Origin of the sequence: Halomonas sp. AOP43-A1-21, assembly GCF_052376775.1 — a bacterium.
GTDB lineage: Bacteria > Pseudomonadota > Gammaproteobacteria > Pseudomonadales > Halomonadaceae > Vreelandella > Vreelandella colorata.
In genome coordinates this window covers 1-56,311 of the sequence record NZ_JBQSWC010000007.1, presented here as the reverse complement: position 1 = coordinate 56,311, position 56,311 = coordinate 1, and the positions used below count along the sequence as shown (strand labels likewise).

56 protein-coding genes (1 of these 56 cut by a window edge) are annotated in these 56,311 nt (G+C 56.8%); 19 read left to right on the top strand and 37 right to left on the bottom strand.

What is annotated here, in order from left to right:
- Positions 1-230: the beginning of an alpha/beta hydrolase gene (locus ACT3R7_RS05800; protein ID WP_192537521.1), read on the bottom strand. Its footprint begins 766 nt before the window's first position; 230 of the gene's 996 nt are visible here — the first part of the coding sequence; it begins with the start codon at positions 228-230; its stop codon lies off the left edge, out of view.
- Between the two features lie 206 nt (positions 231-436).
- Between ACT3R7_RS05800 and ACT3R7_RS05795 the strand changes: the two genes are divergently transcribed.
- Together ACT3R7_RS05795 and ACT3R7_RS05790 are read left to right on the top strand one after the other, a co-directional pair.
- Complete coding sequence (locus ACT3R7_RS05795) at positions 437-2,611, top strand: malate synthase G (RefSeq protein ID WP_192537520.1); 2,175 nt, start codon at positions 437-439, stop codon at positions 2,609-2,611.
- 67 nt (positions 2,612-2,678) lie between these two features.
- Positions 2,679-3,104 carry a PaaI family thioesterase gene (locus ACT3R7_RS05790; RefSeq protein ID WP_192537519.1) on the top strand — a complete coding sequence of 142 codons (426 nt, stop codon included), beginning with the start codon at positions 2,679-2,681 and terminating at the stop codon, positions 3,102-3,104.
- An 84-nt stretch (positions 3,105-3,188) separates the two neighbouring features.
- On the opposite strand, the gene ACT3R7_RS05785 is transcribed toward ACT3R7_RS05790, so the two are convergent.
- The 5 genes from ACT3R7_RS05785 to ACT3R7_RS05765 form a co-directional block, all read right to left on the bottom strand.
- Complete coding sequence (locus tag ACT3R7_RS05785) at positions 3,189-4,157, bottom strand: substrate-binding domain-containing protein (RefSeq protein WP_192537518.1); 969 nt, start codon at positions 4,155-4,157, stop codon at positions 3,189-3,191.
- A gap of 121 nt (positions 4,158-4,278) precedes the next feature.
- The gene (locus ACT3R7_RS05780; protein ID WP_192537517.1) at positions 4,279-5,271 is read right to left on the bottom strand and encodes an ABC transporter permease; all 993 of its coding nucleotides are present in this window, start codon (positions 5,269-5,271) and stop codon (positions 4,279-4,281) included.
- Positions 5,255-6,796 (bottom strand): sugar ABC transporter ATP-binding protein, encoded by a 1,542-nt coding sequence (locus tag ACT3R7_RS05775; RefSeq protein WP_192537516.1) that lies wholly within the window; start codon positions 6,794-6,796, stop codon positions 5,255-5,257. The genes ACT3R7_RS05780 and ACT3R7_RS05775 overlap by 17 nt, the downstream gene beginning before the upstream one ends.
- Complete coding sequence (locus ACT3R7_RS05770; RefSeq protein ID WP_192537515.1) at positions 6,793-7,971, bottom strand: Gfo/Idh/MocA family protein; 1,179 nt, start codon at positions 7,969-7,971, stop codon at positions 6,793-6,795. Before ACT3R7_RS05770 ends, ACT3R7_RS05775 begins: the two co-directional genes overlap by 4 nt.
- 21 nt (positions 7,972-7,992) lie before the next feature.
- On the bottom strand, positions 7,993-9,048 hold the full coding sequence (locus ACT3R7_RS05765; RefSeq protein ID WP_192537532.1) for a sugar phosphate isomerase/epimerase family protein: 1,056 nt from the start codon (positions 9,046-9,048) through the stop codon (positions 7,993-7,995).
- Positions 9,049-9,426: 378 nt separating this feature from the next.
- Between ACT3R7_RS05765 and ACT3R7_RS05760 the strand changes: the two genes are divergently transcribed.
- Complete coding sequence (locus ACT3R7_RS05760) at positions 9,427-10,470, top strand: LacI family DNA-binding transcriptional regulator (protein WP_225736089.1); 1,044 nt, start codon at positions 9,427-9,429, stop codon at positions 10,468-10,470.
- A 76-nt stretch (positions 10,471-10,546) separates the two neighbouring features.
- Here the strand turns inward: ACT3R7_RS05760 and paoC are convergent, their stop codons facing one another.
- From paoC to ACT3R7_RS05745, 3 genes are read right to left on the bottom strand one after another with little or no spacing between them, the layout of a single operon-like run.
- Complete coding sequence (gene paoC / locus ACT3R7_RS05755; RefSeq protein ID WP_192537514.1) at positions 10,547-12,727, bottom strand: aldehyde oxidoreductase molybdenum-binding subunit PaoC; 2,181 nt, start codon at positions 12,725-12,727, stop codon at positions 10,547-10,549.
- Between the two features lie 3 nt (positions 12,728-12,730).
- A complete protein-coding gene (locus ACT3R7_RS05750) occupies positions 12,731-13,759 on the bottom strand; it encodes an FAD binding domain-containing protein (protein ID WP_318782743.1) in 1,029 nt (342 codons plus the stop codon).
- A complete protein-coding gene (locus ACT3R7_RS05745; RefSeq protein ID WP_192537513.1) occupies positions 13,678-14,250 on the bottom strand; it encodes a 2Fe-2S iron-sulfur cluster-binding protein in 573 nt (190 codons plus the stop codon). The genes ACT3R7_RS05750 and ACT3R7_RS05745 overlap by 82 nt, the downstream gene beginning before the upstream one ends.
- Positions 14,251-14,438: 188 nt before the next feature.
- On the opposite strand from ACT3R7_RS05745, the gene ACT3R7_RS05740 reads away from it, so the two are divergent.
- A complete protein-coding gene (locus ACT3R7_RS05740) occupies positions 14,439-15,413 on the top strand; it encodes an XdhC family protein (RefSeq protein ID WP_192537512.1) in 975 nt (324 codons plus the stop codon).
- Positions 15,403-16,008 (top strand): nucleotidyltransferase family protein, encoded by a 606-nt coding sequence (locus ACT3R7_RS05735; RefSeq protein ID WP_192537511.1) that lies wholly within the window; start codon positions 15,403-15,405, stop codon positions 16,006-16,008. Before ACT3R7_RS05740 ends, ACT3R7_RS05735 begins: the two co-directional genes overlap by 11 nt.
- A gap of 26 nt (positions 16,009-16,034) precedes the next feature.
- On the opposite strand, the gene ACT3R7_RS05730 is transcribed toward ACT3R7_RS05735, so the two are convergent.
- Complete coding sequence (locus tag ACT3R7_RS05730; protein WP_192537510.1) at positions 16,035-16,412, bottom strand: DUF423 domain-containing protein; 378 nt, start codon at positions 16,410-16,412, stop codon at positions 16,035-16,037.
- A 160-nt stretch (positions 16,413-16,572) separates the two neighbouring features.
- On the opposite strand from ACT3R7_RS05730, the gene thiS reads away from it, so the two are divergent.
- The 3 genes from thiS to trmB all read left to right on the top strand — a co-directional run bounded on the left by thiS (position 16,573) and on the right by trmB (position 18,396).
- Positions 16,573-16,773, top strand: coding sequence for a sulfur carrier protein ThiS (thiS, locus tag ACT3R7_RS05725; RefSeq protein WP_018916817.1), 201 nt, complete (start codon positions 16,573-16,575; stop codon positions 16,771-16,773).
- Between the two features lie 79 nt (positions 16,774-16,852).
- Entirely contained in the window at positions 16,853-17,644 is a 792-nt protein-coding gene (locus ACT3R7_RS05720) for a thiazole synthase (RefSeq protein WP_192537509.1), read from the top strand.
- Between the two features lie 8 nt (positions 17,645-17,652).
- Positions 17,653-18,396, top strand: coding sequence for a tRNA (guanosine(46)-N7)-methyltransferase TrmB (trmB, locus tag ACT3R7_RS05715; protein ID WP_192537508.1), 744 nt, complete (start codon positions 17,653-17,655; stop codon positions 18,394-18,396).
- 133 nt (positions 18,397-18,529) lie between these two features.
- Here the strand turns inward: trmB and ACT3R7_RS05710 are convergent, their stop codons facing one another.
- Positions 18,530-19,456 carry a LysR family transcriptional regulator gene (locus ACT3R7_RS05710; protein WP_192537507.1) on the bottom strand — a complete coding sequence of 309 codons (927 nt, stop codon included), beginning with the start codon at positions 19,454-19,456 and terminating at the stop codon, positions 18,530-18,532.
- Positions 19,457-19,680: 224 nt separating this feature from the next.
- Between ACT3R7_RS05710 and ACT3R7_RS05705 the strand changes: the two genes are divergently transcribed.
- From ACT3R7_RS05705 to argE, 4 genes are read left to right on the top strand one after another with little or no spacing between them, the layout of a single operon-like run.
- The gene (locus ACT3R7_RS05705) at positions 19,681-20,646 is read left to right on the top strand and encodes a Bug family tripartite tricarboxylate transporter substrate binding protein (protein WP_192537506.1); all 966 of its coding nucleotides are present in this window, start codon (positions 19,681-19,683) and stop codon (positions 20,644-20,646) included.
- Positions 20,647-20,702: 56 nt separating this feature from the next.
- The gene (locus ACT3R7_RS05700; RefSeq protein ID WP_192537505.1) at positions 20,703-21,206 is read left to right on the top strand and encodes a tripartite tricarboxylate transporter TctB family protein; all 504 of its coding nucleotides are present in this window, start codon (positions 20,703-20,705) and stop codon (positions 21,204-21,206) included.
- Between the two features lie 24 nt (positions 21,207-21,230).
- On the top strand, positions 21,231-22,703 hold the full coding sequence (locus ACT3R7_RS05695) for a tripartite tricarboxylate transporter permease (RefSeq protein WP_192537504.1): 1,473 nt from the start codon (positions 21,231-21,233) through the stop codon (positions 22,701-22,703).
- Between the two features lie 32 nt (positions 22,704-22,735).
- Positions 22,736-23,923: an acetylornithine deacetylase gene (gene argE, locus ACT3R7_RS05690; RefSeq protein ID WP_192537503.1), complete on the top strand. Its 1,188-nt coding sequence runs from the start codon at positions 22,736-22,738 to the stop codon at positions 23,921-23,923.
- Between the two features lie 283 nt (positions 23,924-24,206).
- Here the strand turns inward: argE and ACT3R7_RS05685 are convergent, their stop codons facing one another.
- The gene (locus tag ACT3R7_RS05685) at positions 24,207-25,121 is read right to left on the bottom strand and encodes an AEC family transporter (RefSeq protein ID WP_192537502.1); all 915 of its coding nucleotides are present in this window, start codon (positions 25,119-25,121) and stop codon (positions 24,207-24,209) included.
- A gap of 105 nt (positions 25,122-25,226) precedes the next feature.
- Between ACT3R7_RS05685 and ACT3R7_RS05680 the strand changes: the two genes are divergently transcribed.
- The gene (locus ACT3R7_RS05680) at positions 25,227-25,520 is read left to right on the top strand and encodes a hypothetical protein (protein WP_192537501.1); all 294 of its coding nucleotides are present in this window, start codon (positions 25,227-25,229) and stop codon (positions 25,518-25,520) included.
- A gap of 53 nt (positions 25,521-25,573) precedes the next feature.
- Here the strand turns inward: ACT3R7_RS05680 and ACT3R7_RS05675 are convergent, their stop codons facing one another.
- From ACT3R7_RS05675 to ACT3R7_RS05645, 7 genes are all read right to left on the bottom strand, one after another.
- Complete coding sequence (locus ACT3R7_RS05675) at positions 25,574-26,632, bottom strand: alpha/beta hydrolase family protein (protein ID WP_192537500.1); 1,059 nt, start codon at positions 26,630-26,632, stop codon at positions 25,574-25,576.
- A 3-nt stretch (positions 26,633-26,635) separates the two neighbouring features.
- Positions 26,636-27,316, bottom strand: a complete 681-nt coding sequence (locus ACT3R7_RS05670; protein WP_192537499.1) for a BamJ family beta-barrel-assembly machinery protein — start codon at positions 27,314-27,316, stop codon at positions 26,636-26,638.
- Between the two features lie 111 nt (positions 27,317-27,427).
- The gene (locus ACT3R7_RS05665; RefSeq protein ID WP_192537498.1) at positions 27,428-27,871 is read right to left on the bottom strand and encodes a universal stress protein; all 444 of its coding nucleotides are present in this window, start codon (positions 27,869-27,871) and stop codon (positions 27,428-27,430) included.
- A gap of 20 nt (positions 27,872-27,891) precedes the next feature.
- On the bottom strand, positions 27,892-29,175 hold the full coding sequence (locus tag ACT3R7_RS05660; protein ID WP_192537497.1) for a TRAP transporter large permease: 1,284 nt from the start codon (positions 29,173-29,175) through the stop codon (positions 27,892-27,894).
- Positions 29,176-29,205: 30 nt separating this feature from the next.
- Positions 29,206-29,784, bottom strand: coding sequence for a TRAP transporter small permease (locus tag ACT3R7_RS05655; RefSeq protein WP_192537496.1), 579 nt, complete (start codon positions 29,782-29,784; stop codon positions 29,206-29,208).
- 323 nt (positions 29,785-30,107) lie between these two features.
- Positions 30,108-31,124: a TRAP transporter substrate-binding protein gene (locus ACT3R7_RS05650; protein ID WP_192537495.1), complete on the bottom strand. Its 1,017-nt coding sequence runs from the start codon at positions 31,122-31,124 to the stop codon at positions 30,108-30,110.
- Positions 31,125-31,315: 191 nt separating this feature from the next.
- Positions 31,316-31,879 carry a TIGR02444 family protein gene (locus ACT3R7_RS05645; protein ID WP_192537494.1) on the bottom strand — a complete coding sequence of 188 codons (564 nt, stop codon included), beginning with the start codon at positions 31,877-31,879 and terminating at the stop codon, positions 31,316-31,318.
- A 28-nt stretch (positions 31,880-31,907) separates the two neighbouring features.
- On the opposite strand from ACT3R7_RS05645, the gene ACT3R7_RS05640 reads away from it, so the two are divergent.
- Positions 31,908-33,866, top strand: a complete 1,959-nt coding sequence (locus tag ACT3R7_RS05640) for an ATP-binding cassette domain-containing protein (protein WP_193092012.1) — start codon at positions 31,908-31,910, stop codon at positions 33,864-33,866.
- Between the two features lie 22 nt (positions 33,867-33,888).
- Here the strand turns inward: ACT3R7_RS05640 and dtd are convergent, their stop codons facing one another.
- From dtd to ACT3R7_RS05600, 8 genes are all read right to left on the bottom strand, one after another.
- The gene (gene dtd, locus ACT3R7_RS05635; protein ID WP_193092013.1) at positions 33,889-34,326 is read right to left on the bottom strand and encodes a D-aminoacyl-tRNA deacylase; all 438 of its coding nucleotides are present in this window, start codon (positions 34,324-34,326) and stop codon (positions 33,889-33,891) included.
- Positions 34,327-34,383: 57 nt separating this feature from the next.
- Complete coding sequence (locus ACT3R7_RS05630) at positions 34,384-35,229, bottom strand: universal stress protein (RefSeq protein ID WP_193092014.1); 846 nt, start codon at positions 35,227-35,229, stop codon at positions 34,384-34,386.
- 156 nt (positions 35,230-35,385) lie between these two features.
- Positions 35,386-36,207, bottom strand: a complete 822-nt coding sequence (gene thiD, locus ACT3R7_RS05625) for a bifunctional hydroxymethylpyrimidine kinase/phosphomethylpyrimidine kinase (protein ID WP_192537490.1) — start codon at positions 36,205-36,207, stop codon at positions 35,386-35,388.
- 8 nt (positions 36,208-36,215) lie between these two features.
- On the bottom strand, positions 36,216-37,631 hold the full coding sequence (locus ACT3R7_RS05620; protein WP_318782742.1) for a TRAP transporter large permease: 1,416 nt from the start codon (positions 37,629-37,631) through the stop codon (positions 36,216-36,218).
- Complete coding sequence (locus ACT3R7_RS05615) at positions 37,631-38,179, bottom strand: TRAP transporter small permease subunit (protein ID WP_192537489.1); 549 nt, start codon at positions 38,177-38,179, stop codon at positions 37,631-37,633. Before ACT3R7_RS05615 ends, ACT3R7_RS05620 begins: the two co-directional genes overlap by 1 nt.
- 104 nt (positions 38,180-38,283) lie before the next feature.
- Positions 38,284-39,120: an endonuclease/exonuclease/phosphatase family protein gene (locus ACT3R7_RS05610; protein ID WP_192537488.1), complete on the bottom strand. Its 837-nt coding sequence runs from the start codon at positions 39,118-39,120 to the stop codon at positions 38,284-38,286.
- Positions 39,121-39,155: 35 nt separating this feature from the next.
- Positions 39,156-39,788 (bottom strand): thiol:disulfide interchange protein DsbA/DsbL, encoded by a 633-nt coding sequence (locus tag ACT3R7_RS05605; protein WP_192537487.1) that lies wholly within the window; start codon positions 39,786-39,788, stop codon positions 39,156-39,158.
- 98 nt (positions 39,789-39,886) lie between these two features.
- Entirely contained in the window at positions 39,887-40,504 is a 618-nt protein-coding gene (locus ACT3R7_RS05600) for a c-type cytochrome (RefSeq protein ID WP_192537486.1), read from the bottom strand.
- Between the two features lie 359 nt (positions 40,505-40,863).
- On the opposite strand from ACT3R7_RS05600, the gene yihA reads away from it, so the two are divergent.
- On the top strand, positions 40,864-41,517 hold the full coding sequence (gene yihA / locus ACT3R7_RS05595; protein WP_192537485.1) for a ribosome biogenesis GTP-binding protein YihA/YsxC: 654 nt from the start codon (positions 40,864-40,866) through the stop codon (positions 41,515-41,517).
- Here the strand turns inward: yihA and ACT3R7_RS05590 are convergent.
- The 7 genes from ACT3R7_RS05590 to argH are packed head-to-tail and all read right to left on the bottom strand — an operon-like array spanning position 41,506 to position 47,543.
- The gene (locus ACT3R7_RS05590; protein WP_192537484.1) at positions 41,506-42,246 is read right to left on the bottom strand and encodes an HAD family hydrolase; all 741 of its coding nucleotides are present in this window, start codon (positions 42,244-42,246) and stop codon (positions 41,506-41,508) included. The two genes, yihA and ACT3R7_RS05590, sit on opposite strands and share 12 nt — an antisense overlap.
- The gene (locus ACT3R7_RS05585; RefSeq protein ID WP_192537483.1) at positions 42,243-43,154 is read right to left on the bottom strand and encodes a tyrosine recombinase XerC; all 912 of its coding nucleotides are present in this window, start codon (positions 43,152-43,154) and stop codon (positions 42,243-42,245) included. Before ACT3R7_RS05585 ends, ACT3R7_RS05590 begins: the two co-directional genes overlap by 4 nt.
- On the bottom strand, positions 43,147-43,857 hold the full coding sequence (locus tag ACT3R7_RS05580; RefSeq protein ID WP_192537482.1) for a DUF484 family protein: 711 nt from the start codon (positions 43,855-43,857) through the stop codon (positions 43,147-43,149). The genes ACT3R7_RS05585 and ACT3R7_RS05580 overlap by 8 nt, the downstream gene beginning before the upstream one ends.
- 20 nt (positions 43,858-43,877) lie before the next feature.
- Positions 43,878-44,726, bottom strand: a complete 849-nt coding sequence (dapF, locus tag ACT3R7_RS05575; RefSeq protein WP_192537481.1) for a diaminopimelate epimerase — start codon at positions 44,724-44,726, stop codon at positions 43,878-43,880.
- Positions 44,726-45,997: a diaminopimelate decarboxylase gene (gene lysA, locus ACT3R7_RS05570; protein WP_192537480.1), complete on the bottom strand. Its 1,272-nt coding sequence runs from the start codon at positions 45,995-45,997 to the stop codon at positions 44,726-44,728. The genes dapF and lysA overlap by 1 nt, the downstream gene beginning before the upstream one ends.
- Positions 45,998-46,020: 23 nt before the next feature.
- Positions 46,021-46,143, bottom strand: coding sequence for an LPS translocon maturation chaperone LptM (gene lptM, locus ACT3R7_RS05565; protein ID WP_018918552.1), 123 nt, complete (start codon positions 46,141-46,143; stop codon positions 46,021-46,023).
- Positions 46,140-47,543 carry an argininosuccinate lyase gene (gene argH / locus ACT3R7_RS05560; protein WP_018918551.1) on the bottom strand — a complete coding sequence of 468 codons (1,404 nt, stop codon included), beginning with the start codon at positions 47,541-47,543 and terminating at the stop codon, positions 46,140-46,142. The genes lptM and argH overlap by 4 nt, the downstream gene beginning before the upstream one ends.
- Before the next feature lie 228 nt (positions 47,544-47,771).
- Between argH and hemC the strand changes: the two genes are divergently transcribed.
- The 4 genes from hemC to ACT3R7_RS05540 are packed head-to-tail and all read left to right on the top strand — an operon-like array spanning position 47,772 to position 52,322.
- The gene (hemC, locus tag ACT3R7_RS05555; RefSeq protein WP_193092015.1) at positions 47,772-48,716 is read left to right on the top strand and encodes a hydroxymethylbilane synthase; all 945 of its coding nucleotides are present in this window, start codon (positions 47,772-47,774) and stop codon (positions 48,714-48,716) included.
- A complete protein-coding gene (locus tag ACT3R7_RS05550) occupies positions 48,713-49,507 on the top strand; it encodes a uroporphyrinogen-III synthase (protein WP_192537479.1) in 795 nt (264 codons plus the stop codon). Before hemC ends, ACT3R7_RS05550 begins: the two co-directional genes overlap by 4 nt.
- Positions 49,508-49,551: 44 nt before the next feature.
- Positions 49,552-51,063, top strand: a complete 1,512-nt coding sequence (locus ACT3R7_RS05545) for a uroporphyrinogen-III C-methyltransferase (protein ID WP_192537478.1) — start codon at positions 49,552-49,554, stop codon at positions 51,061-51,063.
- Positions 51,060-52,322 carry a heme biosynthesis HemY N-terminal domain-containing protein gene (locus ACT3R7_RS05540; RefSeq protein WP_192537477.1) on the top strand — a complete coding sequence of 421 codons (1,263 nt, stop codon included), beginning with the start codon at positions 51,060-51,062 and terminating at the stop codon, positions 52,320-52,322. The genes ACT3R7_RS05545 and ACT3R7_RS05540 overlap by 4 nt, the downstream gene beginning before the upstream one ends.
- Before the next feature lie 121 nt (positions 52,323-52,443).
- Here the strand turns inward: ACT3R7_RS05540 and ACT3R7_RS05535 are convergent, their stop codons facing one another.
- Genes ACT3R7_RS05535 through ACT3R7_RS05525 form a run of 3 tightly spaced genes read right to left on the bottom strand, consistent with a single transcriptional unit; the run spans position 52,444 to position 56,251 of the window.
- Positions 52,444-53,760 carry a c-type cytochrome gene (locus tag ACT3R7_RS05535; protein ID WP_226940175.1) on the bottom strand — a complete coding sequence of 439 codons (1,317 nt, stop codon included), beginning with the start codon at positions 53,758-53,760 and terminating at the stop codon, positions 52,444-52,446.
- Between the two features lie 11 nt (positions 53,761-53,771).
- Entirely contained in the window at positions 53,772-55,544 is a 1,773-nt protein-coding gene (locus tag ACT3R7_RS05530; protein WP_193092016.1) for a GMC family oxidoreductase, read from the bottom strand.
- A gap of 2 nt (positions 55,545-55,546) precedes the next feature.
- Positions 55,547-56,251: a gluconate 2-dehydrogenase subunit 3 family protein gene (locus ACT3R7_RS05525; protein WP_193092017.1), complete on the bottom strand. Its 705-nt coding sequence runs from the start codon at positions 56,249-56,251 to the stop codon at positions 55,547-55,549.
- Positions 56,252-56,311 lie beyond the last annotated feature (60 nt).

The window sequence follows — 56,311 nt, the reverse complement described above, 5'->3', positions numbered from 1 at the left end:
GTGCCGGACGGCTTGGGCGGGCTCCAGACCTGGCACCACAGGCTAAAGCGCCCGGTATCGATAAACCCTGCGTGCACCTCATCGGTGTCTTCCAATAGTGTTTCGAGGCCATAGTGCAGGAAATAGTCCTGCACTATGTTCCAAAGCGCCTCACCCGGTATTAATCGAGAGAACGCTGACTCGCCTGATGCTTGCCGAAACAAGCCTTCCAACTGCTGGAAATCCTGCATCCCTGTCTCTCCGTGAACGCCCTACTTCCATTATTTTAAGAAGGCCACTCTGGGCCTCTTCTCATCATTTGGTCGAGCATTTTACTGCTTTAAGGTCTACGCTGTTTACATGCCCAACCAGATATGGAAGTATTTTCCATAAATATATTTTCACTCTAACTGTGGCCTTCAAACAATCCACGGGCATCTTCACAGGAGAACTCCCCATGAGCGAGCGTATCACGCACCACCGTTTACAGGTGGCCGCCGAGCTGGACCGTTTTATTAATGAACAGGCGCTACCCGGAACGGGTGTGGATAAAAGCGCTTTTTGGGCCGGTGTCGATGCTCTGTTTCATGATCTGACCCCAAAAAATCGTCAATTGCTAGCAGAGCGTGACGCGCTGCAGGAAAAACTCGATACCTGGCACCGTGAAAACCCCGGCCCGATAAGCGATATGCCGGCTTACCGAGCGTTTTTAAAGCAGGTCGGCTACTTGGTAGACGCGCCATCCAACGTGAAAGCCAATACTGCCAACGTGGACCGTGAAGTAGCACTTCAAGCCGGCCCGCAGCTGGTGGTGCCGGTGAGTAACGCCCGCTACGCCCTGAATGCGGCGAATGCGCGCTGGGGCAGTCTTTACGATGCGCTCTATGGCACTGACGCTATTTCCGAGGAAGACGGCGCGGAGAAAGGCACCAGCTTTAACCCCAAGCGCGGCGCCAAAGTCATTGCCTATGCGCGAGGCGTTCTGGATCGTGCCGCGCCCTTGGCCACCGGCTCCCACCGCGATGCGGTTAAATATGCGATTCGCGACGGCCATCTGGTGGTTACGCTGGAAGGCGGCCGGGAAACCGGGCTAAAAGATTCAGCCAAGCTGATTGGCTTTACCGGTGAAATGACGGCACCTGAAGCTATTTTGCTGGCCAATAACGGCCTACACCTGGAAATCCAGATCGACGCCAGTCACGCCATCGGCAAAACCGACCCAGCGGGCGTGAAAGATGTGGTAGTGGAAGCCGCGCTGACCACCATTATGGATTGCGAAGACTCCGTGGCCGCCGTGGACGCCGAAGACAAGGTCGGTGTGTATAGCAACTGGCTCGGCCTGATGAAGGGCGATCTGGAAGAGAGCATCGACAAGGGCGGTAAAACCTTTGCGCGCAAGCTGCACGCTGACCGCACCTGGAACACCACCGAAGGCGGCAAGGTAACCTTACCCGGTCGTTCACTGATGTTTGTGCGTAATGTGGGCCACTTGATGACCACGCCAGCGATTCTGGATGAGGATGGCAACGAGCTGCCGGAAGGTATTCTCGACGCCGTGGTGACCTCGTTGCTTGCCCTGCACGATCTGAAAAAAGACGCCGATCAGCCGCGCAATTCGCGCACCGGCTCAGTGTATATCGTCAAGCCCAAGATGCACGGCCCTGCTGAAGTAGCGTTTGCCAACGAGCTGTTTGGCCGCGTGGAAGACCTGCTGGGCATGAGCCGCGATACCCTGAAAATGGGCATCATGGATGAAGAGCGCCGCACGACGGTTAACCTCAAGGCGTGTATTGCCGAGGCCTCTTCACGCGTGGCATTCATCAACACGGGCTTCCTCGACCGGACCGGCGATGAAATGCATACCGCGATGGAAGCGGGCCCGATGGTTCGCAAGGGCGATATGAAAGGCGCCAAATGGATCGCGGCGTATGAGAAGAGCAACGTGCAGGTAGGCCTTGCCTGCGGCCTGCGCGGTCGCGCCCAGATCGGTAAAGGCATGTGGGCCATGCCCGATTTAATGCACAACATGCTCGAACAGAAAATCGGCCACCCCAAAGCCGGTGCCAACACCGCTTGGGTGCCTTCACCCACGGCCGCTACCCTGCACGCGCTGCACTATCATCAAGTGAACGTGACCGACATTCAGCGCGAGCTTGAAGACCTGGGCGAGCCTGACTTCCTGGATGATCTACTCAGCGTGCCGGTGGCTGAAAACGCCAACTGGTCCGATGACGAGAAGCAGCAGGAGCTGGACAACAACTGCCAGGGCATACTGGGTTACGTGGTGCGCTGGGTAGAGCACGGCGTGGGTTGCTCGAAAGTGCCGGATATTCACGACGTGGGCCTGATGGAAGACCGCGCTACGCTGCGTATTTCCAGCCAGCATATCGCCAACTGGCTGCACCACGGCGTTGTGGATGCGCCACGCGTTGAAGAAACCCTCAAGCGCATGGCCAAGGTCGTCGATGAGCAAAACGCCGGTGACCCCACTTACACCGCGATGAGCAGTCACTTCGAAGACTCTACCGCCTTCAAGGCCGCCTCTGACCTGATCTTCAAGGGTCGCGTGCAGCCGTCAGGCTACACCGAGCCGCTACTTCACGAGTGGCGCCAGGTGCATAAAGCCAAGTAAATCGGTTTCGTGGTACAACTAGCCCCAAGGCATATGCCTTGGGGCTTTTTTATGAAGGATAACAATAATGACCGTCATGACTGTCGAACAGATCGAACACTTTCTGGATGAAGTATTTCCCCAGCGAATGGGCAGAGTTGAAAGCGTGGGCGAGATGAGTGCCACGATGCGCTTAGTGGTAGGTTATGAGCATTTACGCCCTGGCCCTCGGGTTTCCGGCCCTACCATGATGGGCTTTGCCGACGTAGCGCTTTATGTGGCGATTCTGGCCCAAATCGGCCCTGAACCCATGGCGGTCACCAGCGATTTCAACTGCCACTTCCTGCGTGCCGCTTCAGGCGAACACGACATTATCGCCCACGCCAAACTGATCAAGCTGGGCCGCCGATTAGGCGTTGGCGAGGTACAGGTTTTCTCCGCCGCGGATGACACCCGCCCGGTTGCCCATATCACCGCAAGCTACGCTCTGCCCCTGGAACGCGAACAGCGCTAACGTTAAAGCCGCTCTCAAGACAAAAAACGCACCGCCCTTGGCCATTCACTAGCTCAAGGGCGGGGCGTTTAGCGGCCGGGGCGTTTAGTAGGACGCTTCTGGCTCGTAGTACTCTTCTACATTGTCGAGGGTGATCAGGTCAGCGTTAAGAATGAGCCGTGAAGGCACGCCGTGGTACATATCACCCAGATGCTCGCCTTTAACACCGTGCACCGCTAGCGCCATGGCAGAGGCAATCATGTTCGGCGGATAGGTTACGGTGCCTTTAACCATCGGATGCTCGTCACGGATCATTTCGATCACGCGCTGAGAACCGCCACCGCCCACAATCAGCTTTATATCGTCGCGGTTGTTTTCATCAACCGCCTGAAGCGCCGAGATCAATACGTCATCGTCACCCGCCCAAATGGCATCCACTTCCGGGTTACTGCCCAGCAGGTCTTCCGTTACGCTAAGCGCCTGCTGGGGGTTCCAGTTGGTCGTTTGGGAGGCCAGGATATTGATATCGGGATAGTTTTCCATCACTCGATTAAAGGCATCGACACGCTGGCTGTTGATGGGAATCGGCGGACCTTCCAGCACCAGAATATTGCCCTCGCCGCCCAGCTCTTCAGCGATATAACGCGCGGCGTGATCGCCCAAGCCTGGGTTATCGCCCGCAATAAAGACGTTTTGTGCAGGCGTTTCAAGCTCGCGGTCGACCACAACGGTGTAGATGCCTTCGTCATAAGCTTCGGAAATAACCGCCTGAAGCGTTGCCGGGTCGTGGGGAAGAATGACCAGTGCATCCAGGTTGCGGATCATCAGATCTTCCACGTTAGAGACCTGGGCCGTGCCGGAGTTGGCGGAAAGCACCGTAAAGCTCACATCCGGATACTTCTCACTCAGGTCGTCGGCAGCTTGCTGTGCCCACCACAAAAGGCCTGCGGTCCAGCCATGGTCAGCGGAGGGTACGGTGACGCCAATATGGTAGTCGTCGGCCAGCGCCAGGCTGGATGTGCTTGCTATGGCCGTTGCCAGCGCGGCAGTCTTGAAAAGGCGTGATAGTGTCATTGTTATTGCTCCCTTTCTAACGTACATCGTGGATGGGCGAGCCAACCCCGCCCAGTGTGATCGTCGGCCCTGTTTGGGCATAGCGACCGAAAAGACCGTTTTTAAAACCCGTATTAACCAATCAGGCACGCTTGTACTGCAGCAGTACCGCCAGCAAAATGACGCCGCCCTTGACCAGCCCCTGTAAATAAGGGGAAACGCCGGTCAGGTTAAGCATGTTGTTGATAATGCCCAGAATCAGCGCACCGATGACCGTGCCCCATACCGAGCCGCGCCCGCCGGAAAGCGCCGTGCCTCCGATGACGACGGCAGCAATGGCATCCAGTTCATAAAAATAACCTGCATCGCTCGGGCTTACCGAGTTGAGCCGCGAGGTCAGCATGATGGCCGAAAGCCCCACGCAAATGCCCGCAATCACAAAGGTGGAGAGCACAATGCGCTCAACCCGAATGCCCGAATAGCGTGCTACCTGAGGGTTAGCGCCCACCGCGCACACATGCCGCCCGTAAGGGGTATGAAACAGCAGCACATGCGCGATGATCGCCAGGCCAAAGAACACCAGTACCGGAATCGGAATACCTAGAAAGAAGCCGCCGCCCACGCTTGAGAAGTGCGGATTGGGGGTAGAAACCACCGCCGCGTCGGTGAAGTAGAGCGCCAGCGAGCGAAAGATCGACATACTGGCAAGCGTTACCACAAAGGCCGCTATGCGCCCTCGGGTGACTAACAAACCGTTGAATAGCCCTAACAGCCCGCCCGCTGCGATAGCGGCCAACAGGCCGAGAAGCACCGCCTGAATGGGGTCACTAATGCTATTGACGATATACAGGATAACCACGCCTACAAGCGCCACCATCGACCCCACCGACAGATCGATCCCGCCGGCGATAATCACAAAGGTCATGCCGATAGCGATAATGCCGGTATAGGAAACCTGACGCATCACGTTGGAAATATTGCGCGTATTCAGAAAATATTCGCTGGCGATGGACGACACCACGAACAGCAAAATCAGCGCCACCAGCGGGGCCAGAATCGTCGCGTTAAGGGGCAGCCTGCGCAGACCTTGGCGTGCAACGCTCCCCATTGTCTTGGTATTAGGCGGTTGAGCCATCTTGATTCCCCACTTGTTCACGGTTGGCGTGCTGTCGTGCGCCTGCGGCATACAGCATTATTTGTTCTTCGTTAATATCGTCACCGCTAAGCTCGACGGCTATTTGCCCCTCACGAATCACCAACACCCGATCCGCAATACCGATGATCTCTTCAAGCTCGGAGGAGATCACGATAACGGCTTTATTTTGTTGGGTAAGGTCGCGAATCAACCGATAAATCTGCTGCTTGGCGCTGATGTCGATGCCGCGGGTGGGCTCATCGAGAATCAGGATATCGGGCTCGATATCGAGTAGCTTCGAGAAGTAAACCTTCTGCTGGTTACCACCACTCAGAAGGCTTACCGGCGCCGCCAGGTTGGATGCCTTGATGGCCAGGCGCTGCTGGTAATGTTTGGCTTGACGCCGTTCAGCACGATGCTTGATAAACCCGCGCACATAGCGTTTCAGGCTAAGAGCGGTAATGTTCTGCATGACATTAAACGAGAGAATCAGCCCCTTGCCCTGGCGGTCTTCTGACAGATACGCCAAACCGTGGGCGTGGGCTTCGTTGGGCGAACGAAGATCAACAAGCTCGCCATCGATAAATATTTCGCCCTGCTCTTTGCGGTGGAGCCCCATGATGGTTTCAGCAATTTCGGTGCGCCCCGCACCTACCAGCCCGGCAAGCCCCAGCACTTCGCCACGGCGTACCTCAAGGTTGATGTCCTTGAGTTTGCCTTTAAGGCTCAAGCCCCGCACCCGCAGCGCGGGCGGCGTGTTATCAGTACGTTGCGCAAGCTTCTCAGGGTAAATTTGTGACAGCTCACGCCCGACCATTTTGCGCGCCATGTCCTCTTCATTAAGCGTCGCGGTCTCGCACAGCTCTACCTGCTGGCCGTCGCGTAAAATCAGCAGCCGATCACAGAGATCTTTGACCTCTTTTAACTTGTGAGAAATAAACAGAATCGTGACGCCCTTGGCGACCAGCGCACGCACCACGTTAAACAACACCGCAACTTCACGGTCGGTCAGTACCGTAGTGGGCTCATCCAGAATCAGCAGTCGCGCGTCGTTAACCAGCACCCTGGCCACTTCAACCATCTGCTTTTGGGCAACGCTTAGCCGCTCGATGGGAAGTTCAGGGTCCAGGTCCACTTCAAGCGAGCTGAGCAGTTCCTGGGTGCGTTTACGCATGCCTGAGTGGTCAAGAAAACCATGACGGCGTACTTCCTGGCCGAGAAAGACATTCTCGTAAACACGCAGCGTGGGGATTAAGTTGAATTCCTGGGGAATCATCGCCACGCCGTGAAAACGCGCCGTGATCGGGTCCAATGCGCTGAATACCTGGCCATTCAGGTGAATCGAACCCACCGATGGCGTGTAAATACCGCTGATGATCTTTAATAGCGTAGATTTCCCGGCGCCGTTTTCCCCCAGAATACCCAGCACTTCGCCCGGCATAACGGAAAGGGAAATATCATTTAGCACCTGAACGGGGCCGAAGGCTTTACCGATCCCTTCAAGCTTTAACATAGGCTCGCTCATGGGGCGCTCCCGGAAGCGTCTGGCGCTTTACTCAGATGCAGCGGCGTCCAGCTTCCTGCCGCCTGGTGTGAAGTAATCGCCGCCTTAATAAAGCGCATGCCATCCACACCATCTTCAATGCCCGGTAGCCAAGCGGGATATTCACCAGCCGCGTGCCCATCAGCTAACGCCTGATACAGGTTGGCAAAGGCTTCAATGTAGCCTTCCGGATGCCCGCCCGGCACGCGCACGCCTTGAGCGATATTCGCACTTAGCCAGTCATCGCGCCGCGTTAAGCGCTGGCTTGGCCCGTTAAGCGGTTTCAGCCACAGCTCGTTGGGCTGCTCCTGGGCCCATTGCAGGCTGGCCTTCTCGCCGATGACACGAATGGTTAACGCGTTCTCATAACCGGCTGCCGTTTGGCTTGCCCACAGCATGCCCCGCGCACCGCCGTTAAAGCGCAGCAGCGCCTGAACGTTATCATCAAGCGCCCGCCCCGGCACCGCTGTCACCAGCTCAGCGCTTACCTCACTGACGCGCTGGCCGCTTATAAACTGGGCCAGCTGAAACGCGTGCACGCCGATATCTCCCAGGCAGCCAGCAGCCCCCGCTTGGGTGGGGTCCAAGCGCCAGGCGGCCTGGCGGTTATCGGCCTCCGGGGGTTCGCTTAACCACTCCTGAATATACTCGACCTGCACATGGCGAAGCTGCCCTAGCGCGCCTTGGGCAATCAGTTCACGGGCATGCTGAACCAGTGGATAACCCGCATAGTTGTGCATTAATACAAAGTGGCGAGCGCTTTTCTCAGCCGCTTGCGCCAGTTGTTCAGCTTCCTCAACGCTGAGCGTCATGGGTTTTTCACACACCACGTGAAAGCCCGCTTCCAGGCTTGCCAGCGCCGCCGGGTAATGCAGGTGGTTGGGTGTGACTATCGCCACGACCTGGGCGCCATCTTCGCGGGCGGCTTCACCTTTCAGCAGCGCTGCGTAGTCGGCATAGCGGCGCTGACCATCAACACCTAACTCGTTGGCGGTCGCCAGGTTGCGCTCGGTCTGAGAGGAAAAAGCCCCGGCTACCAGCTCAAAGCGGTCATCCAGGCGCGCCGCCATACGGTGCACGCCGCCAATAAAGGCCCCCTGGCCGCCGCCTATCATGGCGAGGCGAAGTCTGCGTGGCGTGTCGTTGGTTGTTGTCATTATCTAACCCCTGAGCGTGGTTTAGCCGAGACCCAGCAGCGTGCGGTTGGCCTCACGATCCGTTCCGGCATCGGCAAAGTCATCAAACGCGCGGTCGGTCACCTGGATAATGTGCTCATTCACGAACGTGACGCCTTCCGCCGCGCCCTGCTCAGGATGCTTGAGCGCACACTCCCACTCGATGACCGCCCAGCCGTCAAAATCGTACTGGGCCAGTTTCGAGAACACCGCTTTGAAATCCACCTGCCCGTCGCCCAGGGAGCGAAACCGACCGGCCCGCTCGACCCAGGAGGTGTAGCCGCCGTAAACGCCCTGCTGGGCGGAGGCATGAAACTCGGCATCCTTGACATGAAACATGCGGATATACGGGTGATAGCGGTCCAGAAAGGCAAGGTGATCAAGCTGCTGGAGCACCAGATGCGAAGGGTCATACAGCATGCAGCAGCGCGGGTGATGGTCCACGGCGGCTAAAAAACGCTCGAAGGTCGCGCCATCGTGCAGGTCTTCACCGGGGTGAATCTCAAAGCATAAGTCCACACCGGCGGCATCAAAGGCATCCAGAATAGGGCGCCAGCGTTTGGCAAGCTCGGCAAAACCATCTTCAACCAGCCCAGCGGGGCGCTGTGGCCACGGGTAAAGAAACGGCCAAAGCAGCGAGCCTGAGAACGTAGCATGGGCCTTCAACCCCAGATTGGCGCTGGCCTGCGCGGCAAGCTTTAGCTGCTCGACAGCCCAGGCCTGACGTGCGACCGGGTCGCCGTGCAGTTCAGGCGGGGCGAAGCCGTCAAACAGGCTGTCATAAACCGGATGCACGGCCACCAATTGGCCTTGGAGATGAGTGGAAAGCTCGCAAATCTCTAGACCATACCCCGCTAAAAGGGCCTGAATCTCCTGGCAATACGCCTGGCTTTCTGCCGCTCGCTCAAGATCAAAAAACCGCTTATCCAACGTGGGCATTTGCAGCGCTTTAAAGCCCAGCTCCGATGCCCAGCGCGCAATATGCTCCAGGCTATCGAAAGGCGGCTCGTCACCAATGTACTGGGCTAGAAAGAGCGCGGGCCCTTTAAGGGTCTTCATCATCGACCTCATTTATTTTGTTGTTTTGGCGTCAGCAATCAGTACTGAAAAACACAATGTAATGGATTACATTTCAGCAGAGCAAAGTACATCGGTCAAGCATGACAAAAAGGATGAAATAAAATGGATAACGCACTGCTACAAAAGGATTTTAAATCTTAAAATTCTCGCTAAGCGCTTATAATTTAGACTAAAGAATAAACAAGAATAGGAAATAAATAGCCATATAATTAACGCGCTAATAGTAAAGGTGCGTTTAAATGTTCTGGTTAACACTGCTAGAATTTGAATGTAAACATTTACATTTTAGCGAGTAGCGCGCCAATATTGTCTTTAACCGCCCGCTTTCAGGCGCGTTTTTTTCAGGACCATCGTTCAATGCTTAACACCCAGGTAACGAGCAAACAGCCGCATAGCGTGCCAACGATTAAAGACGTGGCGAAAGCGGCGGGCTGCTCGACAGCGACCGTATCACGCGCCCTGGCAACGCCTGAAAAAGTCAGCGATGCCACTCGAAAGCGGGTCAACCAGGCAATTGCTCAGGTGGGTTATTCACCCAATATTGCCGCACGCAACTTGCGCCGTGCGGAGTCCAAAACCATCGTGGCGCTCTTGCCGGATATTTCAAATCCGTTCTTCTCCGAGATTATTAGCGGCATGGAGGATGTTGCCCATCAGGCGGGTTACCAGATACTGATTGGCGACTGCGAACACGACCCTGCGCGCGCAGAGGCCTACTTTCGGCTGCTTTCCACCAACCAGGCCGATGGTATTGTGCTGTTGACCTCCGAGATTCCCAGGGCGCTGGTCAAGCAAGCGGATAAGCAGGCGGACTTTCCGTTGGTCATGGCGTGTGAATTTTTTAGCGATATCGACCTGCCGTTAATTGCTATCGACAACCATCAAGCCAGCTGCCAGGCGATTGATTACCTGGTGTCGCTTGGCCACCAACGTATCGCAACGCTTTCTGGCCCAGCGCATAACCCTATTTGCCAGGAACGCAATCGCGGCTATCGCGATACGCTAGCGGCCCATCAGTTGAGTAGTGAAGCGCGTATTGCAGAGGGCAACTTTGGCTTTCGCTCCGGGTATCAGCAGGGGTTAGCCCTGCTGGAGGGGAAAACGGCCCGGCCTACCGCGATTTTTTGTCATAGTGACGAGATGGCGGTTGGCGTGCTGAAAGCCGCCCGCCAGTTGGGCATTAGCGTGCCCGACCAGCTGTCCGTTGTCGGCTTTGACAATATCGGCCTGAGCGAATACTGCGATCCGGAACTGACGACCATTAGCCAGCCGCGCAATGAAATCGGCCAGCAGGCCATGCAGTTGCTGCTGCACCTTTTGCGCGGTGAGCAGCCCATTCGGCATCAAACGCTAAGCAGCCACTTGATCGTGCGTAAAAGCACTGGGCGGCTTAAACCCTAGCCATCGCGTTATATGCCTGCATAAAAAACGCGGGGGCAGTTGCCTGCTCCCGCGTTTTAATGGTTACCGCACTGGCTTACGCGTCAGGCAATCGATCAAGCATACGGTCCAGCGTCATGGGGTAATCGCGTAGGCGTATGCCGGTGGCGTTGTACATGGCATTGGCCACCGCCGCCGCGCCGCCGCAGATACCCAGCTCACCGACTCCTTTAGCTTTCAAGGGTGTAGAGGCGCCGTCCTGGGTGTCGAGAAAGATGACTTCCTGCTCGGGAATGTCGGCGTGCACGGCGATTTCGTAACCGGCCAGGTCGTGGTTGGTAAAGTACCCTCGCCGTGAGTCGATGTTCAGGCTCTCGGTCAAGGCCGCGCCTGTGGCCATGGTCATACCGCCAATCACCTGGCTACGCGCGGTGACAGGGTTCAGGATGCGCCCGGCATCCACGACCGAGAGCGTACGCCTGAGGCGCGTTTCGCCTGTATAGGCATGCACCGCCACCTCGACAAAGTGCGCCGCGAAGGTACCGATCTCAAGCTCGTCCTTGAAGTCGCCAAAGTGCAGCGTATCTTCGCCCACCAGCTCTTCATTCGGGGCCACGTCACGTAGCGCCACACGTTTGTCATCGGTCACCACCTGACCACTTTCGAACCGCGCCGACTCGACGCCCAGGCGCTTGGCAATCTCGCCTTGCAGTGCCACACACGCTGCATAAACCCCCGCGGTAGAGCTGGCCGCGCCCATTTGGCCGCCGGAACCGGACGCCGCCGGGAAGGCGCTGTTACCCAGGCGCACTTCTACATCGTCCATCTCCAGGCCCATGGTTTCCGCGGCGGTCTGGGCGATGATGGTGTAGGAGCCGGTGCCGATATCGGTCATGTCGGTCTCGACGATCAACCGCCCTTCGCTCAACCGTACCCGGGCACCGGAATCCATCGTCGGCGCACCGCGGTAGGCACCGGCCATGCCCTGGCCAATCAGCCACTGCCCTTCGCGCTTACCGCCTGGCGTGGTGTTACGCGCGCTCCAGTTGAATACCTCGGCACCCTTGCGCAAGCACTCGACGAAATGGCGGTCGCTATAGCGTTTGGAAGGCTCTTCGGGGTTGACCTGGGTATCGTTGAGAATCCGAAACTCCACCGGGTCCATGCCGAGCTTTTCGGCCATTTCATCCATGGCGATTTCCAGCACGGCGAGGCCCGAAGCTTCTCCAGGGGCGCGCATGTCGGCGGACTCGGGCAGGTTCATATCGATGGCGTGGTGCGCCACACGGCGGTTTTCGCCAGCGTAGAAGCAGCGCGTCTGATTGACCGCATCTTCACCACTGCCGCCGGGCAGCGTATGGGAGATCGCCGAGTGGTCGAAGGCGGTGATCCGACCGTCCTTACCCGCGGCGATGCGCAGCCGCTGCACGGTGCCGGAGCGATGGGTGGCGTTATTGAAGATAAACGAGCGTGGCAGCGCCACCTTCACCGGGCGGCCGGTCTCTCTTGAGCCCAGCGCGGCGAGCACCGCGTCGGCGCGAAGCCACAGTTTGCCTCCAAAACCGCCACCGATGTAGGGGCTTTCCAGGCGGATGTTGGCCGGGTCGAGTTCAAACGTGGTGGCCAGCGCCTTGCGGGTCCACTTGATCATCTGATTCGAGGTCCAGAGCGTCATGTTTTTGCCGTCACACCAGTCCGCGATCGTCGCGTGGGGTTCCATCATGGCGTGGCTTTGCGAAGCGGTGTGGTAGGTCTCATCCAGCGTGACCTCGGCACTGTCAAAGGCCGCGTCCACATCGCCCACGTGCGAAACCACGTCTCTATCCTGTAGCCGCTTCCAGGCATCATCCAGATCGAACTCGCCTGGAATCTCTTCGTACTCTACCTCGATGAGCGATGTGGCCGCCCGGGCCTGCTCCAGCGTGTCGGCCACCACCACGGCAATCGCCTGATGGTAATGTTCAACCATATCGCCGCCAAACAGCTTGGCGACGTTGCTTTTGGCACGCGGCAGCTCGTCGATATCCAGCGCCGTGATCACCGCCGCCACGCCGTCCGCGTTACGCGCCGCCGTTGCGTCCATCCGGGTAATACGCCCCTTGGCGATACTCGACCCCAGCGGGTAACCTACCAATGGATTATCCGCTACGTCATGGCGCTCGTAGGCGTAGGGGGCCGTGCCGGTCACTTTCAGTGCACCATCGACCCGGGTATGGGGCTTGCCGATGATCCGGGCGTGGTCAAAGAGGTTCTCGTCGGCTGATTGATTAAAATCCATACATCACTCCTTTGCCAGCAGGGCGGCCAGCGTACGCTCGGCAAGTGTCAGCTTATAGGCGTTCTCATCGGTGGGGCGCGCGCCGTCCAGAAGCTTTTCCATCACCGCTTTGGCGCCGTTGCCAAGCTCGGCATCCGCCTCGTCACGCCGCCAGGGCTTGGGCGCTACACCGCCCAGCGCCACGCGGCCCTTGCCGTCGTCGGTTTCGATCAGTGCCACGGATACCAGCGCAAAGGCGTAAGAGGCGCGATCGCGTACCTTGTAATATTGCTGGCGCCCGCCGACCGGCGCAGGAAGCACCACGCCGGTGATGATTTCACCGGGCTCCAGCGCGTTCTCCACGTTCGGGGTATCGCCGGGGAGCTGGTAAAACTCATCAAGCGTAAGCCTGCGTGTTTGCCCTTCGGGGTTGACGGTTTCCACCTCGGCATCCAGCACGCGAAGGGCCACGGCCATATCCGAGGGGTGCGTGGCGATGCAGTGATCCGACGTTCCGATCACGCCCAGTTGGCGGGTATCGGCGCCCTCGTCGAGCGCGGCGCAGCCAGCCCCGGGCTCGCGCTTGTTACACGGCATCGCCGTATCGTAGAAGTAAGGGCAGCGGGTACGCTGTAACAGATTGCCGCCGGTGGAGGCCTTGTTGCGCAACTGGCTCGATGCGCCGGCGAACAGCGCCCGGCTGAGCACCGGGTAGTCGCGTTTGATGCGCTCGTCGGCGCCAAGGGCGGTGTTGCTGACCAGCGCGCCGATACGCAGGCCGCCGTCGTCGGTCGCGACAATGTCATCAAGGCCAGTGCCGTTGATATCGATCAGGTGTGCAGGCACTTCGATCTCATGCTTCATCAGATCGAGTAAATTGGTGCCGCCAGCAATGAATTTGGAACCTGACACTTCAAAGGCGCGCGCCGCCGCCTGGGCGGCATCGTCGATGCGCTCATAGGAAAAGGCTTTCATGAGCGCTCCCTGGCAGTTTGATCGTTGGCTACCTGATTGATGGCTTTCAAAATGTTGGCGTAGGCACCGCAGCGGCACAGATTGCCGGACATACGCTCGCGGATCTCCTCATCGCTGATCTCGATGGGCCCATTGAGCTCTTGGGTCACGTGGCTCGGAATACCGGCGCGGATCTCATCAAGCGTCGCCTTGGCCGAGCAGATCTGGCCCGGCGTGCAGTAGCCGCACTGAAAGGCGTCGTTATCGATGAACGCCTGCTGCATCGGGTCCATATGCTCGACATCGCCCACGCCTTCGATGGTGGTGATCTCGTCGTCCTGGTGCATTACCGCCAGCGTCAGGCAGGAATTCACCCGTTCGCCGTTGATATAAACCGTACATGCCCCACACTGGCCAAGATCGCAGCCTTTCTTGGAGCCGGTGAGCTTCAGGTGTTCGCGCAGGGTGTCCAGCAGCGTGGTGCGATTATCAAGTTCCAGCTCGTGGCGTTGGCCGTTGATCGACAGGGCAACCGCGGAGCGGGTCGTGGCGCTGTCACGATGCTTCTCGAACGTCGTCGTTGAGGTCATTTGGATTGCCTTTAATTTTTTCGTTGCTATCGCCTGGTCACGGTCATGACGAAATAAGCATAGTCACAATTAAAGCCAGCAGCCCAATTCTTATGATACGCCCGCCCCAGCGCACAATTGGTCTACGCTAAAGGGCACATAGACCCCGGCCCGGCTTGCAGGTCACTGAACAAGGAACGCGTGAATCAATGCAACACCTGGACCTCAAGGTCATCGAACAAGCGCTGACATGGTGTGAAAAGGGCGAGACGATCTGGCTCTGCACGGTGCTTGAAACCTTCGGCTCATCGCCTCGGGCACCAGGTTCTTGGCTGGTCGCCACCTCGCGTGGCGAGCATATCGGTTCGCTCTCCGGCGGCTGCGTGGAGGAGGATTTTCTCGAAAGGCTCAACAACGGCGCCTTTGAGCAGCCCATCACCACCACCCGCTACGGCGATACGGCAGATAGCGATGCTCCAGGCGTAGCGCTGCCTTGTGGCGGCGTGCTGGATGTACTGGTCGAGCGGCTGGCGCCCACCGCCGAGACCCGCGAACACCTGAGCGTGGTTTTAAACGCGCTCAAGGGCCACGAGCCGCTGATGCGTAGGGTCGATACAGTAAGCGGCGAGCGCGGTTTTCACCCGGCCCCACCCACCGGGCCGCGTGTCGAGAGACAAGGTGACGCTATCAGCATGCGCGTCTCCCCGGCTCACCGGCTGGTCATCGCAGGTATTTCGCCGATTACCACGCCGTGTGCGGCGTTTGCCGTGACGCTTGGGTATGAGGTGATTGTCTGCGACCCGAACGAGGCCGCCTGCGCGGGCTTTGACGTGCCCGGCGCCCGGGTGGAGACACGCCTGCCCTCAGCGTATATTTCACCGAACACCTGCCATGGCGCCACCGCGGTGGTGGCGCTCACCCATGACCCACGTATTGATGATCTGGCAATGATGGAAGCCGTGCGCACGAGCGCCTTCTATATCGGCGTCATGGGCTCACTGCGCTCCTCGGCGGCGCGAGCCGAACGGCTGGTCCGCTCCGGCGGGCTGAGCGAGGCAGAAATCGCGCGTATCCATATGCCGATCGGCCTGGCGCTGGGCAGCAAGACGCCGGCCGAAATTGCCCTGGCCGTGATGGCCGATATTGTGCGCGTTCAGCACGGAAGACCTCTCGATGAGCTCTAACCGCGCCTGTCACGTGGTCGCCCTAGTGATGGCCGCCGGCTACTCGCGCCGCTTTGGGCCTAGCGATAAACGCTGTGCGCTTATGCCGAATGGCCAAACGCTGCTGGCCGCCTCGCTTGCCAACGTCCAAAAAGCATTTATCCACCTGCGTGTGGCCGTGCGTGAAGAGGAAGATCCGGCGTTATTGGGCATTCCCGAGGATGTGGCGTTGGTGTGCGTTCGTAAGGCGCACCTTGGCCTGGGGGCAAGCCTGGCCGAAGCGGTAGGCGCTCTGGGCTGTGACCCTGACCTTGATGACATTGACGCCGTGGCAATCCTGCTCGGTGATATGCCCTACCTTAAGCAAGAAACCTTGCTGGCCCTGCAACGCCGGGCTTCTCGCGATACCATCGTGCGGCCCTGCTTTGAAGGCCAGCAGGGCCACCCGGTGATTTTCGGGCGGGCAATGTGGCCTGCGCTTGAGAGACTTAGCGGCAGTGACGGCGCCAAGGGCGTGATCAAGCAGTACGCCTCGCGCTTGCGGGAATGCCCGGTCGCAGATGCAGGCATCTTGCGTGATATCGACGCGCCAGCAGATCTATCAAGGGCCGTTTAGTTAAAGGCTTGTTAGCTAGAGACCAGTCAAGGACTTCTTAGTACCGCCACCGCCAGCATCAGCCACCCGCCAATCAGCAAAACGCCACCAATAGGCGTCACGATACCCGCATTCAAACCGGCCATCGCCATGGCATAAAGCGAGCCGGAGAAACCCACGACTCCCAAGCCCCACAGCGCAACCGACCACTGCCAGCCCTTGAAACCAAACACGCGCTGACCAATTAGCACTGCCATCATCGCCAGCGTGTGCCAGGCCTGGTAGCGCACGCCGGTTTCGGCCGCATGCACCATTTCGGCACTGGCCCGTAGCGCCAGACCGTGGGCCGCGTAAGCTCCCACCATGACCGTGACAGCCCCAGAGAGCGCGATCAGGCACCAAATGATTCGTTCGTTACGTTGCATTGCTGCTCCTTTCAAGGTGTTACCGCACCTGTAAAGCTCGCGTGCGACTCGGCATACCTTGCACCGCGGGAAACCGCTACAATAGAGGCACTTTTAAGCATTTTGCTAGGGTTAGCCCTAACTCTTATAGACCCTATGCCTCGATAGACGAGACAGTTTTATGCACATTCAACTCAATGGCGAGCCTTACACGCTGGAAGCGGGCCTGACGGCCGCGGATCTAATCGATCAACTGGCGCTCACCGGCCGGCGGGTCGCGGTAGAGATCAACGAAGAGATCGTACCGCGCAGCCAGCTGGCCACCACCCGCTTGGCTGAAGACGACCAGGTGGAAGTGGTGCATGCCATCGGCGGTGGCTAGCCCGCAGCACTTATGGCTCTTTGACTGGCTACGCCCTCTTTTTCGCGTTCTATTTCTCGCGTTTTATCCAGGATTCGCTATGACACTTCAAAACGATACGCCGTTTACCATTGCCGGACGTAATTTTAGCTCTCGCCTGCTGGTGGGTACCGGCAAATATAAAGACTTCGACGAGACCGGCGCGGCGATTGCCGAAAGCGGCGCCGAGATCGTCACCTTTGCCGTACGCCGTACCAACCTGGGCCAGGAAGCGGGGCCTAACCTGCTCGACGTGATTTCACCGTCGCGCTATACCCTGCTGCCCAACACGGCAGGCTGCTACACCGCCAAAGACGCCGTGCGCACCTGTCGTCTGGCCCGCGAACTGCTCGACGGGCATAAACTGGTCAAGCTGGAAGTGCTGGGCGATGAGACCACGCTCTACCCCAACGTCGTCGAAACCCTGAAAGCCGCCGAAACGCTTCTGGCCGATGGCTTTGACGTCATGGTGTACACCAGCGACGACCCCATTGTAGCCCGCGAACTTGAGGCCATGGGTTGCTGCGCCATCATGCCGCTGGGCTCACTGATTGGCTCGGGCCACGGCATTCAGAACCCGCACAACGTGCGCCTGATTGTGGAACAAAGCAGCGTGCCGGTACTCGTCGATGCCGGTATCGGCACAGCATCCGACGCGGCTATGGCCATGGAGTTAGGTTGCGACGGCGTGCTGCTGAACACCGCCATCGCCCACGCCCGCGAGCCGCTGCGCATGGCGCGTGCCATGAAAAGCGCCGTAGAAGCCGGGCGTGATGCTTTTCTGGCCGGACGCATGCCGCGCCGCCAAACGGCAGACCCATCATCACCTTTTGCTGGCCGCATTAACGGTTAAGAGATTTTATGACTGATATTAAAAGTACCGACGAGTCCTCAACCGGGCCGGAAAGCGCTGAAGCGCCGCTGCATCGTCGGGGGATTAAAAGCTATGTAATCCGTGCCGGGCGCATGACCCAGGCGCAGAACCGGGGCCTTGAAGACGTATGGCCACGCTTTGGTCTGACGATTGACGACGGCCTGCAGGACCTGACCGCGCTGTTTGGCCGGGAAGCCCCGCGTGTGGTTGAAATCGGCTTCGGCATGGGCAACTCGCTGATCGAGCAGGCCGAAACCCACCCGGACACCGACTTTATCGGTATCGAAGTGCATTCGCCGGGCGTCGGCAAGCTGCTGGATGAAGTGGACAAGCGCGGCCTGACCAACCTGCGTATCTACAAGGAAGACGCCCTGGCCGTACTGGAAAAATGCCTGCCGGAAGGCTCATTGACCACCGTGCAGCTGTTCTTCCCCGACCCCTGGCCGAAGAAAAAGCACCACAAACGGCGCATCGTGCAGCCCGCGTTTGTCGAGCTGATTCGCACGCGCCTCAAGCCCGGCGGCACCTTCCACATGGCGACAGACTGGGAAGCCTATGCCGAGTGGATGGCCGAAGTAATGGAAGCCGCCCCCGGCTACACCAACACGGCCAATGCCGACACGACACCTTACGTGCCCCGCCCCACCTTCCGCCCGCTAACCAAGTTTGAAGCCCGCGGCGAGAAGCTGGGTCACGGCGTATGGGATCTGATCTATCGGCGCGAGGCGTAAGCTCCCGCTTTCGGCCGCCTTCGCCTGTCAGGCGTGACGTTGGGCAAGTGATACCTCCAATGCAACGTCGGCAGGCGCTCCACCCGTTGCGTCTCTTTGCCCTATCTTTCTCTTTACTGCTTTATGCTTCCCTTTACTGTTTTACATTAAGGGACGTTAATATTTCCATTTTGTGCAAGGTGTCGATTTCGGCGTATATTTCTTCGCAGAAGGATTCAGCTACGTTGCTTAACGGCTTGTGTTTAGATTTAAGCAAGGCAATTTCCCATTCGATGGTGGGGTCCATCGCCTTTGACACGACGGCTGTTCCCGGCAGCAGTAGCTCTGCAACAGGATCAATGACAGCGACGCCAAGCCCTCGGTCAACCAGTGCACACACCCCTCGCATATGGCGCATTTCAGCCGCCATATGTCTTTTAATATTCACTGTTTGCATCATGTAATCTACACGGACACGCAGAGGGCTATCTGCCATCAGCTCGACAAATGTCTGATTCTGCAAACTAGACAGCGATATAACGTCCTGCTTCGCGAGTGGATGGGTGCGGTGCATGATGCAGCGCGCAGAACAGCGCGCCAGACTTGTGACCTTTGCGCCGTAGGTATCCGCTTCAAGCGTAATTCCCAATGCTACGTCGCAGGTATTGTTGTCGATCATTTTAAGCAACTCTTGCAAACCTGCATCAATCAATCGCACGCCTACATTGGGGTGTTTTTGTTTAAAGCGCTTAATAACGTCGAGTAAAAAAGTATCGCAAAAAATGGGTTGAGCAGCGACGACGATACTGCCCAACTGATTGTTGGAAATTGCATCCGCATCTTTCTGAGTATCTCGAATACTCGCCATCAGCCGTAAGACAGAGGCGTGATATAAAAATGCTTCGGATGTGGGTGAAAGCTGATTACGCGTTCGTTTGAATAATGCAAAACCCAACGCCTCCTCAAGCCCAGTAAGCAAGCGACTCACCATTGACTGGCTAATGCCCAGCATCTCTGCGGCCGCCTTGGTCGTGCCGTGCTTCATAAACGCGTCAAATGCTTCAATCTCTTTTATTTTCATTACCTTAAACTCGCTTTAAAAACGTTAGCTAAATCATTGGCAGATTAAAACAGACGTTATAAGCCGTAAGCTTGCAATTTCAGCCCTCTACTAGAACATTTATGCATACTTAATTGAATTATTGAAACAATTTTCATACTTGTCTATGTTGAATAAGCTAGGTTTAAAACTGCTGCTGGCAACGCCGTTTAATAAAACCTCTAACAACTGCTGCGGAGACAAGTATGAAACTCACCCTAAGCTTAACGGCGGCAACGCTTCTCGCTGCATCCACCGCCTATGCTCAAAACTATCCTTCCGAACCCGTAACGCTTGTCGTTCCTTATGGCCCGGGCGGCGCCTCTGACCTTGCGGGCCGGGCCCTGGCGGAGTCTGCGCGCGAATATCTAGGCCAGCCTGTCACCGTCGTCAACCAAGCCGGCGCCGGTGGAATGACCGGTGCTCGCGACGTGACACAGGCCGAGGCCGATGGTTACACCCTCTTACTGGCTCGCGTCGGCATGGCGCTGTCACCAGCAGTCAATGAAAACAGCAGCGTTGACTGGGATGAGTACACGTTTATCAGCCCGCTTGAAGCCACTCCCATGATTCTGGCCGTCGCCGATGACTCCCCCTACGAAAGCGTTGAGGATCTGCTGGAAGGCATCGAAAACGACCCTGGGGCAATGAGCTACGCCGCCTCTGGCGCCACCGCCATTGATGGTTTTACGGTGCAATCTCTGCTTGCTGATGCGGAAATGGATCCACTGACGGCGGCAACGTTGATTCCTTATCGGGGCGGCGGCGAGCTGGCAACGGCCCTGCTAGGTGGACACGTTGATTTTCTCGCCATCGCGGCAGCGTCACTGATGCCGCATATCGAGAGCGGCGATATGCGCCCATTAATGGTGTTCTCACCCGAGCGCATGGAAGCATTGCCGGAAGTGCCCACTGCTGAAGAGCTGGGCTATGAGCTGGCAGGCCAGGTCATTGGCTGGAGCGCTTTGTACGGCCCGCCTGATCTGCCCGAAGAAGTGATGAATACCTGGAGCCAGGTAATGGAGCAGGTTGCCGAAGATGAAACGTGGCTCAGCCGTGCCGAAGGCCGTGGCTCGATTTCTACCATCGGCAGTGTCGATATGGAGACGTATGCAGAAGAGCAATACGAGTTCTATCGCTCCTTGGCTGAACAGTTTGGCTACCTGGAGTGAGTCCGCGCTAAACACCGCGTAACAACTGCATACATCATTTCATCGCTGGAGGGGTCATGGGTATAACACGCGGCTTGGTTATTACAGCGCTGTTCGGGGTCGTGCTTTTTTTACTTATCCCCGCCTATGTGCCCCGCCCGCGCTTTATTCCGGGGTTTGCACCACCGCCTGATATGTGGCCACGAACGGTTTCCATGCTGGGCATGGCGCTGGGAATGCTGCTTGTCGGGCTATCGTTTTCGCGCAAAACCGAAGCACTCGCTGACCCTGAAGATGCCAGTACCCTTCGCGGCGGTACACCCCTTGCCACATTGCTCACTCGCTTCGCCTGGACAGTACTGGCCTTTGCGCTCTTTATCGGCGCAGTGTCGCTATTAGGGTTCTTGTTATCAAGCATCCTGCTGTTAATGGCAATGCTGGTACTGACGGGTTATTGGCGCCACAAAATAGTGGCGACCATCGTAGCCATCGTGCTTCCACTGCTTCTCTACCTGTTTTTCTCCAGCGCACTCAATACGCGTTTCCCGGTTGGCAGCCTTTTCAGGGCTTTCGGAATTTAACTGTCGCGTACAGGACTGACCACTATGCTCAACGATCTGCTGGTTGCCTTTCAGGCGGTGGCCACCATGGAGAATTTCCTGATCATGGCCGCCGGTATCTGGGGAGGTGTGATTATTGGCGCGATTCCCGGCATGACCGGCACCATGGCTGTTACATTGGCGCTGCCCTTCACGTTTTACATGCAGCCTATTCCAAGTATTTTGCTGCTTGTCGCGCTTTATAAAGGCTCGACCTACGGCGGTTCGGTATCGGCGATATTGATCAAGACCCCAGGTACTGCTTCAGCCGCTTGCACCACCCTTGATGGCTATCCCCTGGCCCAACAGGGCAAGGCGGGCAAAGCCCTTAACATGGCGCTCTACTCCTCATGTACCGGGGATTTTATTTCCAACCTTTCACTGATTTTTATCGCCGCGCCACTGGCGCTTCTCGCACTGCGTATCGGTCCTCCCGAATATTTCATGCTGATGATTTTTGCGCTTACTACCGTGGCTGGCGTATCCGGGCGCTCACTTCTGCTTGGGCTGGTTTCTGCATGCCTGGGGCTTTTGTTGGCCACCGTGGGGGAAGATATGTACGGTTCTTTCCGCTTTGACCTGACGGTGGATATGCAGAGCGGCCTGGCCGTGGCACCCGTGCTGATTGGCCTGTTTGCGATTCCTGAGCTTCTAAAGATTATTGTGTTTCGCAACAACCAAAGCCATAAGCCCATGCAGCTGGGCGATAACCGGGTAACACGCGATGAGCTGCGCCGTTCATTAAAGGCAATGCTCAAAGGCAGCATGATCGGGGTCGTGATGGGGGCCATTCCCGGCATTGGCCCTTCGGCGGCGGCTTTCTCCTCCTACGGCGAAGCACAGCGTAGTTCAAAGAACCGCGAAAACTTTGGTAAAGGCGAACTGGAAGGCATTGCGGCATCAGAGTCTGCCAATAATGGCTGCTGTGGCTCCACCATGATTCCGTTATTAGCCCTGGGCGTACCAGGTGATGTGATTACGGGCGTGATGCTGGGCGCCTTTATGATTCACGGCATGACCCCAGGCCCCATGCTGTTTGAGAACAACCTTCATGAGGTTTACATGCTGTTTATTGGCATGCTGTTCTCATCCGTTTTGCTGTTTGGGGCCGGCAAGGCAACGATGCGCTTTTTCTCGCATATCTCACGTATTCCGCCTGGCTTGATGGCGCCGATTGTCCTCGCCCTGTGCGTATTCGGTATTTTTTCGATCTCCAACAGCATGTATGACGTCATCGTGCTGCTGGCGATGGGCGTATTTGGCTTTTTCATGTTCCTGTTCGCCATTCCCGCCGCGCCCTTTTTAATCGCGTTCATTCTTGGCCCAATGCTGGAAGAAAACCTGCGTCGCGCCCTTGCTCTATCTCGTGGTGATCCCAGCATTCTGGTGTCATCGCCGATCACCTGGTTATTCGCGTGTTTGGCGATATTTGTGGTGGTAGTAACGATTCGTCAGCAACTTAAAAAAACCCAGGTTTGAGCCAACGATTCCCCTATTGCCGAGGATTAACCATGCAAGCTAGTGCCATGCCGAATGCTCATCCGCAGTTGGAAGCTTCAATATCACACCTTGCCGACCTGATCGCTTACGACACAACGAGCGCGTACTCCAACCTCGAAATTATTGACTACATGGAGAGATTCTTCACCAATCTAGGCGCGGACGTGACGGTGTTACCGGATAAGAGCGGTGAGAAAGCCAATCTGGTCGCTCGCTTGGGCCCAGCCGACCTACCTGGCATCGTTCTCTCTGGTCATACGGACGTGGTGCCTGCCAACCCGAAGAGCTGGCAAAGCGACCCTTTCAAAATGGAGCAGCGCGGCAGTCGCCTGTTTGGTCGCGGCACCTGCGACATGAAAGGTTTTGCAGCGTGCGTCATGGCGGCAGCACCGGCGTTTGCCAACGCTGAACTACAGCGCCCCGTCTATTTCTGTTTCTCTCACGATGAAGAAGTGGGCTGCCTGGGGGCACCCGCCATCGCACGCTATTTATCAGAACTGAAAGCACCACCGGCGTTGGCGATTATTGGCGAGCCCAGCGAAATGAAGCTGATCAACGGCCAGAAAGGCAAGATCGCCATGCGAGTGACGGTGCGCGGCGAAGGCGGTCACTCCTCGTTTTCTCCCCAGCACGTCAATGCCGTCGAGTATGCCTCACGTATCATCACCATGATCGCTGAACGAGCACGACGATATGAGCAGGATGGCCCTTTCGATCACGACTTTACCGTTCCTCATGCCACCACCCTTACCACCATTATTGAAGGCGGTGTGGCAACCAACGTTACCCCCGACACGTGTAGCTTTATCTTCGAGCTGCGCAGCATTGATCAAGAAGCAGCCGCCACGGATATTCAAACCCTGATCAACGATATTGAGTCGGCCCTACTGCCCGAAATGCAGCGCCAATCATCAGATTCCGCCATTGAATGGCAAGAGCTGTTTGCCTACCCTGCCATGGGCGATGCCACTGGCAGCGCGATGTTTAAAAAGCTTGAACCCATTCTTCCGGGGCGTGGCGGCAAGGTTTCTTATGGTTCTGAAGGCGGGGTGTTCGAGATCGATGGCGGCATCCCGTCGGTCATTCTTGGCCCAGGCTCTATTCGCCAAGCCCATAAACCCGATGAGTTTATAGAAATTGAGCAGCTTAATCAGTGCCTTGAGTTTCTAGACGAACTAAATGGCTGGATGGAACGTTAATATATCGACAGAAGCTAGGTACTTTCCGACAGATGGAAGTACTTTCCGACAGAAGATAAACATTTTCTCATTGCATAGAAATTTGCAGGCCTAGAAAAAAGAAAGCCACTCCAAGGGAGTGGCAAAAGACCGTGACTAGCAATGAGAGGGAGAAACCATGACAAAAAACTGGCGGTTATCTGTCGTGGTCTGTAGCGACTCATTAAACGCTACACAGACAATATAAGCATTCGTATTTATCTCGTCAATACAAATGCGAATACTTTTTATTTATTTTTGCATCTTAGCCGGCTAACTGTAGCCATAGCGGTAGTGAGAGCATGGCGAGCAAGGTCTGCCCGGTAATAATGGCCGCCATTAGCTCGGCATCGCCGCCCAGCTGGCGGGCCAGAATGTAGGCTGAAGTGGCAGTAGGTAGGGCAGCGAACAATAGCGCAACGTCTCGGCTAATCGTGTCCAGCCCTAATGCCCACGCCAGTACCAATACCAATGCAGGCATCAGCATTAGCTTAATACTGTTGGTGGCGAGCAGGCCGCGGTCGATCCGCAATAGCGCTGCCGGGCGCAGGGCTACCCCCACGGCAATCAACCCCAGCGGCAAGGCGGCTCGTCCCAGAAGGCCCACGGTATCCTGGCTCCACCCAGGCAGACCAATACCGGTCAGGTTTAACGCAATGCCCGTCAAGCAAGCGAGTATCAGCGGGTTTTTCACCAGCGCCATCACGCTTTTTCCCATACTGGCACTGCCTAACGTGCCCGCAGCGACAAAGCTTGCTACACATATCACGTTAACCACGGGCACCATTAACGCCACGGCTACAGCAGCAGTCGTTGCTCCTAACTCGCCGTGCAACGCTGCCGCCCCTGCTACGCCAACATAGGTGTTAAAGCGCACCGCTCCTTGAAACACGGAGGTAAACGCTGCGGGTGTTAGCTGTAACCAATGGCGTAGCCACCAGATCAGCAACCCAAAAAATGCTATTGCGCCTAACAATACTAGGGCTAAGCGCCCCACGGGTACCTGGCTGACATCGGCGGTAGCAAGTGTCCCCACCAGCATGGCTGGAAAAAGCACAAAGTAGATTAATCGCTCCATAGCGGGCCAAAAACCCGGGGACGGCCAACGCCAGTAACCCAGCGCTGCGCCAAAAAGTATCAAAAGAAACAAAGGCCCTAACGCAGCGGTAATACTCTCCATGGGGTTTCCTTATGACCTGCGACATCACAGCACAACGACATCGACACATTTACTGTTACCATGAGACGAATCCCCGTCTGACGGCTTGCGTAGCGATATTCTGCCATGAAAATACTGCCTCAACCTGCTTACTTTGCGGGTTTTAAGGGACTCAAGGTACTGATTTTGACCACCGCCTTAGCGCTGGCGGCCTGTACTTGGTATGTGTTTTTTCATCGTCTGCACGATGGCCACCCGACTGCGGGGCACCTCACAATGGCTATCTGCGACCTTAATGGTCAGGCCTGCTCAGCTATTTTGGGCGATGGGGGGAGGTTAACACTGCAGATCAATATCGACAGATCGGCAAAAGCCGCCTCTCAAGCCATTATGCCTATGGCAGGCACGCGTCATCCTTGATATCCCAAAAGGGAGATCAAAGTCGGCTTGACGTTAATGTGCCAGAAAAAAGCTTAGTCGGCGTCGATAGAGGCCGTTTGCAATCGGTCGAGCATGGCTATCAGCGCGCTCACCTGGCTGCCTTCACGGGTATCGTGGAGCGGATTCTGCTGCCAAAGGCTTTCGGCATATCCCCACCAATCCCAACACCCTTGCGGATTGGATAAGCTACTGTCGATTTGCGGGTAAAGCACTACCTGGCGATGCCTTGCGGCCCAGTGATTTAATCCACTGTGACTGACGAAGGTGTCATTGATGGCATTAGTGCTCATCTGGCAGCCGTGCAGGGCAATCGTGACCGGGCAGGCTTCATCTTCACAGGAAGCGGGGATAAATAGATACCCGGTATCCGCCAGCCCCTTGACGGCAAACTCTGACTGATCGAACGCGACCAGTTCACCTGACTCTGGACTCACCGTTTCGCGCTCTGGGTATAGCCAGTCGAGCATTTCGCGGGCGACGTCTTCATCGCAGGCGAGCACATGGCTTCCCCCGCCCTGACGGCAGTTCCCCAGCTCATGGGGGCCAACCGTCTCCTCTTCGTGAAGACGCACCGGCCAGCCGTGTCCTGCTGTTGGATTGCGCACGACCTTTAACTGTTCAGGCGCTGCCAGCCACTGCCGCCACTGCCCGGCCAAAAGCTCAACCAGTTCGGGATCAACAACGTTATCCGCACCGCCATGCCAGATAAAAGCTCTTAGCTTGCCAAGGGCTGCCTGATCGCCCGCCTGCTCGTTTTGCGTATAACGCTCGCGGCGGTCTTCAAGATCCTCAAGATCAGGCAGGCCACCACGCGTCATCATGCATTGACTAAGCGCCACGCTTAGCGAACCCTGGGAACACCCCCAAGGCCCCGCCGCCAGTACCCCAACGCCACTAAAGCGCTCAGGCCAGGCAACCGCTAACTGGGTGGCCATATAACCACCCGAAGATACGCCTACTACGCTTGCCTGTTCAGCCATTGCATTTAGCGCAGGCAAGCGATCAGGTGTTTCAGCAGCACTGGCCACCAGAGGCCCGCCTACCAAGAGTATGAAACTGGTGTAACGGGCAACCACTGGGGCCAGGAACATAGGTTATTCGACGCCTAGCAGTTCAACGCGGAAGGTAAGCATTTCGTTGGGGCCAATCGGGCCCTGGCCGTGTTCACCGTAGGCAAGGTCAGCGGGAATGTATAGCATCCAGCTGTCGCCAACGCTCATCAGCTGCAGGGCTTCCTGCCAGCCTTCAATCACTTGATTGACTTGGAAGCTTACCGGTTCACCACGCTCAAACGAGCTATCAAATACGGTGCCATCGAGCAGCATACCTTCGTAGTTCACTTCCACGGTATCTTCAGGCCCAGGTGTTTCACCATCGCCCGACTCCAGCACTTCGTACTGCAGGCCCGACTCGGTTACTTCAATACCTTCACGCTCGGCGTTTTCCGCCAGGAAGTCATCGCCTTCTTCCTGGTTTAGCTGGGCCATTTCGGCCGCTTCTTGTTCACGCGCTTCTTGCGAGCGTGCCTGGAAGGCCATGATCGACTCAACCATCTCATCTTCGCTGAGTGCCAAGTCATTGTCTTCGAACACGTCGCGCATGCCATCGTTAAACGCGTCCAGGTCCAGGTCTTCGATATCGGCCTTCATGCTTTCGCCAAGCGTAACGCCAAGGCTGTAGGCAAGACGCTGCTCGTCTGTATCAGGGGCGGCGGCAACAAAAGGCGCCACCAAAAGCAGACTGGTCAGGGCCGTTGTAGAGAGCAGTGTTTTCATTAAAAAATAACCTTATTCGTCGGCGTGATACGCCATATTTAGGGTGCTTCAAAAATATTTAGAGTACTTCAAAAAATAGGACAGCGTGTTTATCCAGAGGTTTGCACCAGATTACACAACGAGCGTCGGACAGTGGGCCGCACCGGCCACCCGTTGAGAAACGCTACCTAACAGCATACTTTTTTCACCGTTGGTGCCCTGCGCACCAATCACAATTAAATCGCACTCCCGCTTCCAGGCAAAGCGGACGATTGTGCGTGACGGGCGCCCACCTTTCACAAAAGCGCGAACGCAGCTACTTTCAGCTCCCCTATCGATCGCGTAGGACTTGGCATGCACGGCAATCTCGGTAGCGTACTCTTTTAACGCGTCATCGGGTATATCCAGTTGGCTTGGGCGTACCATAGAAAGCGACGCCTCAAGCAAACTGTGATGCTTGAATACACACAGGAAATACAGCTCGGCGCCCGTTAGCATATGTAGCCCAACCGCCTTGTCGAGTGCTTTGATGGCCCCTTTTGATCCATCCACCGGGACTAAAATGCGATTAAACATGCAATTCTCCTTGTGGAAAGTTAGCGAAAGGCCACATCACGCAGGAACAGCGCAATTTGCGGAAACATAATCAGCAGTGCGGCCGCCAGGATCAGCATAAAGATAAACGGAGGCGTGCCTTTAATAACCTCCCAGTAAGGCCGCTTAAAGATCGCAATGGCGGTAAAGATATCGCACCCAAACGGCGGTGTCGCCGATCCTATGGCCACCTGCAATGTAATCAGGATACCCACCAGTACGGGGTCCAGGCCTGTCGCCGCAATAGCGGGAGCAAAGATAGGCGTTAAAACCAGAATGACCACGATAGGATCAACGAACATGCACGCGATAAAGAAGGAGATACAAATCGCGATCAGAACGCCGGTCGGCCCTGCGTCATTCACCCCGACCGATTCCAAAATCGCCTGGGGGATCTGAGCAAAGGATATGATCCACGAGAAACTGTTGCCTACCGCCACCAGGATAAACACCACGGCCGTAATCAAACCGGTGGACTTGGCGATGGCATAGATATCGTTCATTTTGAGCGAACGAAATACCACAAACTCCAGCAGAATGGCGTAAAGCACACAGGCGGCAGCGGCCTCGGTGGGGCTGAAAATACCCCCATAAATCCCACCGACGATAATAACCGGGAAGCCCAGCGGCCAAAGCGCCTTTTGCACGGCAACGCCGCGCTCCTTCCAGCTGGCACGCTCTTCCGTGGGTACGTCTTTGACTATCGCGTAAACGATACAGTAGGCTGAAAACATGAACAAAATCAGCAATCCTGGCCCAATACCGGCGATAAACAGCTCACCAATCGAAGTGCCTGAAATAACCCCGTAGATGATCATGCCGATACTCGGCGGGATCAGAAACGCAATATCGCTGGCATTGATTATCAGTGCCAGGGTAAATGAGTCGGAGTAGCCCGCTTTCAGCATTTTCGGGCGCAGCGGCGAACCAACCGCCACCACTGTAGCCTGGGTGGAACCGGACACAGCGCCAAAAAGCGTGCAAGACGCCGCCGTGCTTACCGCAAGCCCGCCTTTAATATGGCCGATAAACGACATCACCATATCGATCAGACGGTTAGCTGACTGGCCGCGCGTCATAATATCCGCGGCGAGAATAAACATGGGCACGGCAATCAGCGACGCTGGACGAATGCCCGCCATCATTTGCTGGATCAGCGTATCCATTTGGCCGAAGCCATTAAACATCATATAAAAGCCGATGATTGCCGCCGTAATCAGCGGCACCATCATTGGAAAGCCCAGCAGCAGCAGGGCAATCATGGTGACTACCATTATTGTCGTCATAACTATTCCCCTAGAGTGCGATGCCCTACGTCAAACTTCGGTTTCAGTATCTTTATAACCGTCCACAACGCCGGTTGAGAGATACACATCATGCGAAGTGAAGTTTTTGATCGCGGTCAGCAGGTATTGGATACCGGTGATCAAAAAACCCATTGGCACCCACAGGTAAATAATCCAGACCGGCAAGCTTAGCGAGGGCAGCACCCGCCCCTTGCTATACAGATCCAGGATATAAACGACAGAGTAATAAAGTAGAAAGAACATGATCATCGAGGTAAATAGCGCAATACAGATCATGAGAGCTTTGCGCCCACCTACCGGCAACGCATCATAAATTGCCGACATACGAATGTGACGCCCATGGCGCGCCGCATAGCCAATACCGGCAAACGTAATCATGATGATTAGAATGCGGTTAAGCTCGCCGGAAAACATAATGCTGTTGCCAAACACAAAACGGGCCACAACGTTGGTAACCGTATTCAGCGCCATTAGCAAAACCCCTAGCGCCAGAATCACTGACTCGATTTTGCTAATTGCATTGTCGATTATCCCTAATATGCCGGGTAAACCTGAGTGGTAGTTCTTTTCGGATTCTTCATCGGTCATGGCAGGACTCCCCCTTTGGCAGCATGGCTGTGGCTTACAACCGCTCACAGCCCGCTCAACATCATGATCATTCCACGCTCACGATTGCATTGATGAAATAGCGATAGTGAAAAAGTAGTGATGAAACCAGTAGTGATGAAACCGCATCGCCACTTTCTTAGCGTAACGGGTGCTTGGCTTTTTTGCGTCAAGATTGGAAAACTATTCTCCAACGCTTTCTACACTTTTCAAGCCTGCTCTCAGCGCCCTTAGGCCCATAAAAAAGGGGCAGCCTGGCTGCCCCTTGATGAGTCACCCTATCCGCCAAAGCGGAAATGTTACGGTTACTCGTTGCTGACGGCTTCAAGGTCGGCTTTGAACTGCTCAAGCAGCTCAGCACCGTCTTCTCCGGTCATTTCGAGGAAGGCTTCTTCCACTTGCGGCGCGCGATCACGGAATGCCTGGATCTGCTCTTCATCCAGACGAGTAACGGTCACTTCATCGGAAGCGGCCTGAATTTTCTCCAGCGCTTCTTCGGCCAAGCCTTTAATGTGCTCAATAGTGTGGTCGTAAGCAGCATTGGATGCGTCTTGAACCAACTGCTGGTCTTCTTCAGAAAGACCTTCATAGAAGTCCTGGTTTGCCATCATCGCGGTTGTGAACCAACCGTGGCCGGTAAACGTCAGGTGCGGAGAGACTTCGTACAGGCCGCCTGACTCGATCCAGAAAATCGGGTTTTCCTGACCATCCAAAATACCGGTTTGCAGACCGCCATACACTTCACCCCACGGCAGCGGCGTCGGTGTTGCGCCAAATGCATCGTAGGTTTCGGAAAGCAGCGGATTGGTCATGGTACGGATTTTTTTATTGTTCATATCCTCTGGCGAGCTGATCGGCTCGTTAGTGGTGATGACCATTTCACCTTCAGGATACATTTTCAAAAGCTCAAGGCCTTGCTCGGCGTAAAGCTCAGGGAACATTTCATTGATGGCTTTGCTTTCGTCGAAGAACGTGAGGACCGTTTCTTCATCCGTAGGCAGAAGGTAGGGAATAAAGAAAATCTGCGCTTCAGGAATCAGCGCACCGGTAAAACCAGGCGACTGATTAACAAACTGGAGGATGCCGTTTTGCGTCTGCTCCATAATGTCGTCCGACTCGCCCAACTCGCCAAAACGGTAAACCTGCAGCGTGTGGTCGGAATTCTCTTCGATATATTCTTTGAACGCGTAGGCGAACACATCCTGTACATCGCCTTCGTACTCTTCATGCGCGTAGCGCCAGTTATCCGCCTGTGCAGCTGCTGTCATGCCCAACAGCAATGCGCCGACGCTAGCCGTCGTTATTAACTTGCTTGCCTTCATGCGATGTTCCCCTTGCAGTGGTAAGCGCGATACGAGTGCGCAAGATTCTGCTTTTGTTTTCAGCGTTGAGAAACGCACTTTAACGATTGGTTTTACCTTCGCTGACCTGCATAAACGTTATTCACTGCTGTCAGCCAGCGGACGTATAACGAATGGTTAATCAAAAGCAGCTTGATTTTAGGCTAGCGCGCTCATTCAAAGCGGTCAAGCCGGGCGGCCAGGGTTTGCCAGGCTTGCGACACGCTCTCGCGCGCGCTTTGCCCAGACGGACAATGCTTGTCAAGTTCGCCGAAAAACAGCCTATCCTGCAGCCATTGTGCAACATTTTGTATATTTTCAGCACGTTTTGTTAAATGCGGATTGTTTTCAAACATCTGCATCGCCCATGTTTGCCAGCGTTGAAGGTTCTCACGTTCGGCCTGGAGTTCGGCCTGCTGAATGGTTTGGCGAAGAGTGGCAATAGATGAACTTTGCAGCGCCTGTGGCTTTAACGTGCGCCGCAAATGACGCAATACCTGGGTTATCTCGCGCTGCCAAATATTGCGCTCTTCACGCTCTACTGCAAGGGCATAGGGTCGCGCCTCAAACCCATGCACAAACAGCCAGCTATGCAATAAAATCTCGCATACATCCACACCAAGCGAGTCCTGCAATGTCAGGCAGGCGCTCTCTATACCGGGCTCGGCATAAAACGCTAGGGCAAAATCCCATAGCGGCGCCTGCTCCAAGCGGCGCAATCGGTTAGAATCAAGCATTGGTTTACCCACTTTTTAGGGAGAGAGCATGATCGCACTGCGCCAAGTCGCCCTGCAACGCGGCAAGCAAACGCTACTCGATAACGCTGACCTAACGCTACATGATGGCATCAAGGCAGGCATTATCGGGGCAAATGGCGCTGGTAAATCGAGCTTATTCAAGCTGTTGCTGAATGAACTGGGCCCTGACCAAGGCGACGTTGAAATGAGCGGCGGCCAGCGCATTGCGCATATGGCGCAGGAAGTAGAGGCGCTTGACCGCCCGATTATTGAATATGTTCTCGACGGTGATCATGCCCTGCGTCAAGCAGAGGCCGCGCTGTTGGCCGCCCAACAGGCGGGCGAAGCACATCGCGAAGCCGAGCTTCACGGGCTAATCGAAACCCTGGATGGCTATCGCGCCGAGTCTCGCGCCGCACAGCTTTTGGTGGGGCTTGGCTTTATGCAGGCTGACCTGGCGCGCCCGCTATCCGACTTTTCCGGCGGCTGGCGGATGCGCGTCAATCTGGCGCGTACGCTGTTCATGCCCTCGGATTTACTGCTGCTCGATGAGCCTACCAACCACCTGGACCTCGACGCGCTGCTCTGGCTTGAACAGTGGCTGACCCGCTACCCCGGCATGCTGCTGCTGATTTCTCACGACCGCGATTTTCTGGATGCGGTATGTGACCACATCGTGCATATGCACCACCAAACGCTGGAGCTGTACCGAGGCAACTACTCCCGCTTTGAACGCACCCGTGCCGAGAAGCTGGCGTTGCAGCAGGCGGAAGCGGCAAAGCAGCAGGCCCGCCGGGAAGAGATCGAGCGGTTTATTACCCGCTTCAAGGCGCAGGCAACCAAAGCGAAGCAGGCGCAAAGCCGGGTAAAAATGCTGGAGCGCATGGAAGACATTGCCGTCGCCCACGTTGATTCGCCCTTTCACTTTACGCTACCGGCCGCCGATAAGACCTCGCACCCGCTACTGGTGCTCGACCAGGCCCAGCTGGGCTACCGGGGCAAAGAGCGCGACACCGTTCAGCTCGACAAGGTCAATATCACCCTGCTGCCGGGCAGCCGTATTGGTCTGCTGGGGCCTAACGGGGCAGGCAAATCGACACTGATCAAATCCCTGACCGGTGAGCTTGAACTGTTAAACGGCAAGCGCATCCCCGGCGAGCACCTGGCGATTGGCTACTTTGCCCAGCACCAGCTGGAAGGCCTGGACGTCACCTCGACCCCGTTTGTGCATGTCCAGCGCCTTTCCCCTAAAGCCAGCGACCAGGAGATTCGCAACTTCCTGGGCGGCTTTGGCTTCAAGGGCGATGACGCCTTTGGCGAAGTGGCCACGTTCTCAGGCGGTGAAAAGGCGCGCCTGGCACTGGCGCTGGTCGCCTGGCAAAAGCCCAATTTGCTGCTGCTGGATGAGCCTACCAACCACCTGGACCTGGAAATGCGCGAAGCGCTTACCGAGGCACTGGCCGGTTTTGAAGGCACGGTCATTCTGGTATCTCACGACCGTCACCTGCTGCGAGCTACGGTCGATGAGTTCTGGTGCGTGGCGGACAATCGGGTTGAACCGTTCGACGGCGACCTTGAGGATTATCGCGCGTGGTTAAAAGCGCGCCTTGAAGAGAGCCGCCGCGATTCGCGCAGCGAAAAAGCCGAGCGCCAGAACCAGCAGCCCAGTGGCGATAGCCGCGAGGCGCGCAAAGCCTCACGCAAGGCGGCCGCTGAACTGCGCGAAAAGCTGCGTCCGCTGAAAAAGGAGCGCGACCAGGCTGAGAAAACCATGGAAAAGGCGCAGGCAGCGCTGGAAGAAGTAGAAACCATCCTGGCCGACCCCGAGCTATACACCGACAGCAGCCGCAAAGCCCAACTGACGGAAGTGCTCGCTAAACAGGCTGATATCAAGGCCGGATTAGACCGTGCCGAGCAGCAGTGGTTAGCGGCTGAAGAGTCGTTGGAAGCCATGGAGGCGGAGCTTCTTGCCAGTGAAAACGCTTAGCGCAGGGCTTTTCGCACTCAGTCTAGCTTTCTAGTAAAAAGGTAACCGGCCCGTCGTTAACCAGCGCCACCTGCATATCGGCGCCAAATTGTCCGGTGGCGACGTTCGGCCAGGCTGACTGGGCCTTGGCAACCAGCTGATTAAATAGCCGCTCTCCCTCAGCCGGGGCAGCGGCGCTGGAAAAGCCGGGGCGCAGGCCCTTTCGCGTCTCGGCGGCCAAGGTAAACTGCGAGACCAGCAGCAATCCGCCGTTGATCTGCTGAAGATTTAGGTTCATCTTGCCGTCGGCATCGCTAAACACGCGGTAGTGCAAAAGCTTATGCAGCATTTTTTCAACCGCGGCGTCGCTGTCGTCTCGCTCAACGCCGACCAGCGCTAAAAGCCCCTGATCAATGGCGCCGATTGTCTGCCCTTCCACCACTACGCTCGCCTGCTTAACTCGCTGTATGAGTACCTTCAACGCTCCCTCTCCTGATAAGCTAAAAGGTTTAGTGTACCTATACCTTTCTCGCCAGTCTTACCAGGCACGATACAGCATCAAGTCACAGTGCGGCTCACTCAGCAGCGACAGGGTTAGCTGGCTGGTGTGATAAGGCTGGCCTCGGCTGCCCATTATCACCAAATCAGGCGAGTGGCACTTGATATAGTCTTTGACGACATCGCACGGTGTGCCAGGTTCGAGTACCAGCTCGATATCGGGGGCGCCGTCTCTATCTTGTACCAGGCACGCTATTTCGCTGTTGAGCATCTCACGCAAGCGCGCCACTTCCTGCTCGCGCCACTGAGCGTAATAGACCTCTGAGCCAAGCTCGCCTTCACCCGGCAGCGTCCAGGCGTGGAGCAACGTCAACTTGGCTTCGGGGAAGCGGTTTAACGCCTCGATCAGGGTCTGGCGTGCGGCCAAATAGGAATCTACCGGAATCAGGATGTGCTGCCAGGGTTGGGTAGGTACGTGGCGCACTACCACCACCGGGCATGGCGCGCTGCGCAATACGCGCATCAGCGTGGTGCCCGCCAGCAGTTCTGGCTGGCCCCGCTTACGGTGCATGCCCAGCACAATGAGTTCTGCCTGCTGCTCATGGGCCTTACGCACAATTTCCACATGGGGCTCACCAATCACGGTTTGCACTACGGTTTTGGGCGCTTCAAGCGCATAGTCTTCGCGGATATCGGTCAGTGTGGCGCCAATATGCTCGTTTACCGCCTGCTCCAGCGCCTGAAGCAGATGGGCCGGTAGATAGGGGTCGAGTACGTGCAGTACGTCTAGCTGGGCGTGCTGGGCATACGCAAGGCGCAGTGCGCGGGCGAAGCCAGCGCGATTATCAGCGGAGAGGTCGGTGGCAAACACAAACGTGCGGGTCATGGCATAACGCTCCTCGAACAAGCATCCAAACCGTTAGGCAGTCGTCGTCACACAGACACCCCTCAGCATGGTGGGCGAAGCCATATCCCGCAAGCTAAGTACGTTTCAAAGTACGTTTTAAAGTGCATTTAGTTTTTAAAGCGCACTTGAAGCGCATTACCACCAGGCATGAAAGTGATGTACCGGCCCACGGCCTTTACCCACGCTAAGACGCACGCTGGCTTCAAGCGCGGCATGCAGCCACCGCTTGGCATCACCAATGGCGGCGACAGTCGCATCGTCAGGGGCGTCAGCCGGCAACTTTGCCAAACAGGCGGCAATCGCAGACGACAGTGCACAGCCGGTGCCATGCAGGTTATCGGTCTGAATGCGTGAGGCAGGCAGCCATTCATGGCTAGTCGGTGTCGCTAGCAGATCGGGGCAGGTTTCGCCGCGCAGGTGCCCGCCCTTGAGTACGACATAGGGCGCACCCAAGCGAGTCAGGCCCGGCAACATCAACTCCATGGCCTCAAGGCTCTCGGGAGAGGGGGTATCCAGCAGCACCGCCGCTTCCGGCAGATTAGGCGTGATGACATCGGCAAGCGGCACCAGGATATCGCGCACCGCATGAATCCCCGCATCATCGACCAAAATATCACCGCTTTTGGCGACCATGACTGGGTCGAGCACAATCCAGCGCGGACGGCGTTGGCCTAGTACCTCGGCAATTACCTCAGCCACTTCACGGCTGGCCACCATACCGATCTTAACTGCATCCAGCTTAACGTCATTGAGCAGCGTCTCGAGCTGTTCGCGGATTGCCTGAGGCGACACCGGATACACTGAAGCAACACCACAGGTATTTTGCGCAATCACGGCGGTAATAACATTCGTACCATAGACACCGAGCGCCGAAAATGTCTTTAGATCCCCTTGCAGTCCGGCACCTCCCGAAGGGTCGGAGCCCGCAATCGTCAATACATTGACACTATTTGTCATGGGGTCTCCTAAATAACCGACGGAAGCCAGGTGGCGAGCCCTGGGAATAGCGCCAGCGCCAGCAGCATTGCCAGCTGCATGACGATAAACGGAATAACCCCACGGTAGATGGCCGAAGTAGGCACGCTTTGCGGAGTAACGCCGCGCAGATAGAAAAGCGCAAACCCAAACGGCGGGGTCAAAAACGACGTTTGCAGGTTAACGGCGATCATGATGCCTAGCCAGATAGGATCAAGCCCCATGGCGAGCAGCACCGGGCCGACAATTGGCACCACCACAAAGGTGATCTCGATAAAGTCGAGAATAAACCCGAGTAAGAAGATCACTAGCATCACCACAATGGTCGCGCCCAAAACGCCACCCGGCATGGAATCAAACATATGGTTGACCAGCTCTTCGCCGCCAAACGCCCGGAACACCAGCGAAAATAGCGCCGCACCAATCAGGATCAAAAACACCATGCTGGTCACCTGAGCGGTGGAACGCACCACTTCGCCCAGCATTGAAAAGCTTAACCTCCGGTTGGCCGCAGCCAGCACCAACGCACCGAATGCGCCCACTGCCGAAGCTTCCGTGGGCGTTGCAAAGCCGCCCAAGATCGAGCCCAGCACGGCTATAATCAGCAGCACGGGCGGTAAAAGCCCCTTCAACAGTAGCGGCCAGATGCTGCCGGTATGCCCAAGCTCTTCCATCAACGCTTCTCGATCCGCCGCCGGAGCCGTGCTGGGTTTTAGCCACGCCACCACAAGCAGATAGATAATATAGGCGACCACTAGCAGCAGGCCGGGCACCAGCGCGCCGATAAACAAATCGCCCACAGAGAGTGTCTTGGGGCTCCAGGTACCCATGGAGAGCTGGGCCTGCTGGTAGGCATTGTTTAGTACGTCACCCAGCAGCACCAGGGCGATGGAGGGCGGAATGATCTGGCCTAGGGTGCCCGTCGCGCAGATAGTGCCAGTCGCCAGTGACGGCGAGTAGCCGCGCTTGAGCATGGTAGGTAGCGAGAGCAGGCCCATGGTAACGACTGTGGCCCCCACAATACCGGTAGACGCCGCCAGCAGCATGCCCACCAATACCACGGCAATACCCAAGCCGCCGCGCAGGGCACCAAACGCCATGGTCATCGCGTCCAGCAGGGTTTCTGCCACCCGTGACTTCTCAAGCAGCACGCCCATCAGCACGAATAAAGGCACCGCCAGCAAGGTGTTATTCGTCATGATGCCGTAAATCCGATTAGGCATAGAGCCCATCCAGCGCGCCTCAAAGTGCACCGGCACACCCATCGACTGGAGCAGAAAGCCTAATCCGGCGAAGGCCAGCGCCGTTCCTGCCAGTGAAAGCGCCACCGGATAACCCAGCATCAAGACGCCGCATACCGTGGCAAACAGCAACAGCGGCATACCTTCCAATAGAGTCGCCAGCACTAGACCATCTCCTCATGCACAGGGGCAGAACCGGATAGCTTGCCGCGAATAATCAGTACCTGACGAATAAGCTGCGCGACCGCCTGTAACAGCAGCAGTCCCACCATGACCAGAATCAGCGTTTTAAGCAGAAACACGGCCGGAATGCCGCCATCCCCCGAGCGCTCCATAATGGCCCAGCTGGTAATCACATAGTGGAAGCTTGAAATGGCAATAAACGACATGACCGGAATCAGCAAGAACAGCGTGCCGAGCAGGTCGACCCATGCACGGCCCCGGTCTGACATCTTGCGGTAAAAGATATCCACCCGTACATGACCATCGTGGCGTAGCGTCCATCCCGCACCGAGCATAAACACAGCGGCGTGCATGTACATCACGGATTCCTGCATCACGATACTGTTGATACCGAAGATATAGCGCAGCACGACGATGGCGAACTGCACAAGCATCATGATCACAACCAGCCAGGCAATGGCCCGACCCACTCCCTCAGTCACGCAGTCGAGCCAGCGTAGCAGGCGCGGCTCATGGGCATTGACGAGCATGTTAAATGTCCTGGAAAAGAAAACGGCCCAGAATCATCGCTGATTCTGGGCCGAACGTCATCCCCCAAGCGCGCTTGTGCGACCTTTTATTACCGCTAAGCGACTTATGAAACCGAAGGCGCGGCCTGTTCAATAGCCAGCAAACAGGCCGCTGGAAGCGGTAAATCCACGGCGATAGGCAAGTGGTCGGAAAATAGATGATCCATCACCCGCACTTCCGCCGCTTCCAGAGTTTGCGAGAGCAGAATATGGTCAAGCGCACGCCGGGGCTGCCAGGAGGGGTAGCTGAGCAGCGGCTTGACCGGGTGCAACGGCAGCGAGGTGCTGAATCGCTCATGGGCATGCAACTGATCCGGAGTACAGTTGAGATCCCCCATGACGACCACATGACGAAGTGGCTCAATAATCTCGCTTAAGTAGTTAAGCTGGAGTACCCGTCCCCGGTGGCTAAGTGCCAGATGCGCAATAAAGATATGCAGCGCATCGGGGCCGTTGCCAAACCGCACATGTATCGCCCCGCGGCCAGGCAGCATACCAGGCAAGCGATGCTCTTCAATTTTGGAGGGCACCAGACGCGAAAGCAGCCCGTTACTGTGCTGGGCAATACGCCCCAAATTGCGATTCAACTGCTGAAAGTGGTGGGGAAATCCGGCTTTGGCTGCCAGATACTCTACCTGGTTAATACGGCTGGAGCGAAAGCTGCCGCCATCGGCTTCCTGAAGGCCCACCACATCAAACTGACCCAGCACATCCCCCATGATATCCAAGCGTTTTACCCGCTGAGGATTAGGCAAGAAGTGCTGCCAGCTACGAGTGAAATAGTGATGATAAGCAGACGTCTGAATACCGACCTGTAAATTAAAGGTCAGCAGGCGAAGATGCCCCCGCTCTCGCAGAGGCAATGGCCCGGCTCCCTGGTTCATCGCTGTCATATCGACCATCTGCTTATCACCTGACTCCCTGGTTTAAAAAAACCTTATTGCTCGCGCTCCGTGCGTACACGCTCGATAAGCGCTTCAGCGACTTGCGGCATGTTCTCAAGGCTACCGGCTGAGCTTGGCGTTACCACAAAGCGGCCATCAACCACCAGCGCAGGCACGCCCATCAGGCGCATTTCGCGCATGCGGCTATTGGCCTTGTTGACGTCGCTACGTACGCTAAAAGACGTTAACGCCTTTTTAGCGTCCTCTTCACTTACCCCGTAGTCGGAAAAGAACTCGGCAATCTCGTCGGAATCGGTCAGCTTGCGGCCATCCTGATGGATCGCATCAAAAAAATCAGCATGCAGGTCTTCTTCAATGCCTAACGACTCCGCCGCGTAAAAAGCCGTGGCGTGAGTGTTCCAGTTGCCGCCCATGGTCGCCGGCATATGGACTACGCTGATATCGTCTTCCAATGTGTCATACCACTCGTTGACGGGTGTTTGCAGGCGGTAGCAGTGCGGGCAGCCAAACCAGAAAACTTCGGTAACTTCGATCTGATCTTCATCGGCCTGGGTCGCGACCGGTGATTCCAGCAGCGTGTAGTCTTTGCCTTCTACCAATTCCTGAGCACTGACGGCCGCCGAAAGACTTAAACCCGTCAGGGCAACCAATAACGTTTTGATCATAGCGACAATTCTCCAAGGGTAAGCGAAAGCTGGGACTACTAATAACGCTATCAGGTTCCCCTGCTGATAGGAAACCGGATTAATTAAGTAAACAAACCTTAATGCAGACCCAAGAGATAGTTAGCCAAGGCCTGCATGTCAGCATCGCTTAGTTTTGTAGCAATATCGTGCATGCTGTCATTAGGATCGTTAGTCCTATCGCCTGAGGCAAAGGCGCGTAACGTGGCAATGGTATAGGCAGGATACTGCCCGGCAATGGCTGGATAAACGGCGCTACCGATGCCCGCCCCGGTAGGCGTATGGCACGCGCTACAGGCAGGGATACCCAGGCGGCTGTCGCCTGCGCGGTAAAGCGCTTCTCCGCGTGCCAACAGAGCCGCATCATCGGCCTTGGCATGGCCCAGGTTGGCTTGCTGCTCGGCGTAATAGGCCGCCACATCCCAGGCATCCTGATCGGAAAAATCATCCACCATGCCCATCATCTGAGGCACGATGCGCTCGCCATCACGAATATCCATGATTTGCTTGGCCAGATAGGACATTTGTTGGCCCGCCAGGTGAGGAAAGATTTCAACAGGGCTGATACCGGCTGGGCCATGGCAAGCCGCACACGTCTGGGCTTTTTGCTGACCCGCAACTGGGTCGGCCTCGGGCTGGGCATAGGCGCTTGCCGCACTACTCAAGATAGCCACTAAACCCGCCGACAATACTTTCATAAAAACCTTCATAAATACTTTCATAAATACTTTCATAAAAACGTTCATCACAACCCTCATCACAACTCGCATGAGAACTAGCATACAAACTCACTAGCCTGTTGAATGATGGAGGGTTCTCGCGCCGCCTGGGTAGGCACCGTTTACCCATCCCGATTCAAGCCAAACCAACAGCATGCCGATTAGTCGCGGTTGGCTTAAGCGCGGTGGTACACTAGCGCCCCAGGCCACAGGTATCACCGCTTTGGCAGAACGCTTGACCTGCCTGACGGGGTCATTCGTCGCAGCGCAGCGTGCCGCGCCATTATACGCGTGGTTAACGCAAACTGTTTTATAGGTTCGATTTCAGGATTCATTTCATGTCCACCCCCCAAGATAGCCCCGTCGTTCGGCTGAACTACCACACCGCCAGCTTTGTCATCAGCGCGCCGACGCTGGCGACCTGCCCGGACGACACGGGTGCTGAAGTGGCGTTTGCGGGACGCTCGAACGCAGGTAAATCCAGCGCGATCAATGCGCTAACCCAGCAAAACGGCCTGGCACGTACCTCGCGCACGCCGGGTCGCACCCAGCTGATCAACTTTTTCAGCGTAATGAACAATGAATCGCTACGCTTAGTCGATTTACCCGGCTATGGCTACGCGAAAGTGCCCGAGGCCGTCAAAATCGAATGGCAAAAGCACCTGTCTGACTACCTTCGCGGGCGTTTCAGCCTGCGCGGCCTGGTGCTGTTAATGGATGTTCGCCATCCGCTGACCGAATTTGACCAAATGATGCTGAGCTATGCCGACCAACGCAATATGCCGGTGCATATTCTGCTGACCAAAGCCGACAAGCTGAAAAAAGGCCCCGCCAGCGCCGCGCTGCAAAAGGTCCGCTCGCGGCTTAAAGAGTGGGAAGACTTAGTGTCAGTGCAGCTTTTCTCGTCGCTTAAGCGTGATGGCGTCGATACGCTGTCCCAGAAACTCGACCAGTGGCTGTACACGCCCGAGGAAGACACCTCAGGCCAGTGAGCTTTCCACCCGGTCAAGCACGTCCGGCAGTTCCTTAATATGCGCAATGCGGTGCACTCTGGGCGGCAAAGGCTGGTCGGTATCACTTGAAACCCACACCGCATGCATACCCAGCTGCTGGGCAGGCAGAATGTCTTCCGACCAGGAGTCACCCACATGCATGGCGCATTCTGGCGAGACGTTAAGCTTTGAGAGTGCGGTCAGAAAAGGCGTGTGATCAGGTTTGGGGGCCAAAAGCTCGCCGGCGGCAATGGCCACCGGAAAGTAGGCCGCCAACGGCTGACGCTTGAGGTGGATATTGCCATTGGTGATAGCGGCAAGCTGGTAGCGCTCGCTTAACGCCGACAGCAACCCCGCCGCTTCTGGATGCGGTGATACCTGCACGCGCAGGCGATGAAACTCATTCATCGCCGCCGCCGCCCATAAAATAGCTGCACTACGCGGCAGGTCTTCGGCTTCCAGCTGGGCTTCCAACGCGCGCAGGCGCAGCCAGGTAAAGTCGCCGCGCCGCTCGGGCACATCCTTGGCGAACTGCTGACGGCGCTGTAAATAATCCGCGATGCCTTCTTCATAACCCAGCGGTAACGGCGCCTCATGACGCGTGGCGCGCCATATGCTCAGCGCCTCAAGCAGCCAGGCGTAGTGCCCCTCCTCCGTACGCAGCATCACCCCGTGGTTATCCCAAAGCGTATCGTCTAAATCAAACGTGATGGCTTGCAATGCGGTCATGGTTTACTTCCAGAAGGGCGACGCTTGGCGCGTGGGTGGGCGGAATCGTAACTGGTCGCCAGATGCTGCCAGTCGAGTCGGGTATATACCTGGGTGGTGGAGAGATTAGCGTGGCCTAAAAGCTCCTGAACCGCGCGCAGATCCTGACTTGATTCGAGCAGATGGCTGGCAAACGAGTGGCGCAGCCGGTGAGGATGCAGATGCTCAGGCAAGCCGCGGCTGACAGAGAGCTGGGCCAGGCGTTTCTGAATCGCCCGGTGCCCCAGCCGCGCGCCCTGCTTGCCGACAAACAGCGCCGTTTCACCTTCCGGCGCCATCGCTGCCCGGCAGCTTAGCCAGTCAGCCAAGGCATGCTGGGCACGCTGTCCCACGGGCACCTGGCGTGGCTTGCCTCCCTTACCGATTACCCGAACACGGCTGGCCTGCAGGTCATGAAGATCAAGCGCCGCAAGCTCAGCCAGGCGCAAGCCGCTGGAGTAAAAAAGCTCCAGCATCGCCTGATCGCGCACCGCCAAAGGCGAGCCATCGTGGGGGCTATCCAGAAAATGCGCGAGGGCATCGACATCGACCGGGCGCGGCAGATGGCTAGGCTGTTTGGGAGTACGCAGCAGGCCGACCGGGTTATCGGCCAAAATGCCCTGTTTAACCAGATAATCGGCAAAGCGCGACAGTGCTGCACGGCGCCGGGCAAGGCTGCGGGCTCCCAGCCCACGGCTACGCTCGGTGCCTAGAAAAGCGCGCAGTAGCGCAGTGTCCAGCGTGGCTGGGTCATCAATTTCACGCTGCTCGGCAAACCGGCACAGGGCGCGCAAATCCTGCTGATAGGCCGCCACCGTGGCCGGGCTTGCGTGACGAGCTAACCCTTCCAGGTAGCTCGTTACGGCGACCGCAATAGGCGACTCAGCCATGCTGACCCAGGCGGATCAACAAGCGTGCCACGATATCGCCCAGATACTCGGTAAACAGGGTATCCATGCTGGCGCGATAGCACTCGGGGTTAGGGCTTGCCAACAGCAGGTAGCCTAGCGGCTCCCCTGCCGAAAGGCGTGAAATAGCGCAGGAACCCGCCTTGCGCGGCGCTTTGATATGCGGCAACAAGCATTTCCAGTCGCTGACACTCAGCTTGGCACAGCGGCTGGTTTTACCGTCTAACAATGCGGCTAATCGCGCGCTGGCATGCTGGTCCAGCACATGCCGCGGCGGCTGGGGCATCGCTGGCTCATTATCGCTTAGCGTGGCCGGGCACCACAGCGCCATTGCCGGAGTATCAAAGCGCTCGCTTAACTGCGTGGCCAGGGCCTGTGCCAACGCGTCGCGGTCATCAGCCTCTACCAGCACCATCAGGGTTTCCCGCAGGCGCCGATACTGCGCCTCGTTGTGCCTCGCCGTTTCCAGCAGGTGCTCAAGGCGGTCTTCTGCGGTTTCCGCGCGTTTGCGTAAATCCAGCACCAGGCGCTCAAGCAGCGACACTGCGCCATCAATATGCGGATGGGGGACTTTAAGCTGCTGAAGCAGTCCTTCACGGCCTACAAAAAAATCGGGATGACGAGCAAGCCAAAATGCTACTTGATCTGGATCGAGCGTCTTGCGCGGTTCAGGGGCTTGAGACATCACCGTTCTCCTTGAATCAGTTAAGCGCGACCATCATTGATTAGCGCGACGCGGCCATCAAAGACGCGCGTAGCAGGCCCGACCATGACCAGAGATGCTTCCGGGTCAGGCCACTCGATGGTCAATTCGCCACCGGGTAGATGGACGCTCACCGGGCTTTTCAATAAGCCCTGACGAATACCGCTGGCAACGGCGGCACACGCGCCAGTGCCGCAGGCCAAGGTTTCGCCGCTGCCACGTTCAAATACCCGCAGACGAATCTGGTTGGGCGAAAGGACCTGCATAAAGCCCACGTTAACACGCTTGGGGAAACGGGGGTGGGCTTCTACCAACGGCCCAAGGCGTTCAACCGGGGCCTGCTCAACGCTTTCGACCTGCAGTACGGCATGCGGGTTACCCATGGATACCACGCCGACCTGCAGCGTTTCACCGGCTACGTCAAGCGCGTGCAACGGCTGGTCGCCCGGGGCTTCAAAGGGCAGTGCCGCCGGGCTGAAGCGGGGACGGCCCATGTCTACGCGTACCATGCCATCGTGCTGCACTTTCAATACCAGCGGACCACCGGCGGTTTCCACATGAATTTCATGCTTGTGGGTCAGGCGCTGGTCGCGCACAAAGCGCGCGAAGCAGCGCGCGCCGTTGCCACAATTTTCCACTTCGCTGCCGTCAGCATTGAAAATGCGGTAACGAAAATCCATTTCCGGGTCGCGCGGCGGCTCAACGATCAAAAGCTGATCAAAGCCAATCCCAAAGCGGCGATCAGCGAGCTGGCGAATCTGATCTTCACGCAGCCGGGCACGCTGGGTCACCAGGTCCACGACCATAAAGTCGTTCCCCAGGCCGTGCATTTTGGTGAAGTGTAAAAGCATCAGCGTGCTCCTTCGGGTAGCAACGCCTCGCCCGCCCAAAGGCTTTCCATGGTTTCCCGACGCCGTACCACGTGACAGGTATCGCCATCGACCATCAGCTCCGCCGGACGTGGGCGGCTGTTGTAGTTCGAGGCCATCACAAAACCGTAAGCGCCCGCCGAGCGCACCGCCAAAAGATCGCCTTCGGCAATCGCCAGTTCACGCTCTTTACCCAGGAAATCGCCGGTTTCGCACACCGGGCCAACCACATCGTAAGTGGCCGTTTGCCGGGTGTTGCGTGTATCCACCGCAACAATGGCCTGCCACGCCTGATAAAGCGCCGGGCGAATCAGGTCATTCATGGCCGCGTCGACAATTGCGAAGTTTTTGGTTTCACCGGGCTTTAAGAACTCCACGCGGGTCAGCATAACCCCTGCGTTGGCGGCAATCGAGCGGCCCGGTTCAAACAGCAGCATCAGATTCTCGCCGCCTTCCCAGCGCGACAGGCGAGCCAGAAGCTGGCTTGCGTAATCAAACGGCTGCGGGGGCTTTTCATCCCGGTAAGGCACGCCCAAGCCACCGCCTAAATCGAGATGATCAAGCTCGATGCCTTGCTCGCGCAGACGCTCCATAAGCACCAGCAGGCGCTCCAGAGCATCCAGGAACGGCGCGGTTTCGGTTAGCTGCGAGCCGATATGGCAATCAAGCCCTTTAACCTGAAGATTCGGCAGGCTGGCCGCCAGCTCATAGACCTCAAGCGCGTCGTCCACCGCGATGCCGAACTTGTTGTCCTTAAGCCCGGTGGAAATATACGGGTGGGTACCCGCATCTACATCTGGGTTCACACGCAGCGACACCGGGGCGACTTTACCCAGCTCGCCTGCCACGGCGTTCAAGCGCTCAAGCTCCGGGCGCGACTCGACGTTAAAGCACTTGATACCCACCTCAAGCGCGCGGGCCATCTCATGGGGCTGCTTGGCAACGCCGGAGAACACCACTTTTGCAGGGTCGCCGCCAGCGGTTAATACGCGCTCAAGCTCACCAGCCGAAACAATATCAAACCCGGCACCCAGTTTGGCTAATACACCCAATACGGCCAAGTTGGAGTTAGCTTTAACCGCGTAGCAAATCAGGTGCGGATGGCTGCCCAGGGCCTCGGTGTAAGCGCGAAAATGGCGCTCAAACGTGGCCTTGGAGTATACGTAACAAGGCGTACCATGCTCTTGGGCAATCTGTGAGAGCGGTACGTCTTCGGCGTAGAGTACGCCGTCGCGATAGTTAAAGTGATCCATGAACTCGTTTCTCCTGCAGCCGCTTACCCAGCCTGCTCGGCAGCACCGTTATCGGGCGAAGTATCCTCGGGCAGGTAAAGCGGTCCTTTCTGACCGCAGCCTGCGACTAATAGCGCGATGATCGCGATACATGCCAGCGTTTTCATGCCTGCCCCTGCAGTAAAGAAAGCGCTTCGCGGGCACGCTGAGCCGCGGCACGCACCTGATCCGGTGCAGTCCCGCCGATATGGTTACGCGCAGCAACCGAGCCTTCAAGCGTCAACACGTCAAAGACATCCTGCTCGATGATAGTGGAGAACTGCTGCAGCTCTTCCAGGCTCATTTCTGACAGATCCTTTTGAGTCTTCAAGCCGTAGGCAACCGACTGACCGACGATTTCATGGGCATCGCGGAAGGCAACGCCACGACGGACCAGGTAGTCGGCAAGGTCGGTCGCGGTCGAGAAACCGCGCCGCGCCGCTTCATACATGCTGTCTTTTTTCGGCTCGATGGCAGGGATCATATCCGCAAACGCCTTCAGGCAGTCACGCACCGTGTCCACCGCATCAAACAGCGGCTCTTTATCTTCCTGGTTATCCTTGTTGTAGGCCAACGGCTGCGATTTCATCAGCGTCAAAAGGCCCATCAGATGACCATATACCCGGCCCGTTTTACCGCGCACAAGCTCCGGTACATCGGGGTTTTTCTTCTGCGGCATGATGGATGAGCCGGTGCAGAAGCGGTCAGGCAGGTCAATAAAGTTGAACTGGGCGCTGGTCCACAGCACAAGCTCTTCGCTCATGCGCGACAGGTGCATCATCAGGATGCTGGCGAAACTTGTGAATTCAATCGCAAAGTCACGATCCGACACGGCGTCCAACGAGTTTTCCGCCGGGCGGTCAAAGCCTAAAAGCTCAGCGGTTACGTGGCGGTCGATCGGGTACGTAGTACCGGCAAGTGCTGCAGCACCTAGTGGCAGTACGTTGACGCGCTTACGGCAGTCAAGTAAACGCTCGTGGTCGCGGGCAAGCATTTCCTGCCAGGCCAGCAGATGATGACCAAAGGTCACCGGCTGGGCGGTTTGCAGATGGGTAAAGCCCGGCATGATAGTGTCGGCTTCGCGGTCGGCAAGCTCGATCATGCCTTCGCGCAGACGCTTCAATTCCACTTCAATGACGTCGATCTCGTCACGCATGAACAGGCGAATGTCGGTGGCGACCTGATCATTACGCGAACGCCCGGTGTGCAGCTTCTTACCGGTAATGCCGATCTTGTCGGTCAGGCGTGCTTCGATATTCATGTGCACGTCTTCAAGCGGTACCGACCAGTTAAATTCGCCGCGCTCGATTTCACCCTGAATCTCGGTCAAACCGTTAATGATCGCATCGCGCTCTTCGTCGGTAAGTACACCGACGCGGGCAAGCATGGTGGCATGGGCAATGGAGCCCTGAATATCCTGGCGCGCCAGGCGCTGGTCAAACGTCACAGACGCTGTAAAGCGCGCAACAAAGGCATCGGTGGGCTCGCTGAAGCGACCGCCCCAGGACTGATTCGTAGTTTGGCTCATCGGAGGCATATCCTGCTGACAAAACAAAAGAGTCGATTGCGGAAAGTGTAACAGAGTCATTGCCCTGAATGCTTGAGTTCAAAGGCACGGCATATTTAGCTCAATGGCGTTTCAACCATCTGGCGCTTATCTTAAATAAAGCGGCTGATTTTTACTGTGTGGCCGGGTGCTTTATGATGAGACACATCATAGCTTGACGCGCCGCGTCAGCGGCAAAGGGAGAATAACGTGTCATCCATCACCAAACTGCGTATCGCCACGCGGAAAAGCCAGCTGGCCATGTGGCAAGCCGAACACGTTCGCGACCGCCTGATGGCGGCACATGAGGGCTTGGAAGTCGAACTGGTGGCGCTTTCCACCAAAGGCGACAAGATCCTCGATACGCCCCTCTCCAAAATTGGCGGCAAGGGCCTTTTTGTCAAAGAGCTGGAAGACGCCATGTTGGACGGTCGAGCGGATATCGCCGTGCACTCCATGAAAGATGTGCCGATGCTGTTTCCCGAGGGTTTGGGGCTCTCGGTGATTCTAGAAGGCGCTGATCCCACGGATGCTTTTGTATCCAACCACTACAAAAGCGTCGATGAATTGCCCGAGGGCGCCAAGATTGGTACTGCCAGCCTGCGCCGTGGTTTACAGTTACGCGAAGTACGCCCCGACCTGGAAATTCTTAACCTACGCGGCAATGTGCAGACCCGCCTGGCCAAGCTCGACGATGGCGAATTTGACGCCATTATTTTGGCGACCTCCGGCTTAAAACGCTTGGGGCTTGATGGGCGCATCGCCCAGGCACTGCCGCCTGAAGTGTGCCTGCCTGCGTGTGGCCAAGGGGCGCTGGGCATCGAATGCCGCCTGCATGACCCTGAGCTGATTGGTCTGCTAGCCCCACTGGATGACCCAGACACGGCCACACGCGTACGCGCTGAACGCGCCATGAATACGCGCTTGGAAGGTGGTTGTCAGGTACCCATCGCGGGCTTTGCGGTACTCAATAAAGCCAATGATACGATTTGGCTGCGTGGGCTTGTCGGCAATCCCGAAGGCACTGAAGTACTGCGTGCCGAAGGCAGTGGCTCGATTCATGAACCTGAAGCGCTGGGAATACGTATTGCTGAAGACCTGCTTGACCAGGGTGCAGGCGAAATTTTAGCCGAGGTGTACGGCAACAACGTATGACACAGCCGGTTTTAATCTGCCGCCCGGGTCAACGGGGTGAGGCACTGGCCAATACGCTGCGTGCTGCGGGTGCCTATGTAGAATCGCTCGACGTACTGGCGCTTGAAGCCTTACCGGAAGACCCTGTCATGCGCAGTATCTGGCTCAATATTGATCAGTATGACAAAGTGGTAGTAATCAGCCCTTTCGCGGCCGAGTATTTAAGTGACGCATTGGACCGCTACTGGCCGCAACTGCCGGTCGGCATTGATTACTATAGTGTGGGCCATGCCACGGCTGACGTACTGTTTAACCAGCTTGGGGTCAGAGTACGTATACCTCCAGCGGGTTTTGATAACCAGCCTACTAGCAATAAGCATGCTGAAAAAAATAGCGGAGAAAACACCAGCGAGGCGCTTTTATCGCTTGCCTCGCTCAAGGATGTCGCGAACCAGCGGGTGTTGCTGGTGGCGGGTGAAGGCGGCCGCACGCTGTTGGCCGATACCCTGGCCGAGCGCGGTGCCACGATTACCCGGGTTGCCGTGTATCGGCGGGTTTTTCGAGCGCCTTCAGAAGCCATGCAGGCGCGCCTGGCAGCCGGTGATTATCGAGCGTTAATCGTCACTAGCGGCGAACTGCTTGAACATCTGGCAAAATGGTGTGATCAGACAGCGTTGAACCAACCGCTAATCGTTTCCAGTCGCCGTTTAGCTACACTGGCCGGTACACTGGGTTTTTGTGACCTCAAGGTGGCGTCGGGAGCAACGCCGGCTGCCCTGGCAGCTGCGTTAAACAGGTCCTGTCACCCTTAGGGTGCCGATGTCGATCAAGGAACTTAATTAAGGGCTAGCGACAGATGAGCAAACAACCAAACGAGCAGGAAGACGTACAAAAAACGTCCGCTGATGCGTCCAAGGACAGCGTCAAATCGGATGCTACTGCCGCGTCAGCCACTACTCCTCCACCCGCCAGCGAGGCAGCAAGTCGTCCTCCTGGTGGTGCGACAACGTCGCCAAACGAGTCACCCAGGAACGGAAATGGCCGTTCGCGTCGACGTGGCAAAGGCGGCGGCACCTCTAACGCAACGCCTGCGGCAGCATCACCGCCAGCCAAGCCAGCGTCAAGTGAGGCGTCTTCAAGTACGTCGCCTACGACTGATAAACCGGCATCGACGCTTACCGACAAACCGACTGTCACCAGTGAGCCTGCGTCCGCTAAAAAAGATACTCTGGGCAGTACATCTACGCCTCACAGCCCATCCGGCAAAGGTGGTAATGGTACACCGCCGCCAACCTCCAACAGCGGGGGCGGTAAGCGCGGAGGCAGTAAAGGCGGGCTTATCGCCCTGGTACTAGTACTAATATTGGCCGTAGCGCTTATTATGGTGGCTTGGCAGGGTTGGCAACGTCTGGATAGCCAGCAGCAGCGCATCAATGAGCTAAGCCAGCAGGCTGAAAACAGCGCCACTCAGCAAACCGTGAGCGATCTTGAATCACGCTTTGAAAGCAGTGAAAGCGAGCGCACACAAGCGCTTGAAGGCACGCTGGAAGAGCTGCGCGGTGAGCTGGACAGCTATCGCAGCGATGTTAACAGCACGCTCGACGACGTACTGAACCAGCTTTCTCAAGCCCAGGACACCGACGACCGCGACTGGCTGCACGCTGAAGCCGCCTACCTGCTACGCCTGGCTAACCAGCGCTTACAGCTTGAAGGTGATGTTGATGGCGCCGCTGCCCTGCTACGCACCGCCGATGCCCGCCTGGCGGATGCCGATAACCCGGCGTTAACCGCCGTGCGTCGTGAAATTGCCAACGAACTTGCCGAGCTGGATGGCGTGCCGCGCGTGGATCGCACCGGTATTTACCTGGCACTCAATGCTCAGCAAGAGCGAGTGGCTGGCCTGCGCCTGTCGCAAGAAGTGGAAGAGCGTGCCGTAACCTCCGGTATTGAACAGCCGCCTACCGGTACCTTCCAGCGTCAGCTGGCCCGCTTTGGCGAAGAGCTGAAAGATCTGGTGATGATTCGCCATCATGATGAGGCAATGGAAACGCTGGTTACGCCAGAGCAGGAGTCTTACCTGCGCCAAAGCCTACGATTGATTATTGAGCAGGCGCAGCTTGCACTGCTTAAAGAAGAGCAGCCGCTGTATGAAGCGAGTATCGACAAGGCGCTTGAGTTACTCAACGGCTACTACGACGTCGAGCGTGAAGCGACCCAGAGCGTTATTGCCCGCCTTCAAGAGCTGAAGCAGGCCGAGATTGAACCGGAACTGCCGGACATTAGCGCCTCTCAGCAAGCGATGACCAGCTTTATTGAAAACCGCTTTAGATCACGCCAGCAAAACGGTGAAGAGGGAGGTGATGCATGAGAAAACTCGTCCTCCTTCTGGTCGCAGGTCTGGCAGTAGGTGCCCTGCTCGGGCACCTGATGATGTCAGTCCCCGGCTACTGGCTAATCCGAGTAGGTGACACCTCGGTTCAGACCTCCTTCTGGTTTGGCCTGATCATTCTGCTCGCAGCCTTTATCGTGGTGCACTTTGCGCTGCGCCTGCTGACCGGTATTATTCGCCCGGTGGGCCGCTTTCGTACCTGGAATGGCCGCGCTCGCAATCGCCGCGCCATGAAGCGTACCGTGCGCGGCTTGGTTGCGCTAACCGAGGGCCGCTGGAAAAAAGCTGAAAAAACCCTGGTTCACGCCGCCGACGACTCCAGCACCCCGCTGGTTAACTATCTTTCAGCCGCGTTGGCCGCTCATTATCAGGGTAATCACGAAAAATCCCAGGAGCACCTGAACCAGGCGCAGCTTTCCACTGAAGGCGCCGACACTGCGATTGGCTTAATGCAGGCGCAGCTGATGATCGACCGTCAGCAACCTGAAGAAGCAATGGCGATCCTCAACCGCTTGGATAAAAAGCTCAGCGATCACCCGCAAGTATTAAAATTGCTCAAGCAGGTGCACTTGAGCGTTAACGATTGGGAAGGCTTGCGCTGGCTGCTGCCTCGTTTAGCGGCCCAAAAGCTGATTGCACCGCAAGAGCGAGAACAGCTTGAGTTCAAGGCGTACCGCGAGTTGATTACTTTTGAAGCCAAAAACCCAAGCAATATCGAGCGGGTTCGCGGGTTATGGGCAGATATGCCTGAGTACCTGCGGGGTAATACCGAGCTGATCGTGTTGTATACCGACGCGCTGGTTCAGGCTAATGAAGAAACCATTGCCGAACGCCTGCTAAATCATTCGCTGGACCATCATTGGGATGCCCGTCTAGTCAAGCGCTATGGCCTGCTTAACGTGCATGCTGCACGTCAGTTGGCAAAAGCCGAGAAGTGGCTGCAGGAGCGTCCTAACGATCCGGAGCTGCTGCTGACCTGTGGCCGCCTTTCCTTGCGTACCGGCAAGTGGGAGAAAGCCCTGGAATACTTCGAAGCCAGCCAGCGCCAGCGGCCCAACGGCGAAGTATGCGCCGAGCTTGCCCGTCTCTACGCAAGCCTGGGCGAGCACAACAAGAGCCAGCTTTACTATCGCCACAGCGTGGAAATGCTCGCCAAGTCGCTGCCCTCGCTACCCCAACCCAGCGATGCCGGTGACAGCCAGAAGCCTGACACGAAAGCGGCTAAAAAACGCGCTTAACGTGAGCCACGTAAAACGGGTGCCCTTTTGGGCACCCGTTTTTGTTTCTACCTACCGTATGGTTCTAGCTGGTCTAACCTAACCAATCAATACAGCTAGTGAATGTCGCTAATAAATATCGCTAGTCGATATAGCTAGGCGCGCTGGTAGGACGATCTTCCGGCAGCGTGTCTCGTACATCAGCCACCTGGTCAGCACTGACCTCACCGCCCTCATTACCCCAGGCCGAGCGCACGAAGTTGGCGACTTCAGCCACCTCATCATCAGAAAGCCGCCAGGCAAAATCGGGCATAGCCAGCGCTTCCGGGCGCTTCTCGGTCGAAGGCATCCGGGCACCGGATAGAATCACGCGAATGATTCCGGTGGGGTCTTCAGCATTGACCAGTGAACTGCCCACCAGTGACGGAAAGACCTGAGGCGCCCCTTTACCATTGGCAAAGTGGCAGGCGTTGCAATTATCCAGATAGAGCCGGGCACCGGTATTGCCATCCACATCGGCGTGGGTCAGCATCGTTTGGGTCTGTTCGGCGGCCCGTTCATCGCGTGGTGCCTCATCACCGTCACCCGCGGGCAGCGATTTGAGATAGCCTGCGATGGCGTAGAGATCGGCCTCTTTAAGATGCGACGTGCTGTGGGCAACCACCGGGGCCATCTCGCCGACAACGGCGCTATGATCATTTCGGCCGGTTTCCAGATAGGCGACGATATCCTCTTCGCTCCAGCGCTGAAGCGGATGGCGCTGATTACCGCTACCCCGCAAGTTCGGCGCATACCAGCCTTCCAGCGTTTCCCCTGTAAGGAAATCGCTGCCCTCGTCCTTCATGGCCTTTTCCTGGAAGAACAGTCCACGCGGCGTGTGGCAGCTGCCACAGTGGCCTAACCCTTGTACCAGGTAGGCGCCGCGGTTCAGCTCATCGCTGCGCTCGTCAGAAGGCTTAAACGGTTCAGAGGATGTGAATAACCAGTTCCAAAGCCCGATCCCCCAGCGCTGATTAAACGGAAAGCTCAGATCCGTACGCTCCGGCTGATAGGACACCGGCGCCACGCCTTCCATAAAGTAGGCATAAAGCGCATCAATATCGTCATCGGTAATTAACGAGTAGGAGGGGTACGGCATGGCTGGATAAAGCTTTTTACCGTCGTTACGTACGCCATCGCGCAGCGCCGCGGCAAACTCGTCGCGCGTATAGTTACCGATCCCGGTATCCGGGTCGGAGGTAATATTGGTCGAGAAAATCTCCCCAAAGGGGCTTTCAACCGCCAGACCGCCTGCAAAAGGTTCGCCACCCGGGGCGGTATGGCAGGCAACGCAGTCGCCCGCCCGGGAAAGGTACTCACCGCGCTCTATCTCGGCCTGGTCGAACGCCACGCCTTGTGCCGCCACGCTTAACAGACCCACGCCCGCCAGCCCCTGACGCCATTGTCGATGAATCATCATGGTCGCTCTCCTTAGGCTTGGACCAGAGGTCCGGGGTTGGGTAGATACTGCTCGCGAATTGCTTTGGCCGACCAGTAAGCCAAAGCGCCGACCAGCCCCGTGGGGTTATATTGAATATTCTGCGGAAAGGCACTGGCACCCATCACAAACACGTTGTGGACATCCCAACTCTGCAAATAGCGATTCAGCGCGCTGGCGGATGGGTCGAATCCCATAATAGCTCCACCGACGTTATGAGTTGTCTGGTAAGGGCGGACGTCATAGCGTGAATCGAAATCCTTGAACGAGAGCTTGTAGTCATCCGGGCCCAGCGCCTTGGAGAGCGTGTCGATCTTCTGCTTCATAAACTGGGTCATGCGCACGTCGTTTGCCTTCCAATCAAACGTCATACGCATAAGCGGGCGCCCATGGTCGTCGGTATAGTTGGGGTCAAGATCCAGATAGCAGTCGCGGTAAGCCATGTTGCTGCCATGGGAACCAATCGTCATGGTGTGGCCATAGGTTTCCTGCACCGCCTGCTTCCAGCCAGCGCCCCAGGTCGGCGCATCTGAGCGCAGCGGCATGTTGCGAATCGGCTGCCCGTTGGTCATCGCGGCATTGATATACGAGCCGCCAATGAAGCCTTCCTGAGCAAAATCGATCTGTTCGACGCCATAGTCATTAACAACTTCACCATTGCCACCTGCGCCAATAAAAGGATTGAACTCCTTATCCTTGAAGTAGAGCGTTGAGCCGCCGTTCATCTGATAGGCGTAGTTCTTGCCGACCACACCTTCACCGCTTACCGGGTCATAAGGCGTACCGATACCCGACACCAGCATCAAATGTACGTTGTGGAGCGAGTAAGCGCCCAACACCACCAGGTCAGCCGGCTGAAAGACCTCATTACCGTCGCCATCGATATAGGTCACGCCAGTAGCCTTTTTGCCATCGCTATCAAGCTCCACTCGGAGCACTTCGCTATTGGCCTGGTAAGAGAAATTTTCGCGCCGTTTAAGCGCACCTAGAATGCAGGTTTGGGGCGAGGACTTGGAGTAGTTTAAACAGCCATAACGTTCGCAAAAGCCGCAAAAGTTACACGGCCCAAGCTGCATGCCGTAGGGGTTGGTATACGCTTCTGAAGCGTTAGCGGCGGGCAAGGGAAAAGGGTGCAGCCCCTGTTCACGCGCCATATCAGCAAACAGCGTGTCGTTATAGGTACGTGCGAGCGGCGGCATGGGGTACTCGTTTGAGCGCCATCCCTCGAATGGGTTGCCCCCTTCCTGAATCTCACCGTTAAGGTTGCCCGCCTTGCCGGAAATACCCGCCACTTTCTCGAAGTAATCAAAAAAGGGCTCCAGCTCGTCGTAGCTCACGCCAAAATCCTGAATGGTCATTTCGTCAGGAATGATATCGGCGCCGAAATTCTCCTCGACGTAGCTTTTAAGACGCAGCTCCTGAGGCTGGGGCCGCCAGGTATGCCCGTTCCAGTGCACGCCTGCCCCGCCAACTCCGTCGCCGGGTAAAAATGAACCCAGGCTGCGATAAGGCACCGCCATATCACCCAGGCCATGACGGACCGTCAGCGTGCTTTTGGCCGGACGCTGCATCAATTTATAGCGTACGCCATAAGTCAGCTCATCAGCGATTTTCGGGTAGGCAAAGTCCGGCACGGTATCGCGGTCTTCACCGCGCTCAAGCGCCAGCACGTTCAGCCCTTCGTCTGTCAGCTCCATGCCCATGATCGAACTGGTCCAACCCAGACCAACCAGTACAACATCAACCGGTGGATTTGTTTTCGCCATGCTTATCCCCTTTCGCCGGTAAGGCTGACCGGCCCTAACGGATATTTGACATTGTGTTGGTCGACCCACTCCAGATACGCCCCACGGGCACCTGGGAAGCCGATAAATTTCCAGGCGGCCATATGCTTGTTGCCGCCATGGATGGGATCGGCAAAATAGCCTTCCTTGGTGTTTTGCAGCAAAAAGACAAAAAACTGGAGAGCACCGACGCGCTCAAAAGTGATGTCTTCCCGCTCAAGCTGCTGCAACACCGCTTCCTGAGTGGCGTTATCCAACGCGGTGAACTCCTGGCCGTATTGGCGTACGCAGTAGTCACGCGTGGCGGCAATCCCCTCCCGGTAAACCTCCCGTGGGAGCAGAGACGACTGATAGCCCATTAGCGGCGAGACATTGTCAGGAAAGGGGCCTTTCATATACCAGTCAGCGGCATGTCCAAAGCTGCCTTCCATCTGTCTATCAATAAAGATGGGCACATTGGTTTCCAAAGCACCGGGGCCAGGCCCGTCACTGGGGATCAATCGGTCACAGGCCGCGAGCATAAAACCCCATTCGTCTGCATCAAAAAAGACCGGCTGATAGTCGCTTAGTTGTTCCGGTGGTTCGCTGGCGGGAGCGGTGATTGAGACCCCGCTCCCCAGGGTGACGGCGGGAATGCTGGTTAACGCTCCCTTCATAAATCGTCGGCGCGATTCATTTTTAAGACTCACGGGCCTGCTCCTCTTTGCTTTGTTAAATCACGGTATTTTTATTGTTAGTTATCGGACTAA

Bases quoted from the DNA above. Each gene is read 5' to 3' on its own strand.
- ACT3R7_RS05605 (WP_192537487.1), bottom strand. From the start codon at position 39,788: ATGATCAAAACGTTATTGGTTGCCCTGACGGGTTTAAGTCTTTCGGCG.
- ACT3R7_RS05710 (WP_192537507.1), bottom strand. From the start codon at position 19,456: ATGAAAATAAAAGAGATTGAAGCATTTGACGCGTTTATGAAGCACGGC.
- thiD (WP_192537490.1), bottom strand. From the start codon at position 36,207: ATGACAAATAGTGTCAATGTATTGACGATTGCGGGCTCCGACCCTTCG.
- ACT3R7_RS05685 (WP_192537502.1), bottom strand. From the start codon at position 25,121: ATGGAGAGTATTACCGCTGCGTTAGGGCCTTTGTTTCTTTTGATACTT.
- ACT3R7_RS05785 (WP_192537518.1), bottom strand. From the start codon at position 4,157: ATGACACTATCACGCCTTTTCAAGACTGCCGCGCTGGCAACGGCCATA.
- ACT3R7_RS05730 (WP_192537510.1), bottom strand. From the start codon at position 16,412: ATGCAACGTAACGAACGAATCATTTGGTGCCTGATCGCGCTCTCTGGG.
- ACT3R7_RS05675 (WP_192537500.1), bottom strand. From the start codon at position 26,632: ATGTTCCTGGCCCCAGTGGTTGCCCGTTACACCAGTTTCATACTCTTG.
- paoC (WP_192537514.1), bottom strand. From the start codon at position 12,727: ATGGATTTTAATCAATCAGCCGACGAGAACCTCTTTGACCACGCCCGG.
- ACT3R7_RS05640 (WP_193092012.1), top strand. From the start codon at position 31,908: ATGATCGCACTGCGCCAAGTCGCCCTGCAACGCGGCAAGCAAACGCTA.
- ACT3R7_RS05770 (WP_192537515.1), bottom strand. From the start codon at position 7,971: ATGACAACAACCAACGACACGCCACGCAGACTTCGCCTCGCCATGATA.
- yihA (WP_192537485.1), top strand. From the start codon at position 40,864: ATGTCCACCCCCCAAGATAGCCCCGTCGTTCGGCTGAACTACCACACC.
- ACT3R7_RS05780 (WP_192537517.1), bottom strand. From the start codon at position 5,271: ATGGCTCAACCGCCTAATACCAAGACAATGGGGAGCGTTGCACGCCAA.
- ACT3R7_RS05700 (WP_192537505.1), top strand. From the start codon at position 20,703: ATGGGTATAACACGCGGCTTGGTTATTACAGCGCTGTTCGGGGTCGTG.
- ACT3R7_RS05590 (WP_192537484.1), bottom strand. From the start codon at position 42,246: ATGACCGCATTGCAAGCCATCACGTTTGATTTAGACGATACGCTTTGG.
- ACT3R7_RS05680 (WP_192537501.1), top strand. From the start codon at position 25,227: ATGAAAATACTGCCTCAACCTGCTTACTTTGCGGGTTTTAAGGGACTC.
- ACT3R7_RS05695 (WP_192537504.1), top strand. From the start codon at position 21,231: ATGCTCAACGATCTGCTGGTTGCCTTTCAGGCGGTGGCCACCATGGAG.
- ACT3R7_RS05530 (WP_193092016.1), bottom strand. From the start codon at position 55,544: ATGGCGAAAACAAATCCACCGGTTGATGTTGTACTGGTTGGTCTGGGT.
- ACT3R7_RS05735 (WP_192537511.1), top strand. From the start codon at position 15,403: ATGAGCTCTAACCGCGCCTGTCACGTGGTCGCCCTAGTGATGGCCGCC.
- ACT3R7_RS05765 (WP_192537532.1), bottom strand. From the start codon at position 9,048: ATGAAGACCCTTAAAGGGCCCGCGCTCTTTCTAGCCCAGTACATTGGT.
- ACT3R7_RS05645 (WP_192537494.1), bottom strand. From the start codon at position 31,879: ATGCTTGATTCTAACCGATTGCGCCGCTTGGAGCAGGCGCCGCTATGG.
- lptM (WP_018918552.1), bottom strand. From the start codon at position 46,143: ATGAAAACGCTGGCATGTATCGCGATCATCGCGCTATTAGTCGCAGGC.
- ACT3R7_RS05615 (WP_192537489.1), bottom strand. From the start codon at position 38,179: ATGCTCGTCAATGCCCATGAGCCGCGCCTGCTACGCTGGCTCGACTGC.
- ACT3R7_RS05660 (WP_192537497.1), bottom strand. From the start codon at position 29,175: ATGACGACAATAATGGTAGTCACCATGATTGCCCTGCTGCTGCTGGGC.
- trmB (WP_192537508.1), top strand. From the start codon at position 17,653: ATGACTGATATTAAAAGTACCGACGAGTCCTCAACCGGGCCGGAAAGC.
- lysA (WP_192537480.1), bottom strand. From the start codon at position 45,997: ATGGATCACTTTAACTATCGCGACGGCGTACTCTACGCCGAAGACGTA.
- argH (WP_018918551.1), bottom strand. From the start codon at position 47,543: ATGAGCCAAACTACGAATCAGTCCTGGGGCGGTCGCTTCAGCGAGCCC.
- ACT3R7_RS05720 (WP_192537509.1), top strand. From the start codon at position 16,853: ATGACACTTCAAAACGATACGCCGTTTACCATTGCCGGACGTAATTTT.
- ACT3R7_RS05745 (WP_192537513.1), bottom strand. From the start codon at position 14,250: ATGACCTCAACGACGACGTTCGAGAAGCATCGTGACAGCGCCACGACC.
- ACT3R7_RS05740 (WP_192537512.1), top strand. From the start codon at position 14,439: ATGCAACACCTGGACCTCAAGGTCATCGAACAAGCGCTGACATGGTGT.
- ACT3R7_RS05775 (WP_192537516.1), bottom strand. From the start codon at position 6,796: ATGAGCGAGCCTATGTTAAAGCTTGAAGGGATCGGTAAAGCCTTCGGC.
- ACT3R7_RS05655 (WP_192537496.1), bottom strand. From the start codon at position 29,784: ATGACCGATGAAGAATCCGAAAAGAACTACCACTCAGGTTTACCCGGC.
- ACT3R7_RS05550 (WP_192537479.1), top strand. From the start codon at position 48,713: ATGACACAGCCGGTTTTAATCTGCCGCCCGGGTCAACGGGGTGAGGCA.
- ACT3R7_RS05795 (WP_192537520.1), top strand. From the start codon at position 437: ATGAGCGAGCGTATCACGCACCACCGTTTACAGGTGGCCGCCGAGCTG.
- ACT3R7_RS05610 (WP_192537488.1), bottom strand. From the start codon at position 39,120: ATGGTCGATATGACAGCGATGAACCAGGGAGCCGGGCCATTGCCTCTG.
- ACT3R7_RS05790 (WP_192537519.1), top strand. From the start codon at position 2,679: ATGACCGTCATGACTGTCGAACAGATCGAACACTTTCTGGATGAAGTA.
- ACT3R7_RS05650 (WP_192537495.1), bottom strand. From the start codon at position 31,124: ATGAAGGCAAGCAAGTTAATAACGACGGCTAGCGTCGGCGCATTGCTG.
- ACT3R7_RS05580 (WP_192537482.1), bottom strand. From the start codon at position 43,857: ATGTCTCAAGCCCCTGAACCGCGCAAGACGCTCGATCCAGATCAAGTA.
- ACT3R7_RS05705 (WP_192537506.1), top strand. From the start codon at position 19,681: ATGAAACTCACCCTAAGCTTAACGGCGGCAACGCTTCTCGCTGCATCC.
- ACT3R7_RS05540 (WP_192537477.1), top strand. From the start codon at position 51,060: ATGAGAAAACTCGTCCTCCTTCTGGTCGCAGGTCTGGCAGTAGGTGCC.
- ACT3R7_RS05760 (WP_225736089.1), top strand. From the start codon at position 9,427: ATGCTTAACACCCAGGTAACGAGCAAACAGCCGCATAGCGTGCCAACG.
- thiS (WP_018916817.1), top strand. From the start codon at position 16,573: ATGCACATTCAACTCAATGGCGAGCCTTACACGCTGGAAGCGGGCCTG.
- ACT3R7_RS05545 (WP_192537478.1), top strand. From the start codon at position 49,552: ATGAGCAAACAACCAAACGAGCAGGAAGACGTACAAAAAACGTCCGCT.
- ACT3R7_RS05535 (WP_226940175.1), bottom strand. From the start codon at position 53,760: ATGATGATTCATCGACAATGGCGTCAGGGGCTGGCGGGCGTGGGTCTG.
- dapF (WP_192537481.1), bottom strand. From the start codon at position 44,726: ATGCTTTTACACTTCACCAAAATGCACGGCCTGGGGAACGACTTTATG.
- ACT3R7_RS05670 (WP_192537499.1), bottom strand. From the start codon at position 27,316: ATGAAAACACTGCTCTCTACAACGGCCCTGACCAGTCTGCTTTTGGTG.
- argE (WP_192537503.1), top strand. From the start codon at position 22,736: ATGCAAGCTAGTGCCATGCCGAATGCTCATCCGCAGTTGGAAGCTTCA.
- ACT3R7_RS05585 (WP_192537483.1), bottom strand. From the start codon at position 43,154: ATGGCTGAGTCGCCTATTGCGGTCGCCGTAACGAGCTACCTGGAAGGG.
- ACT3R7_RS05665 (WP_192537498.1), bottom strand. From the start codon at position 27,871: ATGTTTAATCGCATTTTAGTCCCGGTGGATGGATCAAAAGGGGCCATC.
- ACT3R7_RS05630 (WP_193092014.1), bottom strand. From the start codon at position 35,229: ATGACCCGCACGTTTGTGTTTGCCACCGACCTCTCCGCTGATAATCGC.
- ACT3R7_RS05600 (WP_192537486.1), bottom strand. From the start codon at position 40,504: ATGAAAGTATTGTCGGCGGGTTTAGTGGCTATCTTGAGTAGTGCGGCA.